At 33.7% G+C, this 57,671-nt stretch carries 32 protein-coding genes (2 of these 32 cut by a window edge); all 32 read left to right on the top strand.

The window, feature by feature from the left end:
* On the top strand, positions 1–1,083 hold the 3' portion of the coding sequence (locus ABJM36_RS09335; protein ID WP_348451196.1) for a chondroitinase-B domain-containing protein. Its footprint begins 1,254 nt before the window's first position; only the last 1,083 of its 2,337 coding nucleotides appear in the window; its start codon lies beyond the left edge, outside the window; the stop codon is at positions 1,081–1,083.
* 80 nt (positions 1,084–1,163) lie between these two features.
* Complete coding sequence (locus ABJM36_RS09330; RefSeq protein WP_348451737.1) at positions 1,164–1,874, top strand: FadR/GntR family transcriptional regulator; 711 nt, start codon at positions 1,164–1,166, stop codon at positions 1,872–1,874.
* 82 nt (positions 1,875–1,956) lie between these two features.
* Positions 1,957–2,727 carry an SDR family oxidoreductase gene (locus tag ABJM36_RS09325; protein WP_348451195.1) on the top strand — a complete coding sequence of 257 codons (771 nt, stop codon included), beginning with the start codon at positions 1,957–1,959 and terminating at the stop codon, positions 2,725–2,727.
* Positions 2,728–3,068: 341 nt separating this feature from the next.
* On the top strand, positions 3,069–6,290 hold the full coding sequence (locus ABJM36_RS09320) for a SusC/RagA family TonB-linked outer membrane protein (protein ID WP_348451194.1): 3,222 nt from the start codon (positions 3,069–3,071) through the stop codon (positions 6,288–6,290).
* 10 nt (positions 6,291–6,300) lie between these two features.
* A complete protein-coding gene (locus tag ABJM36_RS09315; RefSeq protein WP_348451193.1) occupies positions 6,301–7,629 on the top strand; it encodes a RagB/SusD family nutrient uptake outer membrane protein in 1,329 nt (442 codons plus the stop codon).
* Positions 7,630–8,181: 552 nt separating this feature from the next.
* Positions 8,182–9,153 (top strand): type I phosphomannose isomerase catalytic subunit, encoded by a 972-nt coding sequence (locus ABJM36_RS09310; RefSeq protein ID WP_348451192.1) that lies wholly within the window; start codon positions 8,182–8,184, stop codon positions 9,151–9,153.
* Positions 9,154–9,270: 117 nt separating this feature from the next.
* Positions 9,271–13,491 carry a two-component regulator propeller domain-containing protein gene (locus ABJM36_RS09305; protein ID WP_348451191.1) on the top strand — a complete coding sequence of 1,407 codons (4,221 nt, stop codon included), beginning with the start codon at positions 9,271–9,273 and terminating at the stop codon, positions 13,489–13,491.
* Between the two features lie 489 nt (positions 13,492–13,980).
* Positions 13,981–16,296 carry a fasciclin domain-containing protein gene (locus ABJM36_RS09300; RefSeq protein WP_348451190.1) on the top strand — a complete coding sequence of 772 codons (2,316 nt, stop codon included), beginning with the start codon at positions 13,981–13,983 and terminating at the stop codon, positions 16,294–16,296.
* Positions 16,297–16,315: 19 nt separating this feature from the next.
* Complete coding sequence (locus tag ABJM36_RS09295; RefSeq protein WP_348451189.1) at positions 16,316–19,567, top strand: SusC/RagA family TonB-linked outer membrane protein; 3,252 nt, start codon at positions 16,316–16,318, stop codon at positions 19,565–19,567.
* Between the two features lie 22 nt (positions 19,568–19,589).
* A complete protein-coding gene (locus tag ABJM36_RS09290; RefSeq protein ID WP_348451188.1) occupies positions 19,590–21,053 on the top strand; it encodes a RagB/SusD family nutrient uptake outer membrane protein in 1,464 nt (487 codons plus the stop codon).
* Positions 21,054–21,066: 13 nt separating this feature from the next.
* Entirely contained in the window at positions 21,067–22,743 is a 1,677-nt protein-coding gene (locus ABJM36_RS09285) for a fasciclin domain-containing protein (RefSeq protein ID WP_348451187.1), read from the top strand.
* 26 nt (positions 22,744–22,769) lie between these two features.
* The gene (locus ABJM36_RS09280) at positions 22,770–24,290 is read left to right on the top strand and encodes a fasciclin domain-containing protein (protein ID WP_348451186.1); all 1,521 of its coding nucleotides are present in this window, start codon (positions 22,770–22,772) and stop codon (positions 24,288–24,290) included.
* Between the two features lie 37 nt (positions 24,291–24,327).
* Positions 24,328–27,438 carry a SusC/RagA family TonB-linked outer membrane protein gene (locus tag ABJM36_RS09275; protein ID WP_348451185.1) on the top strand — a complete coding sequence of 1,037 codons (3,111 nt, stop codon included), beginning with the start codon at positions 24,328–24,330 and terminating at the stop codon, positions 27,436–27,438.
* Between the two features lie 27 nt (positions 27,439–27,465).
* Positions 27,466–29,082 (top strand): RagB/SusD family nutrient uptake outer membrane protein, encoded by a 1,617-nt coding sequence (locus tag ABJM36_RS09270; RefSeq protein WP_348451184.1) that lies wholly within the window; start codon positions 27,466–27,468, stop codon positions 29,080–29,082.
* An 896-nt stretch (positions 29,083–29,978) separates the two neighbouring features.
* Positions 29,979–31,205 carry a glycoside hydrolase family 88 protein gene (locus tag ABJM36_RS09265; protein ID WP_348451183.1) on the top strand — a complete coding sequence of 409 codons (1,227 nt, stop codon included), beginning with the start codon at positions 29,979–29,981 and terminating at the stop codon, positions 31,203–31,205.
* A 439-nt stretch (positions 31,206–31,644) separates the two neighbouring features.
* The gene (locus ABJM36_RS09260) at positions 31,645–33,417 is read left to right on the top strand and encodes an alpha-L-fucosidase (RefSeq protein WP_348451182.1); all 1,773 of its coding nucleotides are present in this window, start codon (positions 31,645–31,647) and stop codon (positions 33,415–33,417) included.
* A gap of 14 nt (positions 33,418–33,431) precedes the next feature.
* Positions 33,432–34,517: a glycoside hydrolase family protein gene (locus ABJM36_RS09255; RefSeq protein ID WP_348451181.1), complete on the top strand. Its 1,086-nt coding sequence runs from the start codon at positions 33,432–33,434 to the stop codon at positions 34,515–34,517.
* 44 nt (positions 34,518–34,561) lie between these two features.
* Positions 34,562–35,881, top strand: a complete 1,320-nt coding sequence (locus ABJM36_RS09250) for a sugar porter family MFS transporter (protein WP_348451180.1) — start codon at positions 34,562–34,564, stop codon at positions 35,879–35,881.
* 109 nt (positions 35,882–35,990) lie between these two features.
* The gene (locus ABJM36_RS09245) at positions 35,991–36,710 is read left to right on the top strand and encodes an alpha/beta hydrolase family protein (protein ID WP_348451179.1); all 720 of its coding nucleotides are present in this window, start codon (positions 35,991–35,993) and stop codon (positions 36,708–36,710) included.
* 14 nt (positions 36,711–36,724) lie between these two features.
* Entirely contained in the window at positions 36,725–38,215 is a 1,491-nt protein-coding gene (locus tag ABJM36_RS09240) for a sulfatase-like hydrolase/transferase (RefSeq protein ID WP_348451178.1), read from the top strand.
* Positions 38,216–38,230: 15 nt separating this feature from the next.
* Positions 38,231–40,216: a glycoside hydrolase family 97 N-terminal domain-containing protein gene (locus ABJM36_RS09235; RefSeq protein WP_348451177.1), complete on the top strand. Its 1,986-nt coding sequence runs from the start codon at positions 38,231–38,233 to the stop codon at positions 40,214–40,216.
* 14 nt (positions 40,217–40,230) lie between these two features.
* Complete coding sequence (locus ABJM36_RS09230; protein WP_348451176.1) at positions 40,231–41,904, top strand: sulfatase; 1,674 nt, start codon at positions 40,231–40,233, stop codon at positions 41,902–41,904.
* A gap of 17 nt (positions 41,905–41,921) precedes the next feature.
* On the top strand, positions 41,922–44,594 hold the full coding sequence (locus ABJM36_RS09225) for a hypothetical protein (protein WP_348451175.1): 2,673 nt from the start codon (positions 41,922–41,924) through the stop codon (positions 44,592–44,594).
* Between the two features lie 3 nt (positions 44,595–44,597).
* The gene (locus ABJM36_RS09220) at positions 44,598–47,390 is read left to right on the top strand and encodes a heparinase II/III family protein (protein ID WP_348451174.1); all 2,793 of its coding nucleotides are present in this window, start codon (positions 44,598–44,600) and stop codon (positions 47,388–47,390) included.
* Between the two features lie 16 nt (positions 47,391–47,406).
* The gene (locus ABJM36_RS09215) at positions 47,407–48,273 is read left to right on the top strand and encodes an alpha/beta hydrolase (protein WP_348451173.1); all 867 of its coding nucleotides are present in this window, start codon (positions 47,407–47,409) and stop codon (positions 48,271–48,273) included.
* 3 nt (positions 48,274–48,276) lie between these two features.
* Positions 48,277–50,643, top strand: a complete 2,367-nt coding sequence (locus ABJM36_RS09210; protein ID WP_348451172.1) for a PDZ domain-containing protein — start codon at positions 48,277–48,279, stop codon at positions 50,641–50,643.
* Positions 50,644–50,649: 6 nt separating this feature from the next.
* Positions 50,650–52,017, top strand: a complete 1,368-nt coding sequence (locus tag ABJM36_RS09205; RefSeq protein WP_348451171.1) for an alpha-L-fucosidase — start codon at positions 50,650–50,652, stop codon at positions 52,015–52,017.
* A gap of 160 nt (positions 52,018–52,177) precedes the next feature.
* Entirely contained in the window at positions 52,178–53,125 is a 948-nt protein-coding gene (locus ABJM36_RS09200; protein WP_348451170.1) for an SGNH/GDSL hydrolase family protein, read from the top strand.
* A gap of 16 nt (positions 53,126–53,141) precedes the next feature.
* Positions 53,142–54,005 (top strand): prolyl oligopeptidase family serine peptidase, encoded by an 864-nt coding sequence (locus tag ABJM36_RS09195; RefSeq protein WP_348451169.1) that lies wholly within the window; start codon positions 53,142–53,144, stop codon positions 54,003–54,005.
* Positions 54,006–54,527: 522 nt separating this feature from the next.
* On the top strand, positions 54,528–54,773 hold the full coding sequence (locus ABJM36_RS09190; RefSeq protein WP_348451168.1) for a T9SS type A sorting domain-containing protein: 246 nt from the start codon (positions 54,528–54,530) through the stop codon (positions 54,771–54,773).
* Positions 54,774–54,958: 185 nt separating this feature from the next.
* Positions 54,959–56,401: a sulfatase gene (locus tag ABJM36_RS09185; RefSeq protein ID WP_348451167.1), complete on the top strand. Its 1,443-nt coding sequence runs from the start codon at positions 54,959–54,961 to the stop codon at positions 56,399–56,401.
* Between the two features lie 113 nt (positions 56,402–56,514).
* Positions 56,515–57,671 carry the 5' portion of a GDSL-type esterase/lipase family protein gene (locus tag ABJM36_RS09180; protein ID WP_348451166.1) on the top strand. 850 nt of this gene lie beyond the right edge of the window, so the window shows 1,157 of its 2,007 coding nt (coding positions 1–1,157); it begins with the start codon at positions 56,515–56,517; its stop codon lies beyond the right edge, outside the window.

The raw sequence follows: 57,671 nt of genomic DNA, 5'->3' as shown, positions 1-57,671 counted from the left end.
AATGAACAGGGGTTTTTAATTCCTACTTCAGATAAAATTAAAAACAAAATTACAATTAGCCCAAAGGTGGCTACTAAAGAAAATACAGGAACTACATGGTATTCTAAAGAAGACAGGGAAGTAGCTTTAAATTCAGGAAAAACAATTAAAGTGGCGTCGGGGATCAATACCTTATATGATATTGTAAAAACTTCTGAACCTGGAGATGTTATAATGTTAGAAGAAGGTGGTACCTATTTAATTACTAAAGCGGTGAGAATAAACCATCCGTTAACCTTTAAAACTTCTGGAGTTAAAAAGGCTACCGTTTTATTTGAACGTATGATGGCTTTCGAAATTCAAAACGGAGGAAGTCTTTCTCTTGAGAACGTGGCTTTCGATGGAACAAAATCCCCTGATTATGCGGGTAATTCTGTAATAAGCACAAGTAAAAATTCTATGATTGAAAACTATAAATTATTTATAGATAATTGCGAGTTTAAAGATATGGTAGTTAACCATTCGTTCGATGTATTGCGAGTATCTAAAGGTGCTTTTGCTGATACCATTAGTATTAAAAATTCAACATTTAAAAACATTTCGGGGCACATTACGGCATTAGACAAAGAAACCGACGATATTGGTGCCTATAATGTGGAGTATTTCATAATGAACAACAATATAGTAACAGATGTACAGGGTGCTGCATTACGTTTATACCGTGGTGGAAAAGACGAGAGTACCTTTGGGCCTTTTCTAGAAGTAGATCATAATGTTTTTAATAATGTAGGGCACGGGAAGAAAAATAAATATGAAGCTGCTATGTCTTTATATGGTGTGCAGGTTAATACAATAGAGAACAACATATTTAATGAATCAAAAGGTTTAAAAATGCATTTAGTAGTTGGAGAGCCAATTGTAGATATTTTAAATAATAATTTTTATAAATCGGATAAATTATTTGTTACCGGAGATCAAAAATATAACGTAGAAAATCTTTGGAGCCTTAATCCAAATTTCGATGGCGATTCATTTAAATTAAGTGAAAAATCTCCATTAATAGGCAAGGGAACAGATAAATTAAACCTTGGGATTAAACACTAATACAAAATAAATTTTTGTGTAATAGTTAGTTTTAATAGTTCTATGTCTCCTTTTTGGTGTACTAATTTAATTTTTTAATGATGAATTTAGATGTCCTTTCAAAAAATGAAAATCAAGAAATTACTAATCGAGTAAAAAAGATAATTTCTCAAATAAGTGATTTAATTAGTGATAAACATTTGGAGCCCGGGGATAAATTACCAGCAGAACGGGTACTGGCCGAAAAGTTTGGGGTTAGTAGAAGAAGTGTTCGAGTGGCCATACTTAAATTAGAGTCTTATGGGATTTTATTATCTATGCCTCAAAGCGGAACTTTTATAGCAAATATTGGAACTATTGCCATGAAAGGGATGATTAAGGATATTTTAAATCTTGGTTTGCCAGACTTTAAATCTTTAGTAGAGACAAGAATTTTACTAGAACTTAAGGCGGTAAGTTTGGCGGCAGAAAGACGTACAGAAGAAGATTTAGAAGGTATTAAAGCAGCGCTTGATGCTCATGAAGTTAAATTGTCAAGAGGTGAGGATGCTGTTCAAGAAGACTTACTATTTCATTTAGCAATTGCTAAGGCTAGTGGTAATGTAACCATGAATCAAATTATGTTTAGTATAACGCCTCAAATAATTGTGGATTTTAAAAAATACCATAAGGATTATAATGATTTGGATGAGCTAAGAATTCAAGAGCATTTAGATATCTATCAAGCCATTAAAGATAAAAATCCAGTTTTGGCAGAAAAAATGATGAAAAAGCATTTTAAATTATTGTACGAATACTGTGGCGTAAGCTAAATTTAAAGATTATAAAGTAAAAATTTCAACTGTAAGATAATTCTGTGTTTTTAAGGTTATCTACTTAATTAATATAAAAATCATGAACAACATTAATAAACTAACAGGTAAAAATGTATTAATTACTGCTGGGGCGCAAGGCATTGGAGAATCCATTACGAAACACTTCATAGATAGCGGATCAAATGTTGCGATCCACTATTTTTCTAGTGCAGAAACCGCAAACCAATTAACAGAATATGCTATTAGTAAAGGATTAAAAGCAGTGGCTTTAAGTGGAGACTTAACAAAGGAAGCTGATGCAAATGCCTTGGTAGAACAAACAATAGAAGCGTTTGGCGGGTTGGATATCCTAATAAATAATGCAGGATCTTTAGTAGCGCGAAAAATGCTTAACGAAATGGAGGCTGAGTTTTGGCACAAGGTTATGGATATCAACCTTACTTCCATGATGTTTGTAACACGGGCAGCAGCGCCTTATCTTGGGAAAAACGAGACGAGTAGTATTGTAAATTTGGCATCACTTGCTGGACGTAAAGGTGGTCATCCAGGTTCTTTAGTATATTCTACAAGTAAGGGAGCTATTTTAACCTTTACTAGGGCGCTTTCTACAGAATTAGGTGGTCAAGGAACAAAGGTTAATGCTGTGGCTCCAGGACTTATTCTTGGAACTTCTTTTCATAATACGCATACTACGAAAGAATCAGCGGCCCAAACCATATCCGGAATTCCAATTAACCGTGCAGGTAATGCGGCAGATGTAGCTCGAGCCGTTTTGTTTTTAGCTTCAGAATACGATGGTTTTATAACCGGAGCAACGCTCGACATTAACGGTGGTGTTTATAATATGTAACAAGTCAAAAGGCTAATAGTCTTTAAAGAGTATTAGTGAAATAAAAGGAAAACCTTAAACACGAATCTTTAACCATCAATGAATAGTTAAAGGAATAACCGTGTTTAAGGTTTTTTTGTTTTATGAACTAAAAGATTTTTTTGAAGGGTAGGACTATTGATTTTAATGCTGTTTTCTCTCTTATTCGAGTATTTTTTGTTAAATATTTAATTTCTTCCTAAAAATATTTGTGTTTTAACATAAAAATAACATATATTTGGTGAACCAATTTGGAAAACCAATTTGGTTTGCCAGATTCAGCAAATTAAATTAAACTAAATTTTTAAACTAAATTTAAACAAATGAGAAAAACTAAACAATTAAAAACAACCTTCCTTTTTCTTTTAGGATTTTGTTTTGTGCTTGGTGTCAATGCACAACAAAAAACAGTTTCAGGAACTGTAACTGCAGAGGCAGATGGTATGGCATTACCGGGTGTAAATGTTATTGTTAAAGGAACAACAACAGGAGCATCAACGGATTTTGATGGGAATTATTCTATTAATGTTGAAGGTAGCGATGCCGTATTATCATTTAGTTATATTGGATATGTAACTAAAGAAATTGCGGTAGGAGCTAACAATACAATTAATGTTAAGTTGGTGGAGGATTTAGCTTCACTTGATGAGGTCGTTGTTGTAGGGTACGGTACGCGTAAAAAATCGCATTCAACGGGAGCTATCGCTAAAATTGGTGGTGATGATGTAGCGGCTGTGCAAACAGCACGTGTGGATGATGCTTTAGCTGGTAAGTTACCTGGTGTATTAATTCAGAATCAAGATGGTTCTCCTGGTGCAGCTCCAAAAATTCAAATTAGAGCAGCGTCTTCTATTTCAGGAGCGTCAAACCCTTTAATAGTTGTTGATGGTTACCCAATCTCTGGAGGTATTGAAACTGTTAATCCTAACGATATTCAAAGTTTAGAGGTGTTAAAAGATGCGGCTTCTGCTGCTATTTATGGTTCTAGAGGTGCAAATGGTGTTGTTTTGGTTACCACTAAAAAAGGTAAGGCAGGTAAGGCAAAGTTTAGCTATAATGCTTACACAAGTACATCAAGTAAATATAGAAAAAATATACTTTCATCTGCTTCAGAATGGGCTGCACATGCAAGATCTGAGATTGCTGCAGGTAATTGGACAAGTACTGTTAATACCCAAGATCCTCGTTTTTTAGAGTATAGGTTAAGTGCATATGAAAATTCACCAGGGGCTATAAGTACTGAAGATTGGCTTTTTCAAAATGGTAGTGCTATGAGTCATGACTTTAGCATGAGTGGAGGTTCTGATGACGTGAATTTCTTTGCTTCAATGGGATATCAAAATGCAGAGGGTGTTGTTATCACCCAAGGATTTGAAAGGTTAAATGCACGTTTAAATGTTGATGCTAAATTAGGAGATAAGTTCCAAACAGGTGTAAGTTTTAATGGGTTTACATCTGATAGAGATATCTTAGGTCATGATATGAGAGACTTAAATAGAGCTTATGGCGTTCACCCTATTTATCACACAGCAGAGTCTATAGCATTTGTTCAAGCGTTGGATGCTGAAAGACAAGCGTTGTCAGATGCTGGAGTGCCTGGTTTGTCAAGTTCTTTTGACGATGGGTATAGAGGTTCGGGATACGAAGCTAGTAGTATTTATGATTTAGAGCCTGGTATGTCGGCACAAGATTGGCATTATGGTAGAGCAGGAAATGGTATTGGAGGATCTGGTGATGCTGGACCTGCAACAAAGCTTGATAACACTGAACGTTGGGAAAAAACCTTTTTTGGAAACGTGAGTGGATATTTACAATATAACATTATTGAAGGTTTGAATTTGAAAACTGTTTTGGGTGGAGATATGAAAGATACTCAATTCTACGAACACAGATTGCTTGGGTTTGATTCGAGAGCAAGAGATTCTCAAACTTACATGGATCAAACAGATTTAAAAGTAACTTCAGTGGTAAGTGAAACGACTTTAAGTTATGCAACCGTACTTAATGAAAAGCACGATATATCTGCAGTAGCAGGTATTGAATTTCAAACAACAAGATTTGTAGGCACTGCTTTAGATGGTAATAATATTCCAGATACAGCTATTCTTAATTACAACCTGTTAAATCCTGAAGATATTACGGTAACGGAAAGAGATGAAACTAGAGCAAGAGAAAGTGTTTTTGGTAGAATTAACTATGCCTATGATGATAAGTATTTAGCATCGGTATCGGTAAGAAGAGATGGTGATTCTCGCTTTGGAGCTAACAAAAGATTTGAAACATTCCCAGCACTTTCTTTAGGTTGGAATGTACATAATGAAGCTTTTTTACAAGATAGCGAGACGTTAAGCAAATTAAAATTAAGATTTAGCACAGGGTCGTTAGGAACAACTTCTTTTTTAGGGTCTTATGATTCATTAAGTCTTTTAGATCCTTCAGCTACTGTATACGGAACAGGATTTTTAATTCCGTCAAATTCAGCAAACCCAGATTTAACCTGGCAAACTAATACAGAAACAAACTATGGTATTGATTTTGGCTTTTTAAATAATCGTTTTACACTTGGTATAGACTACTATACTTCTGATATTAAAGATATCTTAATTAATCAAGCACAATCTGAAGTATTAGGTAACCCGTCTTCAATTCTTAATGTAGGTGATGTTAGAAGTTCTGGATTGGAGTTTGAATTTGCTGCAAGGTTAATTAATAACGATGATTTCTCATGGTCTATGACAGGTAATTTATCTACAGTTGATACGGAAATTAAATATTTAGGTGGTTTAGATGAATTACCACAAGCAATCTATGGTACAAGTGGTAGAGGTCCAGTATTTAGAAACTATGTAGGTGGTGGAATTGGTGAAATGTGGGGCTTAGAGACTATTGGAGATGTTGAAATGGAATATATAGCAGATGGAACAAGACACCCAGATGTTCAAACAGGAGAGTCTTATGTGGTAGATCAAAACGGTGATGGTGTAATTGATAGAACTAGAACTGTTGAAGATGGAGGAGATTTAGTTAAAATAGGACAAAATACACCAGATTTTTATTGGGGTATGTCACATAGCTTAAGTTATAAGGCTTTTGATATGTCATTACAATTCCAAGGTTCTCAAGGCGGGGAGGTTTATAATATAGATCCTCATTACTATTCATCGGAATTTGGTGGTAGACTAGATTATGCTAGGTTGGATGCTAATGATGATGGTATTGCTGATCATAATGGAGAATATTATGAAAGAAACAGAAATCAAACAGATGCTTATATTCAAGACGCCTCTTTTATTGCATTAAGAAATTTAACTATTGGTTATACACTTCCTGATGAATTGATCGGAAAAATAGGATTAAGTTCTGTTAGAGCATATGTTGCTGCATCAAATTTATTATACATCATGGCAGATAATTATACGTCGTATAATCCAGAGGGTGTAGTGCAAACTGGTAGCGATTATTTAGGGCCAACAACTTATGGGTCGCAATTAGGTGCTAGTCCGGTTGTAAGAAGTTTTACTGTAGGTTTAAATGTTAACTTTTAAATAAAAAAAAATGAAAAAAATATATATATTATTGGGGTCACTGTTCTTAATAACAGCTTGTTCAACCGATTTGGAACAAGCCCCGCCAAATTTTGCTAGTGCAGATTCTTTAACAGATTTTAATGGTGTTTTGAATGCCGCCTATTTTTATCAGCTTGGTGCTGTTACGCCAATGGCGGTAATGGGTGAATTTAGATCTGATAATGCACTTATGGATGAAGATCCGTATACAGATTTTGATGTGTTTAATAGTAATTTGCCGTCTCAGTCAGATCAATTCTTTGGACCTTTTTATACAGCTTTATATAAGTCAATTTTAAGTGCAAATAATGTTATAGAAAATTCTGAAAATGCCATTCAAGTAGGTGAAGCTAAATTTTTAAGAGCGTTGTCTTATTTTAAATTAGTTATGGTATTTGGGGATGTCACTGTTAATTTATCTCCAACACCAAGTCTTACTGATACATCTATCTTGGTAAGACAACCGGCTTCTGATGTTTATAATAATGTTATTATTCCAGATTTAATGGATGCCATGGCTACTTTAAATGCAACTATAGTAGATGGCAGAGCTTCTAAGTACGCAGCTCAAGGTTTATTAGGTAAAGTATACATGCATATGGGAGATTATGTAAGTGCAGAACCACATCTTGCAGCCGTTGTAAACGGGGCTGCATCAGCAGGAATTATGTTAGAAGAAAACTTTTCTGAGGTTGTTGGAGCTGCAAATGAAGTTGGAAATACAGAAATCATATTTTCAACCCAAATATTAAGTTCTATAACGGATGAATATTCTCCTGCTTCCCGTTTTTGGAATTGGTATGTTGGTGATGATTCAAAAGCTGATGATCCCGTTGACCCGGATTTAATTGCTGCTTTTGATGCTAATCCTGGGGATTTAAGAAAAGATGTTACACTTGATGCTTCTAATTCTTATGTAAAGGCTGTTAAATTTCCTAAAGAAGGAGGTTTAGGTAGTGAGCACGATTGGATAGAATTGAGGTTGGCAGATGTTATTCTTTTATATGCTGAAGCCTTAAATGAAAACGGTACGCCTGCTGCTACAGTTTTACCATTATTGGACGATATTAGAGAAAGAGCTGGTTTAACAAGTTTAACAGGAACTGCAATTACCCAAGCAGAAGTTAGACAAGTTATAGCTGACGAAAGAAGATTGGAATTAGCTTTTGAGGGGCATAGATGGTTTGATTTAGTAAGAACAGGAACTGTTAACGCAGAAATGGGACAAACAATAAATAGTGATTATTATGTATTTCCAATTCCAGTTTCTGAAGTTTTAGCAACTGGAGGTGTAATTACTCAAAACTCTGGTTACTAGTAAAAAGAAAGTTTATTATGTTTTAAGTTAATTTTAATTAAAGTCTATTGGCTTGGTTTCAGGCCAATAAGGCTTATTTAAAAAAATAAAACTATAATAGTAATATATGTCTTGAGGTCTATTGCATTTTTCATAAGTAAAATGTAATGCCTTCAAGATTTAATAATCTCATGATGATAAGCCTGTGGTTTAGGCTTACGTTAGTTTGAGTTGGTTTGTTTGAAAATACTGATCTATTTATTTAGATCAGTATTTTTTTTTGAATGAATTTTAAGTTGAAAAGATTAAGGCGTTTCAATTAGTTAACTAAACCAAGGTAGAATCTTATTTATATTAAATATGATTCAAATGGGTTATATTTTATATTAATGAATAATAAGTTATGTTGCATAGCAATGTAGATGTTTTAATTTTACAGCTTCAAACTAACATAAAAATAAAAGCAATGTATTCGCATTTTTATTTAAATGTGAAAAATGGCTAGAGCAAAAAAAATATTCTAAATTGCAATTCTCAATTCAATTCATAAAAAATAATTAAAAAATAACAACCATGGAATTATACCCAATAAAATTTGAACCACTTTATAAATACCGCCTTTGGGGAGGTAGCAAATTAAAAACACACCTTAACAAAGAGTATTCTGAGGAAAGTATTGGTGAGTCTTGGGAAATATCAGATGTAAAAGGGGATGAAACTAAGGTTTTAAAAGGAGCTTTAAAAGGTCAAACTCTTAAACAGCTAATTAAGACATATAAAGGCGCTTTTGTTGGCGAATCTGTTTATAAAACCTTTGGTGAAGACTTTCCATTATTAATTAAGTTTATAGACGCTAAAACTCCGCTATCCATTCAAGTACACCCAAGTAACGAATTAGCAAAGGAACGTCATGATTCTTTTGGGAAAAATGAAATGTGGTATGTTATGCAGGCTGATAAAGATGCCGAATTAATTGTAGGTTTTGAATCTGAGATTGATAAAGATGAATATCTTAAACAGTTAGAAGACGATACCATCTTAAACGTTATGCACCATGAAAAAGTTGAACAGGGCGATACCTTTTATATTCCTACGGGGCGTATTCATGCTATTGGAGCTGGTGTATTATTAGCCGAAATTCAACAAACGTCAGATGTTACCTATAGAATTTACGATTATAACAGAGTTGATGCTACTACAGGTAAAGAACGTGAGTTACATAATGAATTGGCACTTGATGCTATAGATTTTAAGTATTATGATAGCTTTAAAACAGATTATAAAAAAGAGGTAAATACATCTAACACCTTAGTGCATTCGCCGTACTTTAAAACAAACTTTATTAAAGTAGAAGGAAAGCTTACAAAGGATTACTCTAAATTAGATTCGTTTGTAATTTATATGTGCGTTAGTGGCGATTTAGAAATTGAATCGAACAATGAGAAATATACTTTAAAAATAGGGGAAACTATATTATTACCTGCGGCAATTGATGAGGTTAAAATTTCATCTGATAACGCTGAGTTTTTAGAAATATACTATTAGTTATTTTAATTTTTTTAAATTTAAACTTCCAAAAAAGAGGGAGATTAAATTTAAATAAGTACTATAAGCTTTGTAATTTAGCTGCATAGTAGATTATTAATAGCTTTTAAGTCCAAAATGAGTATAAAAAAAGGTTGTATTGTTGTTTTATGTTGTTTAATAGCAAGTTTTAGCTATGGGCAGTTTAATAACTTAAAGTTCGAAAATTTAGATACTTATAATGGACTTTCTAGTAGTACTTGTGAAGAAATTTTTCAGGATAAGGAAGGCTTTTTGTGGTTTGGAACTATCGATGGTCTTAATAAATACAACGGTTATGAGTTTGAGGTATTCCGATCTGTTTTACACGATTCTACTACTATAAGTAACAATAGAATAAATGCTATTGTAGAGGATAATGAAGGGAATCTATGGGTCGGTACTACTAATGGTCTGAATTTATTCAATAAAAAAACCAATAAGTTTACTAGAATAAATTTATATGGTCAAATAGCCATGTCAAATAGTTCTGAAAAGATTATTAATGATTTGCTGTTTGACTCCGTTAATAATACGCTTTGGGTAGCTACTAATATTGGAGCTATTAAAATAATTTTAAGCGATTATTCTGGAAATCAAAATAATTTTACCTACTCGTATTATATTAATGATCAGTCCAACGTAACCTCTATAGATAATAATGGTGTTAATGTTATTTTAAAGGATGAAAATAACGTAATATGGATTGGTACAAAAGGCGAACATTTAAACAGGTATAATGCTAAAAAAGACAATTTTGATAGGGTTTTTATTGAAAATAAAGAGTCTTATGAATTAGACCATATCCCTAAAAAGGTTTTTATTGATAAAGATGGCGATTTTTGGATAGGAAACGACCTTTCTAACCTTATTTTTTGGGATAGAGAACAAAATCATTTTAAGCATGTTTCTTTGTCTGATAAAAGCGTGCCTATATTTGATATTTATCAAGATAAAAATGATTTATTTTGGGTTTCTACAGATGTTTTTGGTTTGTATTTGTTTAAAAAAGAGAATAAGAATGCAGAGTTACTAAAACATATTTTAAATGATTATGCAGATCCATTTTCACTTCCTAATAATAAGCCTACTAAAATTATTGAAGATAGAAATGGTATTTATTGGATTGGTAGTTATGATAAAGGCGTAAGTAAATTAGATTTGTCTAACAATTCATTTGGGCATTACTATTATAAGGCTAATAATAGTAGGGGTTTAAGTGAAAAAACGGTACAATCTGTTTTACAGGATTCCAAGGGCAGAATTTGGATTAGTACCTATAATGGAGGTCTTAATTTATTTGATGAAAAAACAGAATCGTTTAAACATTATGGAAACGATCCGGACCCTAAAAAATCATTAAATTCAACTCAAATCTTATATACTTTTGAAAGTCATGATGGCTATATTTGGGTATGTACGGTAGATGGAGGGGTCAATAAATTCAATCCAGAAACAAAAACCTTTGAAGCCTATCTTCACAATGATTTAGATAGCTTATCAATAGGGCAAAGTTCTGTTTGGACAGGAGTTGAAGATTCTAAAAACCGAATTTGGTTTGGGCTAAGAACAGAAGGGGTAAGTTTATATAACCCAAAAACAAAACAGTTTTCAAATTATAAAAGTCATTTTGGAAAAGAAAGACGACTTCTTAGCAATTCTGTGCTATGTATGTTTACAGATTCCAATGAAAGATTATTTATAGGAACTTCATTAGGTTTAAATTATGTTAATTTAAATAAACTAGATGGCTTTATCCCTAAAACAATTAATTTTAATCAGGTTAAAGCTAAGGATTTAGAAGGGGTTGGGATAAATTATGTTACCGAAGATCATCTTGGAAATATTTGGGTAGGGTCTGATAAAGGCGCTTATAAATTAGATTCAAATCTAAATGTTTTAAAATCGTACTCGTCATTAGATGGATTGCCTAATAATTTAGTTGTAGGTATTATAGAAGATGATAACTATAATATTTGGATAACAACTAAAGGTGGTTTGTCTTTATTAAATACAAGAACACATCAATTTAAAAACTTTAACACCCATGATGGTTTACAAGGGCCGGAGTTTCAAAGTAAATCAATATTTAAAACTCAAGACGGACGTATCCTAATTGGGGGGATTAATGGGTTTAATATATTTCATCCAAATGATGTTATTATCCCTGCTTCGGTGAATCTTAAACCTAGAATAACTAATTTTAAATTAAATAATAAAACGGTTGTTGCCGAAGATGTTGTAAATGGAAGGGTGCTCTTGCATAAAGATATTGATGAGGTTAAAGATTTAGTTTTAAATCATAATGAAAACTATATTTCGTTTGAGTTTTTAGCGCTTTATTTTGTAAACCCAGAACAGGTGCAGTACGCTTATCGAATGAAAGGCTTAGATGACGATTTTATTAATTTAGGCCCTAATAGAGTTGTCAACCTGTCTAATTTAGAACCTGGAGATTATACTTTTGAGGTTAAAGCATCAGCAAATACCGATTGGGAAAAAAATCAAACAGCATATGTTAATATTAAAATATTGCCACCATTGTGGCGAACTTGGTGGGCGTATTTGTTTTATTTCTTAATTGGAGTTTTTCTGTTTTGGATAGTAGCAAAATATTATACATCTAAAGTTCAGGAGGAACAGAAGCACGAGTTAGATCAAATGAAGCTTCAGTTTTTTGTAAATGTATCTCACGAATTTAGAACGCCATTAACACTTATTTTGAATCCCGTTGATAAAATACTTTCAAATTACAATAGTGATCCCGAAGCCGTAAAAGCCTCTGCCTTATCAATTCAACGTAGTGCAAGGCGTTTATTGCATTTAGTAAATCAGTTGTTAGATTATAGAAAGATGGATGTAGGCATGTCTCCACTTCAGTTAGAAAAGGGAGATATTGTTAAATTTAGTGAGGATATATTTTCTCTTTTTAAAGATCTGGCTTTTAAAAAAGAGATTAATTATACTTTTGAAAGTAATTCTTCAAAAATTATATCGCTGTTCGATTATGATAAAGTAGAAAAAATTATAACCAACCTAGTTTCTAATGCCATTAAATTTACTAATAGCGGTGGTCAAATAACCATAAGTGTTAATAAGGTAGAAGGTGCAGAAAATAAATCGAAACTACCATTTTTGAAAAAAGATGGTTTAAACGATTATATAGAAATAATTGTAAAGGATACTGGAGTTGGTCTTGATAAAGAGCAGATAAGACGTATTTTTTCTAGGTTTTATAATTTAGACGAAAATAAGGCAGGAACAGGAATTGGTCTTAATTTTACTAAAGGTTTAGTGGAGTTACATGGTGGTGAAATTCTAGTAGAGAGTAAACATAAAAAAGGTGCTAAATTTATAGTGAAATTACCATTTAATTTAGATGGGAAACCAGAAACAGTGGAGAATGTTAAAAATGAATTTTTAATAAACTCTATGAAAGCTGTTGAATACGATATGTTAATATCTAATGATGATTTACCAAGAGTAAACCAAAAGAGTTCTACAACTACTGGTGAGGATGGCGGCAAATTACCTATTGTTCTTATCGTGGAGGATAATAAGGAGCTTAGAGTGCATTTAAGTAATGACTTAAACGATGATTATATAGTTAAAGAAGCTGTTAATGGAGCCGAGGGCCTAATATGTGTTAAAAAACACATGCCAGATATTATAATAAGTGATGTTATGATGCCTAAAATGGATGGGTTTGAAATGTGTAAATTAATAAAGTCGGATATCGAAACTTGTCATATTCCAGTTATTTTACTAACAGCTAAAACTTTGGTTGAAGATAGGATAGATGGTTACGAACATGGTGCTGACGGATATTTAGCGAAACCTTTTGTAACTAAAGTGTTAAGAGCCAGAATTGCTAATTTATTGGAGTCTAAGAAAAGGCTTAGAAAACGATTTTCTGAAATAGGAGGTGTTTTTCCTTCTAGCGAAGTAACCACTAATAATTTAGACGAAGCATTTTTAGATAAGGCTACAAGAATTATAATTGAAAATATAAGCGACATTGACTTTAAACAAGAACACTTGTTAAAAGAAATGAATATTGGTCGTTCTCAATTTTACAGAAAAATTAATAATTTAACAGGAAGTAATCCAAGTAATTTTATACGTACTATACGTTTGCGTTACGCTTCAGAGCTATTATTAAAAAATGATTATTCTATTAAGGAGGTAACACACATGTCTGGGTTTAATTCTACCGCATATTTCAGTAAAACCTTTAAGGAGCTGTTTAATGTAACGCCTAGTCAATTTATGGAACAGAATAACAATGAACGTGATCAACAATCAACAATAATTAGTTGATAAATGATTTGCTAGTAAACTTCATTTTTAAGAGGGTGTTAGAACATAAAAAGCTTAGCGGTATGCTAAGCTTTTTTTTTATTTTAAGTAAAATCTTTAATAGTTTTAAGTCCAAAATTCTGTTCGGTTATCACACTATTTTAACCTTCATTTTAACATATTTATTGTGGTTTTATTCCAAAATTAACGTGTTGCAAGAGTTATTCTTTACCTACAAGTTTTGTAGGAAATGTATAATCAAATTTCGCGCAAAAAATCATTTAAGCCCTTTAAACATCTAAAAAGAGTAATAATTTATCTCTTTAGAGCAATAATTTATAAACTATAATTACATGCTTTGTTAAGTTTGTATTAACAAATAATTAACTAAAATTAACATAAAATTCATTTGTTAAAATATTTAATAACAAGTGCGTTCAAAACCAAAATTTTAACTAATAACTAAACAATAACACTTAAACTAATTTACTATTAATTATGACAAAAAAAATGATGCATAGAAAAAGTTTAATTATACTCTGTATGATTATGGCTGCATTTGGTTGCAAGCCCGATCCGTTGGAGTTCGCCCGTCCAGATAATTTGGCCGGAACAATTTATATCCAACTAGAGTCGATGGGTACTTTTGATTACTATTTAAGGTCGTTGGATCAAACCTTATATCCAGAGCCTTTAAAAAAGGGTGGGTCATGGACTGTTTTTGCTCCTACAGATGAAGCTTTTGAGAAATTTATGAGTGATGAAGGTTTCGCTACTTTTGATGCTATCCCTCAGGAAAGAATCCAGAGTTTAGTTGAGAATTCAATTATTACTGATGGGTGGAACACAACAACTTTAACATATTTTAAAAGTAGGTTTTATTTAGGACAGAGTTTTAGACGTAGAACACAGTATCAAGCTGAGAATAGAATCTTTGATAAGGATACATTACAACATATTTTTGAATGGGATAAATTAGACCAACAAAAGTATTTAGTTAATTACAGTAATGGTAGGCTAAAAACAGTCGATTATTTTCTTGACTCTTATATGAGTACTTGGGGTGTCGAATATTCAGATTACGACTTTATGTTCCCTGGTGAGACATTTAGTGAGGGAGATATGAAGGTTTTTGATGCTAATGTTTCTCAGAAAAATGTCATTGCAGAAAACGGAATTATTTATGCTTTAGATAAAGTAATTGAACCACAACCAAACTTGTATGAAAACCTTTCTGCAGAAGAATATGGCGATAAATACTCGATGTTTAAAAAAATGATCGAACGTTTTTCTTATATCCATTCACTTGGAGATCAAATTAATGAAGAAACAGGTGAGACAGAAGAAATTTTTCAACATAGATTTACTACAGGAATTGAAAACGACGCACTGCCTTTTAATCCGTCTGATGAAAATTACGCTACTAATATTGACGGAACCTTGGCTCAGGCATGGGGCTTTTTAGCACCAACCAATGAAGCCTTAATTAATTACCTAGACGGGAATAGTATTTTAGGTCAGTTTTATGATTCGTATGACGATATGCCTTTAGATGTTGTAGGTAAATTTTTGTCACCTTATTTCTTTAACGATTATTGGGATATTTGTCCTAGTCGATTAGGTCAAAGTTACGATACTAGTTTAGGTTTAGTGGATTATAAATTAGAAGATGTAGTAGATAAAAGGTTTTGTAGTAATGGTTTCTTTGTAGGTATAAATGCTGTTTATACAAACAATAGTTTTGGAACCATAATGGGGCCTCTTTTATTAGATCCAGAATATTCGATTATGCTTAAATCTGTTCAAGATTTAGGAATTGATACCGGTTTACAAAGTAAAGCATCGCGTTATACTATTTTAGGTGTTAAAAATAATCAATTTGTTGATGTTGCAGATCCAAATAGTGCCACTCGAAAAATCACGGTACTAGTTGACGATCCAAGACTTCCAACAGGTTATGATATTAATGAGTCTGGTGTAGTGTATATGGAAGTAACTGGAGACCCAACAGGTAGTAATAATCGTATATACCCAGATCCAGACACCACAAGTCCTAGTTCTGCAGATGTTGCTTATGTTACAAAAACACTTAATGATATTGTTCTTAATCAAATTATAGATGAAGATATCGATTTTGGTTCTAATAGTTATTACCAAACTAGAAGTGGTGAGTACGTGTATGCTTTTGATGGGGATTCTGCTGCAGGAGGTGGAGATATTCAATTAGGAAGATCTGCCCAAATAGAGGAAATCAAGGAAACAGAAAATGGTATATTTTATGAAATGAGTAGTGCAATTGAAAGACCATTAGGCTTTACCTATGGTGTTCTTGTAGATAACGCTACTACGTTCTCTTCTTTCCTAGAAGTTTTAGAAAGTGCCGATGCATTTATTACTATTGTAGGTTCAGATGATAAATTATTAAATTTCCTTAACCTAAGTAGAACCTTTACACTATTTGCTCCTAATAACGATGCAGTAGCACAAGCTATTAGTGATGGTGTAATTGTAGATCCAAGCACAGTAGATGGGTTGGACGATTTAGAAAAAGCAATTGCGAAAAGAGACTTGCTTGACTTCGCTAAAAAACACTTTTTACAGCAAAGTTTAACTACAGATGGAAAATCCACAGGAACTTTTGCATCCATGTATTTTAGTAAAATAGTTGACTTTGCTCCAATTTATGATGAGTTTTCAGTTGTTAATACAACCTCTTCAATTTCTATTACAAATGTAGAAACCGGAGCGACTGTAACTACAAGTGGAACAACAAACTTATTGTCAAAAAGAGTAGTCATTCACGAAATCTCTAATTATATAAAATAGTAAACTTAAAGTTAATAATATGAAGGATAAATATAGGTCATATTCTTATGTCTTAGTGGTATTGTGTATGCTGTTTTCGGTATTCAACGTATCGGCACAGTCAAAAATAAATATTACAGGAACCATTGTCGGAGAGATTGATGGAATACCACTAACAGGTGCTACCATAGCCGAAAAAGATAAAAATAATAGAATTATTAATGGGGTTGTAGCAGATTTTAATGGAAACTTTTCCATTAATATTGCAGACCCTGCAAATACCTTAACGTTTTCGTATGTAGGTTTTGTAACAAAAGAAGTTATTCCTGGTGATAAAACAACAATTAATGTTGCATTAGTAGAGGATATATCTGAGTTAGATGCTATTGTACTTCGTGGTACTAAAAAAGTATTTACTGGAGAATTTGAAATGGATAAACGTAGAATTGCTACAGCTATCGAAAGTATTTCACTTAAGGAAATTAGTGAAACTGTATCATCGGGTATTGTAGATCAATTACAAGGTCGATTAAGTGGTGTGGATATTGTAGCTAACTCAGGTGAGCCTGGTGCAGGAATGTCTATCCGTATTCGTGGTACATCGTCTTTAAACGCATCATCAGAACCTTTAATTGTTATTAACGGTGTTCCTTTTGAAACGGAAATAGATGATCTATTTGATTTTGGATCTGCTGATGAGGAGCAATACGCCGCCATGATTGGTGTGTCGCCAGATGATATTGAAGAAATATCAGTACTTAAAGATGCTGCAGCAACTGCACAATATGGTTCGCGTGCTGCAAATGGAGTTTTACTTATTAAAACTAAGCGTGGTTCTAAAGGTCCAGCACGTTTTTCTTACAGTTATAAAGGTAGTGTTGGTTGGCAGCCAGATGGCATCCCAATGTTAAATGGAGATCAATATTCTACATTAATGAAAGATGAGAATATTGCAACAAATAATTTAACGGTTTATCCACAAATAGAATACAATCCAGAATATGAATTGTATGACTTATATAATAAAAATATTAATTGGATAGATGAGATTACTCAAACAGGAACCACACAAGAACATTTCTTAGGTGTTTCTGGAGGTGGAGAAAAATCATCATACCGTATTTCTACCAGTTATAAAGACCAATTAGGTACAACAGTAGGTAGTGCTTTTAAATTATTTACTACTAGAGCAATATTAGATTATAACATATCTGATAAAATTACAATATCATCAGAGCTATCTTATACGCATGGTTCTTTAGATCGTTCTTATGCTAAAGATAATAGTTTAGGGCAACAATCGCTTAGAGCATTGGCCCTTATAAAAATGCCAAACCAATCTATTTATCAATTAGATGAAGAAGGTAACTTAACCGATCAATATTTTACACCAATTGATGCATTTCAAGGTAACGGGGTAGAATATTACAATCCAGTTGCTATGGCAAAATTATCACGAAATAATAATGAAAATAACAGAATTACTCCTGTTTTTAGGTTTAACTATAAGCCAATGAAAGCTTTGGATTTCCGTTCTATTATTTCATTTGATATTAATGTTGACAAAAGAGTGCTTTTTGTTCCAGAAGAAGCTTTAGGGACTTCATGGACCAATTCAGCAGCTAATAGATCAACTTTTTCAGATGCCGAGTTTTTTGTAATGCGAACAGATAATAGACTTATTTGGAGCCCAGGTTTAGGTGATAACCATTCGTTATTTACTAGTGCGTCTATTCAAACTTTCGAGAAAACGAGTCAAGGTTACGCAGCTGTAGCAAGTAATTCACCAAGTAGTTACATTCAAACGCCAATTGCAAATACTAGAATAGAAGGAAGTGGAAATACATTAGAATCTAGTTTCACACAAAATAGATCGTTGTCGTATAACTTCATGTTTAACTATCAGTTTTTAGATCGTTATATATTAAGTGGTGGTATTCGTTCAGAGGGTAACTCTAAATTTGGTAGCAGTTACAGGTATGGTACTTTCCCTAGTATAGCCGGAAAATGGATTATTTCAGACGAACCTTTTATGGAGTCCGCAGAATTTGTTGATGAGATTGGTATTAGAGCAAGTTATGGTGTAAACGGTAACTCACCAAGTTTTAACTATGGTCAATATAATACGTATTCAACTTATAGTTATAATTATCTTGATGAGCGTCCAGTAATTCCTAACAATATGGAATTAACCGATTTAAGATGGGAAACTGTAATCCAAAAGAATATTGGTCTTACTTATTCATTCTTTAATCGTAGAGTAAGTGGTGATTTAGAGTTTTATCAAAAAGATACGGAAGATTTGTTATCTAAAAACACCTCTATTCCTTCTACTTCTGGTTTTTCTTCGGTGCCATTTCTTAACTTAGGAAATATTAGTAACAAAGGATTTGAGTTAAGTGTTAGAACAAAAGTTATTGAAGAAAAAGACTTTAGTTTAGAAGTAAACTTTAATATAGCACGTAACAATAACTTAATAACTAAAATTACTGATGCCCAAGATTCTGAAGATGGTAACCCTCTAACAACGGGAGAAGGTGGATACTTAAAGAGAATACAAGAAGGAAACCCTATTGGATCTTTTTATGGATACCGATCTTTAGGTGTATTTAGTACAAGTGATGATTTAATAGCTCGTGATGCAAATAATGAGATTATCTATGACTTAGATGGTACTCCTAAGCCTTTAGTGTTTAACGGAGGTTACGAGTTTAAAGCTGGTGATGCTAGGTATGAAGACATTAATAAAGATGGTAATATAGACCGTTTAGATGTAGTGTATTTAGGTAATGCTAACCCACTTTTATACGGTGGTTTCGGACCAAATATTCGTTATAAAAACTTAAGTTTAAATGCATTTTTTAATTTCAGATACAATCAGAAAATAATAAATATAGCACGAATGAATTCTGAAAGTATGGATAGCTACGATAACCAAAGTACAGCCGTTTTAAGACGCTGGAGAGCAGAAGGTGATGTAACCGATATACCAAGAGCTGTATTAAATAGTCCTGTAAACACCTTAGGGTCAGATCGTTTCCTTGAAGATGGGTCTTTTTTAAGATTAAAATATGTAACTTTAAAGTACAATTTACCAAAGCCATTTATTCAAAAACTGAATTTTACGAATGCTTCGGTTTATGTTACCGGAACCAATTTATTAACATTTACAGAGTATTCAGGAGCCGATCCAGAAACGGGTAATAGTAGTAACTGGCAGCAGTTGGGTTACGATAATAACCAAACGCCAAGGTCGCAAGAAATAACTGTAGGATTAAACCTTACATTCTAAAACTGAAATAATTTTAAGACATATGAAACTAAATATAATTAAAATATTCGCAATTGTTCCTTTACTAGTCGCTTCACTTTCGTCGTGTAGTAGCTATTTGGATCTTGAGCCCCAAGATAACCTTATTCAAAAGGAGTTTTGGCAAAATAAAGAACAGGTAGCATCTGCTGTGGCAGGATGTTATGCCTCTATGAACCAATCAGGATTTACTGATAGGGTTTTAAAATGGGGAGAGCTTAGAGCCGAAATGTTGGTATCTGTAAGAGCCGGTAGTAGTGAACAAAACATGATGAAGAATTTTGTAACACCTACAAATTCTCTTGTAAACTGGAGCGCTTTCTATGCGACTATAAACTACTGTAACTTAGTGTTAGAGTTTACAGATCAGGCTCAAGCAAAAGATTTATCGTTTACTGAGGAAGAAGCTGCAACGTTTAAGGCTGAGGCTTTAGCTATACGTTCATTAGTGTATTTTATTCTAGTAAAAAACTTTAAGGAAGTGCCATTAGTGTTAACGGCTACAGCTAGTAATCAAGTAGATTTTTATCCTGCTAAAAACACTGAAGAAGAAATTATTGACCAAATAGTTTCCGATTTAAATGTGGCTGTTGAAGATCTTAATATTGGGTATTCAGAATCTGCAGCTTACGATAAAGGCAGAATAACTAAAGGAGGGGCACTATCTATTTTGGCAGATGTATATTTATGGAGCGAACAATATAACGAGTGTATTAACACGACTCAAGAAATTATTGACTCAGGGAGATACAGTTTAGTTGATGGCTCAGAATGGTTTAATAGTATCTTTTTTGAAGGAAACTCTTCTGAAGGGGTTTTCGAACTTCAATTCGACGATTTAAATAAAACTTTACAAAGTTCATTTTATATTGGTAGCCCTACATATGCACCTTTTGGTGGATTAAAAGAAATTTATATAGAGTTTTTGGATGATGTAAGAGCTGATAAGGCAACTTATGATGAAGAATTAAATTCTGTATTTAAATTTGCAGGTATTGATGAAACTGGGCTTTATCGTGGAAATGATGAGTTTTATAACACTTTCATATTTTATAGATATGCCGAAGTTTTATTAATGCAAGCCGAGGCTTATATATTTTCAACTGAAAATCAAAACTTAAATAAAGCGGCAGAGTTAATAGGTCTAGTTCATGAGCGTGCTACGGGTATACCGTTGGATGTTTCACTTGATAAGGCATCATTATCAAATGCGTTATTATTGGAGCGTCAAAAAGAATTTGCCTTTGAAAGTAAACGATGGTATGATTTATTGCGTTTTGCACGACGCAATAATTTTGAAGAGCAATATCTTATTTTAAATTTAGTAGATATAAAAGCTGGTCCGGATGATTATGAACAAATATTAAGTTTTTACTCGGATCAAGAATCATATTTCTTACCAATTTATCAAAATGAAATTGACTTAAATAAAAATTTGGTGCAAAACCCTTATTACGAAAACAATTAAAAAATTGAATAAGATGAAAACTAATAAATTAATTACTTGGATTGGAGGTTTGTGTGCGTTCATGTTTATATTAAACAGTTGTAACGACAACCTTGACGGAAGTACGTTCTTTACATCGGACGAAATGACTATTATTGGTACTTTGGAGTCTAATCCAGAGAAATTTTCTATGTATGTTGAGATTCTGGAAAAAACAGAATTTTACACTGCATTTCAAAGTTATGGTACTTATACTTGTTTTGCACCTACCAATTTGGCGGTTAAAGAATTTATACAAGAAAAATGGAATGTTAGTTCGGTAAGTGAATTAACAACTGAAGATCAAATAGAATTCTTAAAAATAGTAGTAAAATTCCATACGCTACCAGCAAAACGTGCAGCAAGCGCATTTGTTGAAGGCCGTATCAATGAATTAAACTACACGGGCGATTATTTAACAACTTCTTTTGTTGGAGGTGGTGGTATTGCCAATGTGGAAATAAATAGAGAGGCAAAATTAGACCAGTATGATATTGATACTAATAATGGGTTAATTCACGGTATAGATCGTGTATTATCACCTTTTATAGATGCTGTACCAAAAGTTATGGAAGATGCGGGAGAGCATACTATATTTGTAGAGGCTCTAAAACAAACAGGGTATTATGATACTTTTTCCGTAATTTATAATGAAGATGGGATTAGAACTAATTTTACAATATTAGCCGAGTCTGATGAGATATATGCTGAGAACGGAATTAACTCGTTTGCTGATTTAGCAAACGTAATTTCACCTGATAATTCAGATTATTTAGATGAGAATAACGAATTAAATCGTTTTATTGCTTACCATGCAGCTAGGGATTTTTATTATTCAGCAGATTTTCCTGTAGATGGTTTTGTTAGTACGGTTTTACCTAAAAATGCTATTAAATCATTAAAAACAGATAAGGAACTTAAAATTAATGAAACCGAGGAAGGTATTGATGATACTTGGACATCATTACTTGCCGAACACAGTAATTTACCTGCCAAAAACGGGGTTTATCATACCGTTAATAAGTTACTTACGGTATTTACTCCTAAACCAAAATATCAAATTTTCGATTTCCCACTTACACCAGCTGTTGGTCAGTTGCAATATGGTAAATGGTATGGTCCTAATGAGTCTAATGAGCCTTACAGTTTTGGATATACTAACCCTCGTGTTTTTCCTGCAGGAGAAAGAATAAGAATTCTAAGACAGAGTAGCAATCCATCATACGGAACACCGCAAGATAATGGTAACACGGTATTTAATATGGGTGCTGTAACTTGGGTTGAATGGGATACACCTGTACTTCCAAAAGGGAAATATGAAGTTAGAGTATGTGGAAATCAAGGAAATAATGGTAGACCAATATTTCAAGTGTATTGGGATGGTCAACCTATAGGATCGCAGTGGGATATGAGAGATAATCTTAGCGATGTATTCGGTTCTAACTGGAAAGATGTTGATTCGCTTACCATGAGACAAGCTGGTTATGTTCGAGGTCTTAAAGATCGTGCAACTGGCGCAGGTGTAACGGCTTATGATTCATCAAACTGGGGTAGATTTATTGTAACTTCAGATTTGCTTTGTCCTGAACAACAATCGCATGTCTTTAGATTAGAAATTATAAAATCTGGAGGTATTCCAATTGATTATGTGGAGTTTGTACCAGTTAACTAATAAAATTAATAACTAAAGAACTAAGAATGAAAAATAAAAATAAAGCCATGCTTAACTTTGGCCGTATTGTAGCAATACTGTGTTTATTGGCAACCATTGGTTGTAAAGACGAGGCATGGGATGAGCATTACGCACAAGCCGATTCTAGGTTGGAGTCTAATATTTTATCTGTCCTTTCGGAAGATACCGACTATTCAACATTTGTAAAATACCTTAAACAAACCGGGTATAGCAGTCAATTAGCAACAGCTCAAGCCTACACGGTTTGGGCTCCAAATAACGCTGCCTTTGCACAAGTTTCTGCCGATGTAATAAACAATCCAGACTTGTTAAAAGAACTTATAGGAAACCACATTAGTTTGTTTTCTTATAATACAGCAAGTAATGCGGAAACACTTGTTAAAATGTTCAACAATAAGTATGTTGAATTTGTTAACAATAGTGAAGGTTCTACTTTTGGTGATGTAAATGTTGTTGAAACAGATATTTTAACTTCAAATGGAATTTTACACACTTTAGATGAGGTACTTGAGGTAAACCCAAATATTTGGGGATACCTAAATGATAATGCAGATCAGTTTCCAACAGTAATGGACTTTTTAACCACATTTAACGAAACTGGTTTTGATGAAGCCAGTAGCGTTAAAATAGGAACTAATACCTTAGGACAAACTGTTTACGATTCTGTTTTTAGTACTACTAATTCATATTTTAAAATAATAGGAGATTTAAGTTCAGAAGAACAACGTTTTACTTTTATTGGTTTAACAGATGATTTATATACTAGTGCTTTTGATCAATTGGATGATTATTTCTTTCACCCTGTTGCAGACTCTACTAAAGCTGTTACAGATCGTACAATAATTGATAACTTAACATTTCCGCTTGTTGAAATGGACGAACTAACCAACGAGCCTTTAACAACAACAACAGGTAATCAAATTGTAATAGATCCTAATGCTATTGTAGAGAATGTCGATTTAAGTAACGGTAATATTTTTGTGTTAAATGAGCTTAATTACGATCCAATGGGTATTGTTTACAAGCCTATACGATACGAAATAGAAAATACAGATAAAAGAACAATTGGTTCCATTACAGATTTCTCAGTACAAAAAAAATACGATGTTTTTGCTTCAGGGCAATTTACAAATGTTGTAAGATTATCAAGAAATCCTACTAGTAATAATTCTAATAATTATTTCGAAATCTCTTTCAATAATGTATTATCTGCTAGTTATAAAATTAACTTAAAGTTTACTCCTATAGGAGCTGCTCAAGACACAAAATTAAAATTTGAGTTTAGTTATATAGACAGCAATAAAAATCCAGTTGTTGTGGAGATACCACCAATTGTAGTTAGTAATCTTGAAGAAGGTGTAATTACTATTGGAGATGTTTACGATATACCTGTTTATATAGATAATTCAGAAGAAAACATTTATTACGCTAAACTTAAAGTAATTGTTGATGTTTCCGAACCAGAACTACTATTATACGACCGTTCGTTTGGTATTGATTATGCCGAATTAGTTCCAACAGAATAATTATTACAACTAAAAATTAAATATGAATTATCTGACTATGATGAAAATAAAAAATACATATTCCCTGCTTTTCATTTTATTTTTCGGAATCACTTTTGCTTTGCAAGGACAGGAAAAATCAAAACTTACCGTAACAGGAACGGTTTTAAATGCTACAAATAGCGAACCGCTAGCGGGTATTAACGTGCGTGTAGGTCAATTTTCTTCTGTTTTAACAGACAAATCAGGAGGGTTTACCTTAAAAGTACCTAATAACGGAGCAACATTAACGGTTTCTAGTTCTAATTTCCATGTTAAGGAAGTTGCTTTAAAGGGCCGTACTAATGTTGACATTAAATTACATGAAAAAGGATTTAACTCTTATTATAAAGAAGTTGATATGCCTTTTGAAAAACAAACAAATACCTCAGTAACCAATGCTGTTTCTGTAAAAGAAGGCGATATTTCAACACCTAGAGAGTCTGTTGCTAATATTTTAAATGGCGAAGTAAGTGGTGTTAGAACCATAATGCGCTCTGGTGTTCCAGGAATTGGTGCTAATATATTTATTAGAGGTTACAACACTTTAAACGGTTCTACACAACCTTTGGTAGTTGTTGATGGTATGATGATTGAAACGAATACTTTTTCTAACAACAACTTAATTAATGGGTATAACTACGATCCTTTATCGGACATCAACCCAAAGGATATAGCAAGTATTACTGTAATTAAAGATGCGGTTTCTACTTACGGCTCAAGAGGAGCTAATGGTGTTATTCTGATAGAAACCAATAAAGCGGATGATGTTACGACCAAAATTGATTTTTACATTCAAGGTGGTTTAAATTTTGCACCTAAAAATATTCCAATGATGGATAACAATCAGTTTAAAAGTTATTTGGGTAATCAATTAAATGACTCTGGGCTTTATTCTAATAGTGAAATTGCAGGACTTCCTTTTTTTAACGAAAACACTGCTTTTGAAGATTATTCAAAATATCATAATGCAACTAATTGGCAAGATGAAATTTTCACTAATAACTACGTTAATGATTACTACTTAAGAGTTACAGGTGGAGATGAAATTTCGAAGTATGGGTTGTCTATTGGGTATACAACTAATGAAGGTGTAGTTGAAAACGCTGGATTCAATAGGTTTACAACACGTTTTAATGCTGAAACAAGCGTTACAGAAAGGCTATCCTTAAATACTAATTTAAGTGTTGCTTACACAGAACGTGATGTTTTTGATGATGGATTACTAAGTACATCGCCTATTTATACGGCACTACAAAAAGCGCCTTTTTTAGCACCCTTTATTCCAGATGCAGATGGTGTAGTTACTGGTATTTATGAAGATATAGATGAGTTAGGTGCAAGTAACCCTATAGCCATTACCGATAATGCTATTTTTAAAGCTAAGGATTATAACTTATATGGTCAATTAAAATTTATTTACCAAATATCAAATAGGTTAAGTGTGAGTTCTTTAGTGGGGGCAAACTATATTAAAAACAGACAAAATGTATTCTTACCAGATTTAGGTTTGGCAACAGAGTTTAACCAATATGGCGATGAACTAGTACGTACATCGAAAGTAAGTGCCGAAAGCTTATTTGCTGTTTATAACGATACTAAATTAAACTATAAATTAAATGTCGATCATTTACATGATTTCTCATTTAACTTAGGGTTCCGTTATAACCAAAATAACTATGATAATTCGTATTCTATTAGTGGAAACTCTGGAGACGATCAGTTTACCTCTTTAGATAGTGGAGATAGGTTAACTTTTGTTACCGCAGGTAGTATTGGAAATTGGAAATATGCATCACTTTATGCAGGGGGTGATTATTCGTTCTTAGATAAGTATTTTGTAAGCTATAATTTATCCATTGATGCTTCATCTCGTTTTGGAGATGATAAATCAGCAGGTTTCTTTCCTGCTATCGGAGCCGCTTGGTTAGTTTCATCAGAAAACTTTATGGCTAATATGCAAGCTATCGATCAGTTAAAACTTCGTGCTAGTTATGGTTTAACAGGTAATGATGGTATTGGTAATTATAATGCCGAATCTTACTTTGTTTCAACTAGATTTTTAGAAGGTGCTGGTTTAGTAAATGGTAACATTGCTAACAGCTCTATAAGATGGGAAGAAACTACAAAGACTAACCTGGGGTTAGATGTTGGGTTGTTTAATGAGCGATTAGCATTAAATTTTGATTACTTTAATAATGTTTCAGACGGTTTATTAAATTTAAATGAATCTAGTCCAATTTATGGTAGTGAAGGGTATTTAAATAATGATGGTAAGATTAGAAACCGTGGTTTCGAATTAGGTCTTAATGCACGTCTTTTTAATACAAGTAAATTTACTTGGGATATTGGTGGTAATATTTCAAAATATAAAAACCAAATTATTTCACTTCCAGGACAAAGCCAAATTACAACTGTTGATGGTGTAAATGCTACTATTTTAAACCAAGAGGGTAGTGCACTAGGTTTATTTTACGGATATAAAACGAATGGCATTTATAACAATAGTGCCGAGGCAACTGCTGATGGTTTAAATTGGACCGATTTTAAAGGTTTCGAGCAACCTTTTGTTGCTGGTGATGTAAGGTTTGTAAATACGGATGCTTCTGATAATGTAATTAATGAAGATGATAGAGTGGTAATTGGAGATCCAAATCCAGATTTTACAGGAACTCTATTTAATACATTTACTTACAATAAGATTTCGCTTTCTACAGTATTTTCGTTTAGTCAAGGTAACGACGTCTATAATGCATTACGATGGAAAAACGAATCTATGAGCGATTTTTCAAATCAAAGTCAAGCTACAGTAAATCGTTGGACTGTCGATAATCAAAACACTTCTGTACCGCGTGCCGTTTATGGAGATGCAGTTGGGAATTCAAGATTTTCAGACAGATGGATAGAAGATGGATCGTATATTCGTCTTAAAACCATAACGCTTTCTTATAGTCCAGAGATTTTTAATGCTACGTTTTACGTAACAGCAAATAATATATTTACAATTACAGATTATTTAGGTTATGATCCAGAAGTAAGTTCTTCTCAGTCAAGTTATTTACAAGGCATTGATGCAGGATATACACCTCAATATAGTTCTGTATTAATTGGAGTTAGATTAGGACTATAAATTATTCTAAATATAAAAACACATATAATGAAACAATATATAAATATAACCTTTGGAGTACTTTTAAGTTTAACTCTGTTTACGTCTTGTGAATCTATTTTAGAAGTTTCACCAGAAGAAGTATTACTTGAGGAAAATTACTTAGGCGATGATGCGATAGATGCACGATCAGCTTTGTTTGGTGTGCTATCCCAAATGCAAGATGTCGCAGGGCAATATGTTATGCTTGGCGAAATGCGTGCCGATTTAGTAAACGTAAACGCTAATACAGCCGATGACCTTCGTCAAATTAACGACCACAATGTTAGTGAGGATAACAGTATTGCAGACCCAACAAAATTATTCTCTATTATAAACAACTGTAACTTTGCTTTAGAAGGTATTGATACTGATGCTTACGATAATTTGTTGTTAGATGACTACGCTTCAATTCTAAGAATTAGAACTTGGGCACAAATGCAAATCCTTATTAATTATGGCGAATTACCATATATTACGAAGCCAATTAGAACGAATAAAGATTTAGAAACGGAGTATCCTTTACTAGATTTTAATCAGGCTATTAATACATTAATTTCAAATCTTCAAGAAATTGCAGATGTAGAGAACGTTACTAAATATGCAAATTCATTAGGATATAATATTTCTAGAATGATTCCTAATAATGATATTCTTTTAGGAGATTTACATTTATGGAATGGTAATTATATCGAAGCAGCCATACATTACAAGCAGTTTTTAGACGATAATGTAGACGGCAATGTATACAATTTAAATTCTTATGGAGTAACTGTTGAGCCAAGTGGAAGTGATTATGTATTTACTACGTCATGGATTAGTATTTTTCAAGATTACATAGCAGGTAACGAGCATATAGATTATACGGCATTCGATGACCAATACCGCCAACCTAACGAAAGTTTTGAGGCACTTACTACACAAATGAAACCATCAGAATGGGCTGTCTTAAAATTTGGAAATGGTAAAGCTGGTTATGAAGGAGAACCTGTTGAAATACTTAACTATATAGGTGATACTCGAATTATAGGATCGTATGAAGGTGAAGGTGATTTATCAGTAATATATAAATACCAATATGAGCGTTTTATATGGAATAGAGCAGCTAAAATTTACTTAAGATATGCCGAGGCTATAAACTATGCAGGCTATCCATATCATGCTTTAACTATTATTAATGGTATTTTTAATAATCCAGATGTAGAGCCTGTTGATGCTTTAGTATTTAATAATGCAGAAGGCTTTTTAAACTTCGACATCGATCAGTATTATACTGTTAATAATAGCGACCAACCAATTTCTGGTAATCGTGGTATAAGAGGACGTGTTGGTATGGCTCCAGTTAGTATTGATGAAGACTTAGCATTAAATGAGGCTATCCAAGAAGTTGGAGCGCTTATCCTTGAAGAGGCGGCTTTAGAGTTAGCTTTTGAAGGTAATAGATGGGAAGATTTACTTCGCTTTGCTAAACGCGATAATAACCCAGCAATTATAGCTGACGCTGTTTTTAATAAGTTTGATACTTCAGGTAACACAGGTCAAGCGAGTGAAGTAAGAGCAAAATTAATGGATCCAACTAATTGGTTTTTACCATTAGCTATCCCAGATAATTTTATAGAAGAATAGTTTTTTTTTAGTGGATAAATTGCTACTTAAGGTGGCATAAAAAAAACTCCAAGTTTATCTTGGAGTTTTTTTGTTTATAATATAATGATTAAAGCTTTAGGGAAAGCTAATAGAGCTAAAACTTTTAATTAGTAATTAAAAGTTTTAAATCGTTTTAATATTGGTAGATGTTAAAGTCTGGGCAGAGGGCTAAATAAAGCCGTAATTGAGGTTTTGTTTAAAAGAAGGGGTAAAGGTTAGTGCAAAAAAAATAAGCAGTTATAGAAACTATAACTGCTTATAATAGAAAAACTAAAACTAACTAACTCAAATTTTTATTTTAGTAATTAACTACTTTAAATAACGTTGTGGTCTTAAGCGTTAAATTAGTAATTAATTACAATACAAAAATATTTAAACTTCACTTACCTTAATATAATTCAAAGAGCAATAAGTATAAATTATTAACCTTTTTTGGATTTTTAGCTGTCATAATTGGGTTAATTCTATATTTAGTCCTTGTTTTATTGAATATTTATGGCATTTAACCAAAAAGTATTCACTCAGTTTTTTTTCACATTTAACATATTGGTTAGTTTGTTTATTTTAAAGGGGTTGAGTTTAGTTGGTTTATGGTTATTTTTAAAAATAATTAAACTAAAAACAGATGTGGTAATTAACTTTAATTTTTATTAAATTTAATTAAGTTTTTGGGCTTATTGTAGGTATAATGCGTTATTAGGGCGTAAATGAGCGATAGTTTATAGCTTTTGAATGATAATTTAATAATTGTATTACCTATAATTCATAAAATTGTGCCTTAAGTATTACAAGGGTTGTAATGCTTAAAATTTGATGTTTAATTAATATTGATTAATATTTATCCCTTTGTTTATTAAGTTTAAAAAGAAAATGTAATGAGTGTAACCAAAACAGCTTTAGTTTTAGTATTATTTTTAATGCTTGCTTGTAATTCTACAAAAAAGGAAGTGTCAACAACGGATAGCGCAGTATTTAATACCGATGAAGTATTAAAATTGAATGCTAATAAAATGAAGGAGGTTGCTGCGAGTTTAACTAATTTCGATAGTTTCCCTAGAAATATAAAAAAGAATAAAACAACATGGGATTTTGTTGGCGTTAAAGATTGGTGCAGCGGGTTTTGGCCTGGGGCGTTATGGTACGCTTATGAGGCTTCTGGAGATGCACAAATTAAAAAGCAAGCAGAGAATTTTACTGCGCCACTAAAAACAATAGCATATACTCCAGCTGATAATCATGATATTGGGTTTATGGTTTACTGTAGTTATGGTAATGGGTATCGATTAACAGGGAATGAGGAATATAAAGAAATTTTATTGGCAGCGGCAGATACTTTGGCTACGTTGTATAACCCAACTGTTGGTACTATTTTATCATGGCCTAGTCAAAAGCATAAATTTAAGTATAACACCATCATTGATAATATGATGAATTTAGAGTTACTGTTTTGGGCTGCTAAAAATGGAGGTGATCAAAAACTATATGATCTTGCTAAAAGTCATGCTGAAAAAACAATGCAACATATCGTTCGTAAAGATGATGCTGTGTATCACGTAGGTTCTTTTGATGAGGAAACGGGTGAGTTTTTAAGAGGTTATACGCATCAAGGGTATGCTACCGAGTCTATGTGGGCTAGAGGTCAAGGATGGGGTGTTTACGGATTTGCAGTGGCGTATAGAGAAACTGGAGATAAAGCATTTTTAGATACTGCAATACGTTTAGCAAACCATTATATGGATCGTTTACCAGAAGATAAAATTCCGTTTTGGGATTTTGATGATCCTAAAATTCCTAATGCACCAAGAGATGCATCTGCAGCAGCTGTTGTAGCTTGTGGTATGTTCGAATTGGCTGGTTTAGTTAAGGATGAAGCCTTACAGAAAAAATACATTGATGCAGCTACAAGTTATGTTGAAGCATTATCATCTAATGAATATTTAAGTGGTGATACAAATCAAGCCTTGTTATTGCATTCTACAGGACATTACCCTAAGAATTCAGAAATCGATGTGCCTATTGTTTATGCAGATTATTACTATATGGAAGCATTAGTGCGTTTAAATAAGCTTAATAAAACTAAAAGTGCTGTTGTAATGAAGTAATTCAATAGCACAATATTATTGCTCACCAATTCTCAGAGCAATCATTAAATTTAATATTAATACCGATTATAGATGAGTTCTATAATCGGTATTTTTTTTGATCTGTAGGAACTATAATTAAGGAGCAGTATTATGTAAATACATTCGAAAAGCGATGTTAAGAGGCCTCATTAATGTGGTAATGTATTTTGAGTAATGAATGATTTAATGTCCCTCAATAATAGCTTTAAGACCTTTAAATTGCTGAATTGTTTGGTAGATATAACAAATGAGCAATAGTTTATAATTTATGGTCCATGATTTATATTCAACAAAACCTATAATTTTTATTATTGTATCTATATAATTTTTTCGATGCAATTTGCTGAATTTAGAACATTTTAAATTTGAAATGGGGCTTCAGAAAAGTGAGTTTAAAAGATCAAAATAGGATAGGGACATGAAAAAAATAGGGGTTTGGAGTTTGCTAATGGTTTTAATGCTAAATTTTGCATGTGGGCAAAAGGATGGTAAAACAGAACTGGCAGAAATATCAACTGGTGAACAACAAATCTCAGATGCAGAACGTATGCAATGGTGGGAAGAAGCACGTTTTGGTATGTTTATTCATTGGGGAATTTACACAGTTCCTGCTGGTTTTTATAAAGGTAAAGCGGTATCGAATAGTGCGGAGTGGATTATGAACAAAGGCAAAATTCCTATTGCCGAATACGAAAAATATGCCGATCAATTTAATCCAGAAAAGTTTGATGCCAAAGAATTTGTGGCTCTTGCAAAACAAGCCGGAATGAAATACATGGTTATTACCGCGAAACATCATGATGGGTTTTCCATGTTCGATTCTAAAGCAACAGATTATAATATAGTTGATGCCACACCTTTTAAGCGCGATGTTTTAAAAGAATTGGCTAAAGAATGTCAAAAGCAAGGCCTTAAATTTGGTTTTTACTACTCTCAAGCGCAAGATTGGCATCACCCAGGCGGCATGGGGAATAGTTGGGATAAAACATTAAAACGCGTAAGTAGCGATGAGTATGTTTATGAAAAAGCACTTCCAGAAGTAAAACAACTGCTTACTGAATATGGACCCATTGCGATTTTTTGGTGGGATACGCCAAGAGCAATGACCAAATCTGTAGTAGATAGTTTACATCATATTACTACAGCATTACAACCTCGAATAATAACAAACGACAGGTTAGGTGATGATTATCCTGGAGACCATAAAACTTTTGAAAGAAACGGACCAAGACATCAGCCAGAAGCTAGATATTGGGAGTTATGTCAACCTGTAAGTGGGAGTTGGGGCTACCGTAGCGACGATAATAAATTTAAATCTATTCCTTCATTAATTCGGAATTTAATCGATCAGAGTAGTAAAGGCGGTAACTATTTACTTAATGTTAGTCCAACTAACGAAGGCATTTTAAAACCAGAAGCTGTCGAGCGTATGCGAGCTATAGGAAAATGGATGGATAAAAATAGCGAAGCCATCTACGGAACACAAGCAAGTCCTACAAATACCGAACCAGAATGGGGTAGAATCACCATGAAAACTGTGGATAATAAAGGACTATTATATTTACATGTTTACAATTGGGAAGATGGAGCTACATTACCTATCCGTCTTAAAAACAACGTGGAATCGTGTTACTTGCTAACCGATATAAATAGAACCTTCAACACTAAAACTTTAGATGATGGGATTCAAGTACACTTAACAGGAAAAGCGCCAGATAGTGTGGCTTCTGTAATTGTCCTAAAATTAAAAGAAATGCCTAATGCTTTACCAATAGAACCCTTAGAGCAGAACGAAGAAGGTATAGCTATTTTACCTGCTTTTAGAGCACAATATGAGAATCTACAAGGCCCTGGTGCTTTGTACAACGATCATTTAGATTGTGTTGGAAGTTGGGATAGCGAAACGGCTAGAGTATATTGGTCGTTCGTTATAGATAAACCCGGGACTTTTAATGTAGAACTTGGATATTCGGGGGCTAAAGACACTGAAATTGAAATTAATTTTAACGGATATAAAGAAGTAGTTAAAATTCCCGTTACGGGTAATAATCCAAAACGATTTAAAACCACAAATGCCGGTGCGTTTAAGGTCAATAAAGCGGGTAATTACGAGTTTTCTTTAATGCCGGTAGCAGGTAAATGGAATGCTATTAATTTGAAAAATGTAAAGTTAGTACCAAACAAAAATTAAGAGTGTCCTAGAAAATGAAATATCTTATAATATTATTTTTTACAGTATTTTCTTGTGCAACAGCGCAGAATGTAATTTTCGATAATTTGGAAGAAGCGCCATTAAATGGAGGTTTGCAAATGGAGGATTATTGGGTTTGGGGAAGTTCGGTAATTAAAGGCGACGATGGCCAGTACCATATGTATGCTTCGCGTTGGCCAAAGTTTTTACCTTTTCATCCAGGTTGGATGGTAGCCTCAGAAATTGTTCATGCCACATCAAACACACCTGAAGGGCCTTATAAATTTCAAGATGTCGCTTTAGGAAATCGTGGTGCACAATTTTGGGATGGACGGTCATGTCATAACCCTAAAATTGTTAAATATAAAGACACTTACATTTTATATTACATGGGGTCTACGCATCCGTTTGAGGAGATTGCCCAAAATAATATTGAAGATTTTAATTTAAGCAGTAAATGGTGTATTGCCGCACGTTGGCAAAAACGTGTAGGGGTTGCAACTTCTAAAAGTCCTTATGGGCCATGGAAACGATTAGATAACCCGGTTCTAGATGTAAAACCAGATAGTTATTACAGCTTTTTAACCTCAAACCCTTCGCCTTTAATTAAAGAAGATGGTTCGGTTGTATTGCTTTTTAAAGGAAGAAGCTATCAGGAAGATGGTATAAAACACAGCGATATGAGTATTGGTGTTGCTACAGCACCTTCTTTTAATGGTGAATATACGGTTGCGGGGACCAAACCTTTATTTTCTATGGAGCATTTAGGAGAAGTGGAAGACCCGCATTTATGGAGTGATGATAAGGGATTTCATTTGGTGGCAAAAGACCAACGAGGATTAATTACCGGAGGAAAAGGCGACGGACTTTTAGCGCATTCCAAAGATGGCATCCATTGGGTCGTTGATAAGAACCCGAGAGCTTATACAAAATTAGTAAAATGGAATAACGGTAAAACAATAAAACAAGGGCAATTAGAACGGCCGTTTGTTTTTGTTGAAGACGGAAAACCTACACATATTTTCTTTGCGACTATGGATGGTCCTGGTGGTTTTGGAAACGGAACAAAAACGTGGAATATGGTCATTCCATTAAAATAACTAGAAATTTAACCAATAAAATAATTTAACTAACACTTTTTAAAATGAATAAAAAAATATTATTATGGTCCATTACTGCAGCTTTAGCAGGGTTTTTATTTGGGTTTGATGTTGTAGTAATTTCAGGTGCCGATAAAAAATTACAAGCTTTATGGGGCTCATCAGAAGCTTTTCATGGTGCAGTAGTTATGGGTATGGCGCTTTGGGGTACCGTTGTTGGTGCTATTTTTGGTGGAGTTCCAACTAATAAATTTGGACGTAAAAACACCTTAATCGTTATTGGGATTTTATTTGCCGTTTCAGCTATTGGTTCAGCTTTTGCAAATGATCCTTACGTATTTGCTTTTGCGCGTTTTATTGGTGGTTTAGGTGTAGGAGCTTCTACCATTGCAGCACCTGCTTATATTTCGGAAATTGCACCAGCAAAAGACAGAGGTCGTTTGGTGGCTATGTATCAATTTAATATTGTTTTTGGTATTATGATTGCCTATTTATCAAATTATCTATTAAGTGATATTGGTGAGAATGCATGGCGATGGATGCTTGGTGTAGAGGCAATTCCAGCAGTTTTATATGTGTTATTTGCATTGAAATTACCTAAAAGTCCACGTTGGTTATTATCGCAATCTAGAGAAGCTGAAGCTAGAGAGGTCTTACAAATTATAGACCCAGAAGCCGATGTCGATGAACAAATAAGAGAATTTAATTCGCATTCTGATAAAAGCGATAAGTCTGAAACGATATTCATAAAAAAATACAGATTTCCATTAATATTAGCCTTTTTAATTGCTTTTTTCAACCAGTTTTCAGGAATTAATGCCGTATTATATTATGCACCACGTATTTTTGAAGCTGCAGGTTTAGGAGAAAGTACAGCTTTATTAAATAGTATAGGTTTAGGGGTTACCAATCTTATTTTTACATTATTAGGTGTCTTTTTAATTGATAAATTAGGGCGTAAGACTTTAATGTATATTGGTTCTGTAGCTTACATTACCTCATTAGGGCTTTTATCTGCTGCATTCTTATTAGAATGGACAGGTATGGCAGTTCCTTTTTTCTTGTTTTTATTTATAGCGGCACATGCCGTTGGCCAAGGGGCTGTAATTTGGGTGTTTATATCAGAGATTTTCCCAAATCACTTAAGAGCTTCAGGACAAGCTTTTGGTAGTTCTACCCACTGGGTTTTAGCAGCTATTATTCCATCAGTATTTCCTTTATTATTAAAGCTAGTTGGTGGTGGATTTGTATTTTTGGTATTCGCAGGAATGATGGTGTTACAATTGTTGTTTGTGGCTTTTATGATGCCAGAAACCAAAGGAAAAACTTTGGAAGAGCTGGAAGATATTATGATAAAAAAATAATAGATTTTTTGGAATTATGAAAAAAGTAATAAGTCTAATTCTCGTTTTTTGTTGGTCTATTCAACTGTATGCTTCAAAGGTTGATACCCTTTCGGTATACAGTAAATCCATGAATAAGACTGTTAAGAATGTGGTAATTACGCCAGATTCTTATTCTAAAAAAGGAGAACCTTATGCAGTGGTGTACTTGCTACATGGTGCAGGAGGTAGTCATAAAGCGTGGTTAGGTAAAGCACCTCAAATTAAAAAATACGCAGATACTTATAATGTTATCATTATTTGTCCGGATGGCGATAAAACCAGTTGGTATTTTGATAGCCCTGTAGATGAAAGTATGCGATACGAAACATACATTTCTAAGGAATTGATTACCGAAATAGATAGTAAGTACAACACTGCTGCCGACAAAGATAATAGAGCCATTTCTGGTTATAGTATGGGCGGGCATGGTGCTTTATATTTAGCATTTAAACACCCCGATGTTTTTGGAGTTGCAGCTAGCATGAGTGGAGGGGTTGATATTAGACCATTTCCATTGCGTTGGGATATTGCAGATCGCTTAGGTGTGTATGCCCAAAACCCAGAGATTTGGGAGGAAAACACGGTAATCAATTTGGTACATTTACTTAATGGGAAGAATTTAAAATTTCTTTTCGATTGTGGTGTAGACGACTTTTTCTATGATGCCAATGTAAGACTGCATAATAAACTTGTGGAACGTAATATTCCGCATGATTATATTGAACGCCCTGGAGGGCATACCAATAAATATTGGGCAAATTCTATAAAATACCACATGGTGTTTTTTAACGATTTTTTTAAGAAATAAAATTATTCAAACTAATGAATTTTAAATCAGTTTATCTTTTTTCTATAGTAGCCTTGTTTTGTTTGTCTTGTAAAAACAATACGAGTGAAAATAAGGAAACACAAGAGGTTAAAATAAGTACTTCAACCTTAGTAAATAGCAAACCCAATATTGTTGTATTACTTTGCGACGATTTAGGTTACGGAGATTTATCGTCTTTTGGGCACCCAATTATTAAAACACCAAATTTAGATAAGCTAGCAGCAACAGGAATTAAATTAACCGATTTTTATTCTACAGCACCTGTTTGTTCACCATCGCGTGCTGGATTATTAACAGGAAGAAGTCCAAATAAGGCGGGAGTTTATGATTTTATTCCAGGACTTAAAAAAAGTCCTGATAATAGAGATTTAGTGCACCTTCAAGCACATGAACAAACTATTCCTGCTATGTTGAAATCTGTTGGTTATGCAACTTGTTTAGTAGGGAAATGGCACTGTAGCTCGCGATTTAATTCTGATGAACAACCACAACCAGACGATTTTGGTTTCGACCATTGGTTTGCAACACATAACAATGCAGTACCAAGTCATAAAAACCCTAAGAATTTTATAAGAAACAGAGAGAAAGTTGGCGAAATAGAAGGGTTTAGTAGCCAGATTATCGTTACTGAGGCTATCAATTGGTTAGAAAATAAAAAAGATGAAAATCCGTTTTTCTTAGAAGTAACCTTCCATGAACCGCATGAGCCTATTGCATCTCCTGAAGATTTAGTAGAAAAATATTTACCACTTTCTGAAAATAGGGAGCAAGCCGAATATTTTGCTAATGTTGAAAATGTAGATATCGCTGTTGGTCGCCTAGTGGAATATTTCGAAACTAATAATTTGGATAATACCTTAATCGTATTTAGTTCAGATAATGGTCCTGAAACTTTTATGCGTTATAGTAAAGCAAAACATTCTTATGGTTCGCCAGGTGAATTAAAAGGCATGAAGCTTTGGACTAACGAAGCTGGATTTAGAGTGCCTGGAATTATTAATTGGATTGGAAAAGAAACATTTACAGGAACCACTAATAAAGTCGTTTCTGCCTTAGATTACTTACCAACTTTTGCAGAACTTTCTGGAGCTAAATTACCAAATAGAATTCTTGATGGAGAATCCTTTACATCACTTTTAGAAAATGGTGAATTTAACAGAGAAAAGCCATTAATTTGGGCGTTTTATGATGCTTTAAACGAAAGAAAAGTGGCTATGCGAAAAGGGGATTGGAAAATTATGGCAAGTATTGAAGCCGATGGAAAACCTTTACCAAATATGCATAACCTTTATGATGGTAATGAAGCTTTAGTTAAAAATGCCAAATTAGTTAATCATGTGTTGTTCAATTTAAAGAAGGATATTAGTGAGTCTGAAGAATTATCTGCAAGTAATCCAGAAGTTTTTCAAGACATGAAAAAGGCTTTAGAAGTAGAGTATAAAAACTTATTGGACGAAAGTCACATTTGGGTTAGGGAAGAATAAATTAAACGTACAAAAATGAAATACGAATTAATTAAAAAAATTACTTTTCTCTGTCTAACGGTGGTTTGTTTTAGCTGTAAAAATAATGAAGTTATAACCGTTATATCTCCGGATGCTTCTAAGAAAATGGTGTTCTTACAAGGTGAAAATCAAAATGATTTAACCTTTTCTGTGTTTTATAATAATACGGAAGTGATTCAAAGATCGGTTTTAGAATTGCTTTCTGATGATTTAAGTTTTTCAGGAAAAGTTTCAGTTGAAAAAATTGAAAATTCTTCAGAAAACGCAACCTGGACGTCTAGGTTTAATGAGTTAAGTACGGTTCCAGATCATTATAATCAAACAAAAATCTATTTAAAACAAGGCGAGACCAAACTTAATATTATTGCAAGAGCTTATAATGAAGGTGTTGCTTTTGCTTATGAAGTTCCTGAGCAAAACAATATTAAAGACATTGGTTTAAGCGAAAATATTCATTATAATTTTTCTGAAGATTACCCGGTTTGGTCAACTCCAAAACGAGAAAAAGGTGTGCTTACCGCTCAAGGTGAATACCGAAAAATTCCTATTACAGCATTAGAAGAAGGAGCGGAACGCCCGTTATTAATAGAAATTAGTGATAGTATAAAAATAGCTTTAGCCGAGGCGCAATTGGTAGATTATGCACGTTTAAGCTTTAACAAAGGCAATGCGTCAAAATATAGTATCCTGTCATCCCTAGATGGGAAAATGGGCGAGCAAAAACAAGATACCATAACTGGTGCTGTTATTTCAGAACGAAAAATTGAAGGAGCCAAAGTACACAAAACATTACCGTTTCAATCGCCGTGGCGTGTTGTTATGATGGGGAGCAGTTATGGAGAATTACTTGAGAATAATTACATTATTCAAAATTTAAATCCGCCGTCTGCCATTGATGGTTCTTGGATAGAGCCAGGTAAAGTATTACGTGAAACAACTCTAACAACTCAAGGTGGTTTTGCGGCCATAGATTTTGTTGCTAGCCATAATATGCAATATGTGCATTTTGATGCAGGTTGGTATGGTAATGAAATGGATAACGCATCGGATGCTACAACGGTAACACTAGATCCAAAACGTTCAAAAGGACCATTCGATATTGAAGCCATCTGTAAATATGCCAAAGAAAAAGGAGTAAAAGTAATGCTTTACATAAACCGTAGAGCATTAGAAGGAAAAGTTGATGAGGTGTTTCCGGTACTTAAAAAATGGGGTGTTTCGGGTGTGAAATATGGTTTTGTACGCGTAGGAGATGAGAATGCCACATCTTGGATGCACGAAGCGGTTAAAAAAGCAGCAAAGTACCAATTGGTTATAGATATTCATGATGAATATAGGCCAACTGGTTTTTCTAGAACCTATCCAAATTTGTTAACGCAAGAAGGTATACGTGGCGATGAGGAAACGGTGCCTAACGACCACACATTAATTACTATGTTTACAAGAATGTTAGCTGGTGCTGCCGATAATACTGTGTGTTATTATAACAAAAGGGTAGATAATATGGGCTCGCATGCATCCCAATTAGCAAAAACAGTTTGTATTTTTAGTCCGTTGCAATTTTTATACTGGTACGATAAAGCACCAGCGGCACCTATAAAAGAGGATGGGCTTTGGGGCGATACCAAAACAATTGGTAACGAACCTGAGTTAGAGTTTTTTAATAACGTACCTACAACTTGGGACGAAACAAAAGTATTGCAAGCCGAAATTGGAGAAATAGGGGTTATTGCCCGCAGAAATGGTGCCGATTGGTTTATTGGTGGTATTAACGGAATTGAAGCGCGAGAAGTAACACTTGATTTTTCATTTTTAGAAGCTAATCAAGAGTATTTCGCAAAATTATATACCGATGATGAAACTATCAATACGAGAACAAAAGTTAAAATTGAGGACATTAAAATTTCAAATAAATCAAAATTAAATCTAAATGTGAAAAGCAATAACGGTTTTGTTATGCAGATCACTAAAGTTAACTAATTAATACAATAAAGATGAATACAAAGTCTATTTTAAGATTGCTATCTGTATGTTTTCTACTAGGAATGGTTTCTTGTAAATCGAACGAAAGCAAAGAAACTAAGGTGGTTAAAAAAGAATTACCAGCAAAGCGACCAAACATTATATTTATGATGTCCGATGATCATGCGTACCAAGCCATTAGTGCGTATAGCAATCATTTAATTGAAACACCAAATATAGACCGTATAGCAAATGAAGGTATAAAATTTACAAATGCTTGTGTGTCTAATTCTATTTGTGCGCCTTCAAGAGCTACAATTTTAACGGGTAAGCATTGTCATATCCATGGCAAAGTAGATAATGTGTTTCCTTTTGATGAATCGCAAACTACCTTTCCGCAGTTAATGCAAAAAGCGGGGTATAAAACGGCTATGTTTGGGAAATTACATTTTGGTAACAATCCAAAAGGTGTAGATGAATTTAAAATTTTACCAGGACAAGGCAGATATTACAACCCTATTTTTGATACGAATGATGGACAAATCACTGTTGAAGGATATGTAACCGATATCATTATGGATATGACCTTAGAATGGTTGGAGAAAAATAAAAATAGCGAAGAGCCATTCATGTTATTCTCTATGCAAAAAGCGCCACATAGAGAGTGGTTGCCAGCACCTCGTCATTTTAAAGAATACACTAAAAAAACGTTCGTAGAACCAGAAACATTATTCGACGATTACGAAGGTAGAGGTACAGCTGCTAAAACAGCAGAAATGAATTTATTAACCCACATGAATTGGGCTGGAGATTCTAAAATGTATCCAGAAATCATGAAAGAGTTGGGTATAAAAGATAAATCTGGATGGGATTTAGAAGCTTTTGAACGTGAAGTTGGAGCTATGAATGCAGAACAGAGAGCAGTTTGGGATTCGGTTTACAAACCAATGATGGAAGATTTTAAAACGAAATATCCAACAATGAACGACACTGAATTAATGAAATGGCGTTACCAACGTTACATGCAAGATTATTTAGGTTGTATTGCTTCGGTTGATGAAAATGTTGGTCGTTTGTTAGATTATTTAGATGAAACAGGATTGGATGATAATACCATTATTATTTACACTTCTGATCAAGGATTTTATTTAGGGGAACACGGTTGGTTCGATAAGCGTTTTGTTTACGACGAATCGTTTAAAACACCATTATTAATTAAATGGCCAAATGTAATTACTCCAGGAACTACAAATACCGAAATGGTTCAGAATTTAGATTTTGCTCAAACTATTTTAGAAGCAGCTCATATTGTTCCTCCTTCTGATATGCAAGGAGAAAGCTTAATTCCATTATTATTAGGTAATGATGACGAATGGACTAGAGACGCCGTGTACTACCATTATTACGAATATCCAGGAATTCACATGGTAAAAAGACATTACGCTATAATCACCCAAGATTACAAATTGGCGCATTTTTATTATGATGTTGATGAGTGGGAGTTATACGATCGTAAAAAAGATCCTCAAGAAATGAAGAATGTCATTAACGATCCAGCTTATGCCGATGTGGTTGTAAAATTGAAACAAGAACTTAAGGACATGCGTAAACTATATGGCGATAGCTCACAGTTAGATCAAGAGATATTAAAAAAATATCTTGAAGCTAAAAACAACCCAGATATAGAAACCGTACCGCTTCATTAAAATTAGTACAAGCTAAAATGAGTTTTAAAAAACACATACTTTTTACGTTAACGTTGCTTTTAGCAACCCTATTTTCGCGTGCCCAAAATGCAGAAAATCATCCAAGATTATACGCGGAACAAACGGAGCGTGTTCAATTATTACAAAAAATTGAAAATGAACCTTGGGCAAAAGCATCTTGGGAAAACCTTTTAGGTGAAATTGATGTTCATGTAAATCGTCATGTCACCAATCCAGAATGGATGGTGTCTCGTTTAGCAATGTATTGGAAAGATGGCGAACGCTATACGCAATGCTATATTAAAGGTCAAGATTGGGATTTTGGCGAAGGTAATGCACCATTACCAACGGTAAGATTACCCGGTATGCGTAAATGGAACGACTATGTAAATGTGCCTTTGGAAGATAGAATTCCATATAATGCCTCTGGCGATATGTTGGGTATAAGTCGTTCTAGTGGTGATAAAAACCCTGTTTTAATTCCGTATAAAGAATCAGGACACATGATTCGTCAAAATAATATGGAGATTTTAAAACTGGCGGAAAAATCGGCTTTTGCCTATTTTATCACTCAGGATGAAAAATACGCGAAGTTTTCATCAGATATTTTATGGACATGGTTACTAGGAACCTATTATATGGAGCCGCCATTAGATCCTAAAAAGTCTACTAAAGGTCCTGGTGGTTATGAGCCAGGAGGCATTATGGGGTATTATGATTATGAAGTAATTCATGATGATAGACAAATGCCAATGGCAATTACCTACGATTTTCTTTACGATTATTTAAATGAGCATCCCCATGAGCATTTAAAAACTATTAATAAGAGGCCCGTTGATGTTGCAGGAACTGTTTTTAAACGTTTTATAGAAATTGGTCTTGTACGAGGTGGAAAAAAAGGAAACTGGAATGTAAATCGTTATAAAAACATATTAGGAAGCATGCTTATTTTGGAGCCTAATAGCTTTTATGAAGATGGTAAGGGACGCGAATATTACATCCCTTTTTACACCGAAAAGTCTGGAGACCATTATGCGGGTTTGCCTGAAATTATGGCAAATTACAATACAACCACTGGCTTATGGCCAGAATCGCCTGGTTATGCATCAGGTATGATTCCTTATGTTTTAGATATGGGGATTAAACTCTACAAAGCTGGTGTTAATACCTTAGGCGATAACCCAATTATTAGTAAAGCATCCTTAGCAAATTTAGGTTGGTTAGATGCTCGTGGTAATTTGGTTGTTTTTGGCGATATGCGTGGCGGTCCAGCAAATATGTCGGCTTTCGAGTCATTGTTAACCTATTCTACTTGGGAAGGCGATACAGAAACGGCTAATGAAATGGCAACAGTAATTCGTAAAAACATAGCTTCAGGACAATATGATAGAAGCACTTCCGATTGGAAAGGAATTGTTTTTAATCAGCCTTTACAAGGTTCGGGAAGTGAATTACCATTTCATAAAGCGGCGTTCTCTCCATTTCATAGACATATTATTATGAGAAATGGGAACGATGAAAACAACGGACTAATGTTTACTTTATATGGTGGTCGTTATCAATCTCATTTGGCTAAAAATGGATTAGCAATGCAGTTTTATGGGAAAGGTTGGGCTTTAGCACCAGATGCTTCGGCCTATGAATCGTATTGGTCTGCCGATGCTGGATATCACAGAGGTATTACGGGGTCTAATACCATTGTGCCGGGTTATAATGAAGGTGAAATTACAATAAATGCTATGGATCCTCCTGTAGATGTTACTAAAGGATTTTATAATACGTTTGAAACTTCTGAGCATGTTTCTTTTGCCGATGTTTCAGCTGAAGAAAAAAGACGTTTAGTTGCCATGATTCGTACTTCGGAAACATCAGGTTATTATGTAGATGTTTTTCGTTCAGATCAAAAAAACAACGATTATATTCATCATAATTTAGGAAATACGGTAACTCTTAAGAATGCTTCAAATTCACCATTGCAATTAGAGGCAGTTAACGATTTGGGCACAAAATATGATAAGAATTATAGCTTCTTCAAAAATCAAAAAAAGGTAAGTTTTTCTAAAGATTTTAATGCCACTTGGGAGATTAAGAACGTGTCGCCTGCATTACATGTAAATATGTGGATGATGGGGCAAGAAAACAGAGCGCTGTACACCGTTGATGCACCACCAACAACCTTAAGAAGCGATATTACACCAGGGCAAGTAAATAAAAGTCCTGGAACAACACCAACTTTAATTGTGCGTCAAAACGGTATTAACGGAGAAAAACATCCGTTTGTGTCGGTTTTCGAATCTTATGAAACGGGGGAAAAGCAAATTAAATCCATTTCAAAAATTGGAGAGTCTTCAGATTTAGTAAGTTTAAAAGTGGAATCAAAAAATAGCATCCAGTTTATTTTAAGTGCTACTGATAATAAAGTTTTTAATCCTTCAAAAGATTTAAAATTTCAAGGTACTTTTGGAGTAGCCTCAGAGAAAAATGGAACGTTTGAATATCTGTACTTAGGAAAAGGAAATCTACTTCAAAACGGCGATTTTATAATTGAAGCTGTAAACGAAGCTGTTTCAGCAGCTTTAAAGTTTGAAAACGGAAGCTATTTTTATTCTTCTGATAAACCTGTATTTATTCAGACCAATACAATTAACAAGAAAAAATTTCCGGCAGGATATCACATTGAAATAAAATAAAACATGAAGAAAGAAGTCATTAAAATATATTTATCGATTTGTTTTGTAATGGTGGTACTTAACGTAATTGGTCAAGGTGGAAACCATCCAAGAATTTATGTTAGTAATGAAACAAAAGCCGATTTTTTAAATACTCTTAAAACCGTAAGTTGGAAAGAAGACTTAGTTGAAAAGAAGAAACAAAATTTAGAAAAGTATCTGCGATTTGTGGAGAACGACCCAACGTGGTTGGTATCTCGATTACAAATGAACTGGAATACTAAGCATGATAAAGTCTATTTAAAAGGTGGCGATTTTTCACATTCCGAAGGTTCAGCTCCTGTTGCAACGGTTCGCTACTCGGGAACACGCGATTGGGCAACCGATTATGTACGACCTAAATTAGAAGATGTCGAGCCTTATTTTGATGATCCAAGAGGATTATATTTAGAACATAAAGATACAGGCAAGAAAGAATGGATTCACCCATCAAAAGCTGGTTTTGCTATCGAAAAACTTAACGAGCAAATTATGGGCTTAGCGCAAGACGCTGCTTTTTTATATTGGCTTACCAACGATAAAAAATATGCAGATTTTGCTGCGCCAGTGTTTTTAACATACACAGAAGGTATGTTTTATCGTGATGCACCAATCGATTTAAAAAAGTCGAATCAGCAACATGTTTCGGGTTTAGCAACTTTCGAGGTCATTCATGAAGGTATAGTAGTGTCCTTAGTAACGGCTTACGATTTTTTATATAATTACTTTCAAGAAAATAATACCAATTTAGATCATACTGTAGCGGTTTTTCAAAAATGGGGCGATCAAATTATAGAAAAAGGTATTCCTGACAATAACTGGAATTTATTTCAAGCGCGCTTTCTAACCTACATTGCTTTAGTTTTAGAAAGTAATTCAAATTATAGTAATGGCAAAGGGCAAGAGTATTTTCTAGACCATACCTTTAATACGTCTACCGATAGACAATTGGCTATCAAAGAATCGCTTTTAGTTTACGATCATAAAAATGGAATGTGGCCAGAATCATCATCATATTCTGTGCATGTTATAACAACACTTTTACGCATTTTTACGCTTTTAGATCATGCAACAAATAACAACGAGTTTTTAAATTATCCTATAGTTGAAAAAGCGGCTTTAGCTTCCTTTCAGTATTTATTTCCTTCGGGATATACAGTAGGTTTTGGCGATGCTAATCATAAAATATTACCACCTGAAAACTTCGAACTTTTAATAGCTAACTACAGAAAGTACGATTTAAAAGAAAAAGAAACTTTAATATCTGGTTTATTGAAACAAATAATTTCAGATAAGTTATATACCCGTCATGCAAAAGATTATTTTGAATTGTTTTTTTATGTGGATGATCTTATTCAAGAAGATGTTCAAAATGTGAGTATAAAAGACTTAACGTCACCAACATTTTATGCTTCTAATGTGAGCATGTTTAACCAAAGAATGGGTGAAGGTAGTGATGCCGTAATGGTGTCTACAGCGGCATCTTATGGAAACCACACACATGCTAATGGTATTTCTATGGAGTTGTTTGCTAACAACTATGTACTAGGACCAGATTCGGGTAAAGGACCAAGTTATTGGCATCCTACATTTAGAAATTACTATGCAAGAATGCCCGCCCATAACACGGTAGTTGTAGATGGTAAGTCTGACTATGCCAACATGCGTTCTTACAATCCGTTTGTATTAGATAATGCCTATCCAGAATCAGGGAAAAAAGCTAGTTTCGATAAAATAACGTTTTCTAAAGTATCTTTTGTAGAGCCTAAAACCAGATCGGATCAACAGCGTTTTACGGCGATTATAAAATCTAATACGGCCCAAAAATATATAGTGGATGTATTCCGATCAAAAAAGCAAAAACCTGGAAAACAAAAACACGAATACATTTATCGTAATCTTGGTCAATCTTTAGAGCTATTCAATAAAAAAGGGCGTGATTTAAAGTTAAGTGCTACTAAAGATTTAAGTTCTGATAAAGGTGATTTAAAAGCCTATGATTTTTTTAATAACAAGCTTAAAACCCAAACATCAGATGATATTACGGCCTTATTTACTTTAAAAACTGAAAATCAACCTAATAATTATATGAAACTTTGGATAAAAGGAAGCGACAATCAAAGCATTTATAATGTGGAGTCGCCAAAATCCAATGCCTTATCAAAAGGGACTGCACCAACCGAAGTTTTAGATAAACCATTACCAACTTTAATTTTAAAGCGAGAAGAAGCGGCTTGGGTTAATCCGTTCGCTGTAGTGTTTAATCCGTTTATGGAGGGGCAAAATAATGGTATTGAAAATGTATCGTATTCGGCATTGGAGGATTTTCCTAATACGCAAATTATTACCGTTGACCAATCAGATAAAATAACAGATAAGATTGTTTTAAATGCTTCTGATGGCGATGTGGTTGAAAAAGGAGATTTCTTCCAACGGGGATTGTTGTCTATAGAAAGGTATTCAAAAGAGAACCTTCAATTTATGTTTCTTTCAGGTATGATTAGATACCAAAATAATGGTTGGGATATTGTGTCTTCAGGTAATCCGTTTACAGTTTCTATTGAAAAAACAAAACAAGGATTTTTGTTACAAAACGATGAACCTCTAACCATAAATATGCCTTTCGAAAAAGGAAGGGGACCAGCCGAATTAAGAATGTATGATAACGAGGTTCTTATTGCAAGTAGAAAAGGCACTGTAAATAGAAATAATAGTGATTTATTGGTGTTTAAACTTGAAAAGGCTTATAATAAAGTAGAAATTATTTATAATAAATAATAAAACAGCTTAGAAAATGATATTTAAAAAGACTGTATTTCATCTTTTAGCAGTATTGGTTTTAGCATCGTGTCATGCTCAAGAAAAAGGCGCGGCAATATCAAAAGATGTCATTTATAAGGTTGTTAATAACGACTCGTTAATGCTGCGTGTTTATTTTCCTGAAAAATTTAAAAAGAAAAAACAATATCCAACTATTGTATTCTTTTTTGGAGGCGGTTGGAATGGAGGGAGCATTTCGCAGTTCGAAGATCAATCTAAATATTTTGCCTCGCGAGGAATGGTAGCTGCTGTAGTAGATTACCGTGTAAAAAAACGACAAGGTACTACACCTTTTGATGCTGTTAAAGATGCTAAATCGGCTATGCGATATTTAAAAATTCATGCTAAGGAATTTGGAATAGATACCGATAAAATAGTTGCTTCTGGTGGCTCTGCAGGTGGTCATTTGGCTGCTGCAACCACATTGCTTCCTGGTTTAAACGAAGCTACCGATGATTTGTCTGTAAGTCCAAAAGCTAATGCCCTAGTGTTGTATAACCCTGTAATTGATAATGGTGAAAATGGTTATGGCTACGAGCGTGTTGGCGATAGGTATTTAGAAATTTCACCAATGCATAACATAACAAAAGGAGCGCCTCCAACCTTGTTTTTATTAGGAAGTAAGGATAAACATATTCCTGTTGCCACGGCTGAGAATTACAAGGCTAAAATGGAAGCTGTAGGTAGTCGCTGCGAGCTTATAATCTATAAAGGTCAAGAACATGGGTTTTTCAATCAATGGAAAAAAGAAGGTCCAAAATATTTTAAAGAAACTAATATAGTAGTCGATGAATTTTTACAATCTTTAAGGTATTTAAAAGGAAAAGCAACACTAAATTAAATTATGAAAAACAACATTTTACTTCTGTTTCTGTTAACTTTTGTATTGGCATGTGCTAAAAACACAAAACCCATTGAAATTTATGTTTCGGTTAATGGGGAATCAGCAAATGATGGTTCTAAAGCGAAACCTTTTTCTGGTATTAATCAGGCTATCAAAAAGGCAAAAGAACTAAAATCCAATAACTCAGATGCTGAAGTAATAATTAATGTGTTGCCTGGAGATTATTATTTAACCAAAGCTATTGAAATTCCTGCTTCTTTAAGTGGTATTTCTATTGTAGGTACCGAGGCTTCGGAAGTTCATGTAAAAGGGTCGGTGATTTTAGATTCGAAATGGACAAAATTTAACGAGAATGTTTTTGTTACCCAGGTTGATGATACATTAGATTTTGATCAATTAATTATTAACGGAAACGCTCAAATTTTAGCACGTTACCCGAATTATGATGAAAACGGACATTATTGGCAAGGGTATGCTGCCGATGCTATTTCTAACGAACGTGTTGCTTCTTGGGAAAATCCTAAAGGCGCATTTTTTCATGCCTTACACAGCGGAAAATGGGGAGGATTTCATTATGAAATTACAGGTGTTAATGCTGACGGTACTCCAATTTTAGAAGGTGGTCATCAAAATAATAGAGGATCTAAACCACACAAAGAATACCGTATGGTTGAAAATGTGTTTGAAGAATTGGATAGTCCTGGTGAATGGTTTTTAAATAAAGACACTAATAAGTTATACTACTGGCCTGCAGAAGGTGTAAATGTAGATAAAGACAATATTGAAGTTGCTGTTTTAAAAGATTTAATTCAAGTAGTTGGTAGTTTAGATAATCCAGTTAAAAATGTTAGGATTAGCAATATTACTTTCGAAAATACGCAACGAACTTTTATGGAAGACTTCGAACCTTTATTGCGAAGCGATTGGACTATTTATAGAGGTGCGGTACTGTTTTTTGAAGGGACTGAAAACTGTAAAGTTCAAAATAGCGTATTCACCAATTTAGGAGGAAACGTTATTATGGCTAGTAAATACAATAAAGATTTGGTAGTAGAAGGAAACCATATTTACAATTGTGGTGGAAGTGCTGTGTCTTTTGTTGGAGATGCTTCTGCAGTTAGATCCCCGTCGTTTAACTATAAAGAATTTGTGGAATTTAATGACATGGATACGGTTCATGGTCCTAAAAATGAATTGTATCCTCGTGAATGTTTAGTAAATAACAATCTTATTTATAGAATTGGTCGTATTGAAAAGCAAACCGCAGGTGTGCAAATTTCTATGGCTATGGATATCACTTTGCGTCACAACAGTATTTACGATGTGCCAAGAGCCGGAATAAATATAGGAGATGGTACTTGGGGCGGTCATATTTTAGAATTTAACGATGTATTTAATACCGTTTTAGAAACAAGCGATCATGGCTCATTTAACTCATGGGGGCGTGACCGTTTTTGGTTGCCAAAACGTGGTAAAATGGACAGCCTTACAACAGTTATTCCAGATATGTACAAGTGGGATGCCATAAAAACTACCGTTATTAGAAACAACCGTTTTCGTTGCGACCATGGTTGGGATGTCGATTTAGACGATGGGTCTTCAAATTATCATATTTATAATAACTTAATGTTAAATAGCGGCTTAAAATTACGTGAAGGTTTTAATCGTGTGGCAGAAAATAATATTATGGTAAATAACTCGCTGCATCCACATGTTTGGTTCGAGAATAGTGAAGATGTATTTAAGCATAATATCATTCAAAAAAGCTATCAAGATGTACGATTATTAGGTTGGGGAAAAGAGTTAGATTACAACCTATTTCCTAATGAAGAAACCATGTTGAAAGCACAAATTTATAATAGAGATTTACATAGTGCTTTTGGAGATCCATTATTTAAAGATCCGTCAACATTAGATTTTACAGTTTCTGAACATTCACCGGCACTAAAAATAGGATTCAAAAACTTTCCAATGGATCAATTTGGGGTTCAGAAAGCGGTATTAAAGAAAATAGCTAAAACACCAGAAATTCCTGTGATGAGAGATCCTTCTGAAGACAATAAAAAAGGCGCCCTTGTTGTGGCTTGGTTGCGAAACAATTTGAAAAGCGTAGAATCGGAACAAGAGCAATCGGCTTATGGTTTAAATACTCCTGAAGGCGTTATTTTGTTAAAAGTTTGGAAAGATAGTCCTGCTGTAAAAAATAACGGACTTAAAAAAGGTGATGTTATTCTTGAAGCGTCAGGACAAAAAGTTGCTACCGTGAAAGATTTTTTCAGAATTAACGTTGAAAATAAATCAGATAAATTAGATTTGGTAATCATGAGAAACCAATCAGAAAAGAAAATTACTATTAACACTAAATAAATGAAAATGAAAAATTTAAACAAAATGGTATTACTGGCATTGGTGGTTGCATTAAACACTAATATCGGGTTTGCACAAAGTTCTAGTAAGAAGAAGCTCTCTGATGATGAGCGTATGGAATGGTGGCGTGATTCTAAATTCGGAATGTTTATCCACTGGGGTGCTTACTCTATAATTGGAGGAGAACGTGGTACAAAAATTGCTGGAGGTGGTGCTGAATGGGCCATGGATAAATTAGATTATACCGTAGAAGATTACGAGAAATTTCCAGAAATGTTTAACCCTGTATTGTTTGATGCTGATGCTTGGGTAAGTATGGCTAAAGATGCAGGGATGAAGTATATTGTACTTACTTCGAAGCACCATGAAGGTTTTGGGTTATGGGACTCTAAAGTATCTGATTATGATGTTATGGATACATCACCTTTTAAACGAGATATCGTAAAAGAATTAGCTGAGGCTTGTAAAAAACAAGATATTAAATTTTGTTTATACTATTCTATTGTAGATTGGCATCATCCACAAGCTCAAGGAAACTTATATCCAAATTACAACATTGCTCAACATGATGATCCATCGGTTGTAAATCCAGAATTTCCTCAATATTTTAAAAACTATATGAAACCTCAGGTTAAAGAACTATTGAGTAATTATGGTGATATTGGTGTAGTTTGGTTTGATGGGGATTGGATTTCAGATTATACTACCGAAATGGGAAAAGAACTTTACAGCTTTATACGTGACATTCAACCTAATACTATTGTAAATAATAGAGTTGATAAAGGTAGAACAGGAATGGACGGTATGAACAATAAACCTGGTCAGTTCGCTGGAGATTTTGGAACACCAGAACAAGAAATTCCGGATACAGGTATTGATTCTGATTGGGAAGCTTGTATGACCATGAATGGTACTTGGGGTTATAAACCAGCTGATAACAACTGGAAAAGTAGTGAGGATTTAATTCAGAAATTAGTAGATATCGTTTCTAAAGGAGGAAACTTTTTATTAAACATTGGACCTGATGGTTTTGGAAGATTTCCAGCTGAGAGTATTCGTCGTTTAGAGGCCATGGGACAGTGGACTAAGAAAAACGGTGAATCGGTTTACGGTGCTTCTGCTAGTCCATATGAAAAACCAAAATGGGGACGTTACACAGAAAAGGATGGTGTGTTATATGCTCATGTTTTCGATTGGCCAAAGGATGGATTACTAAAGCTTAATAAAGAGGTTAAGTTTAAAAAAGTAACCATGTTAACGGATCCTGATACAGAGTTAAAAGCATTGGGAACCTCTAGAGAAGTAATAGTTGAAGTACCTATGATGGCACCAGACTACCCGGTTTCTGTTGTGAAAATAGAGTTGGCTAAATAATCAACTAGTTTGATTGAATTTAATAATAAACAGGCAAACAACTCATACTTGTTTGCCTGTTTTATTTACTAATAATGTTTCATCTATGTTAACAAAATTCAAATGCACTGAATTAAAGGTTATTTGTTGTTATATAGAATTAAAAGAATAAATTAATAATATGAATTTATACAATAAAATAATAGTAGCTGTGGCTGTAGTTTTAAATGTTGCTATTGGCTATTCTCAAGCCAATACTTACGCTAAACCAGATTGGGGAGGATACACATCTGAGGATGGGTTTTTGTTTGCACACGTGGTAAATTGGCCAGAAGATGGTAAATTAGTGATAGATAGAACTATTAAGCCAAGAGAGGCAAGGTTAATGCCGGAGCTTTCAAAAAAATTAAAAATAAAATTGATTGAGGATAAATTAACTATTTTATTACCAGAGAAAGCAGCTAGTTCTGAGGTTTCAATAGTTAGAATTCAATTAACACCAAATGATGATTGGGCAAATTTAAACAAATACAAAAAAGCTAATATGGAATTGAAAAGCTCAGGTAACAAGGGCAAAATAGTTGTGTTTATGGGGAATTCCATCACAGAAAGGTGGGTAGATTTTCATGAGGAGTTTTTCACTGAAAATAATTATGTGGGCAGAGGAATTAGTGGGCAAACCACCTCGCAAATGTTATTAAGGTTTAAGCAAGATGTTGTTAAATTAAATCCAGAAGCAGTGGTTATTCACGCAGGAACTAACGACATAGCAGGCAATACCGGGCCAATTTCAGTGCCTGAAATTGCAGAAAATATTTTTTCAATGGCAGAACTTGCCAAAGCAAACAACATAAAAGTAGTATTGGCTGCGGTGCTTCCTGCAAGCAGTTACTCTTGGAGCCCATCCATAGTGCCTATAGATAAAATTAGTGAACTTAATGCGCTACTTAAGGCTTATGCTAAAAGGAATAAAATGGTGTATTTGGATTATTATACGCCCATGGTTAACGCCGAAAAAGGTTTGAAAAAGGAATACGGTAGAGATACGGTACACCCAAGCATAGATGGTTACCTAGTGATGGAACCTTTAGTTAAGCAGGCAATTAAAAAAGCATTAAAAAGAAAATAAGTTGTAATAACCAGAAATGAAAAACCTTTTTAAAATATTAATACTGATATGTGCAATAAATAACATAGCCGCCCAAGATTATACACCAGATAAAAAGGTGCTATACAAAGTAATAAATGGCGATAGTTTGTTTCTGCATATTTTTGAGCCCAAACCTTCAAAAAAGCCAACTGCTGCCATCGTTTTTTTCTTTGGAGGAGGATGGAGTGGAGGCACTCCAAAACAGTTTTATCAACAAAGTGCCTATTTAGCATCGAGAGGTATGTTGGCTATTTCGGCTGAATACAGAGTGAATAAAGTACATGGTACTTCACCTTTTGATTGTGTTGAAGATGGAAAATCGGCCATAAGGTGGGTGCGTGCTAATGCTAAAGAATTAAACGTTAATCCAGATAAAATAGTCGCCTCTGGTGGTTCGGCAGGTGGTCATGTTGCTTTATGTACTGCTCTAATTGATGGCTTAGAAAATTCTGAGGAGGATTTAAGTATTAGCGCTATGCCTAATGCTGTTGTGGGCTATAATCCGGTATTCGATACTACAGAAAATGGTTATGGTGCTAAAAAAGTAGCAGGACGAGAAACCGAAATATCTCCTTGTCATCACGTTAAAAGCGATATGCCTCCTATGCTGCTATTTCATGGTACAGGTGATAAAACGGTGCCTTTTGAAAATGCAAAACGTTTTAATAGGTTAATGCAGGAAGCTGGTAATAAATCAAAGTTAATTGTGTTTGATGATGAAGGGCATGGTTTTTTTAACGGAAGTTTTTTTAGGCCAAATAGTGAGGATAAACTTTTTAACGAAACGATATATCATACCGATAAATTCCTAAAGAAATTAGGCTATTTAAAAGGAAGACCTACTATTGAAAAAGAGTAAGAAAATTTTAGTAATCGGCATTTTTAACAGTCTTACATAATGAATTACATATTTATTCAGTTTATTCTTAGGTGGTTATAAGGTAAATCTTTCTAAATAAATTAAAAGCACTTCTTGACAATTTTCAGGAGGTGCTTTTTTGTTATAGGGTAACTTTCGAAGCTTTAAGAAAAAAACGTTGACATAACGTTGGCTCATGGAATTTATTTGTATGAATTTAAACACATAATTAAGAGTAGCGAATTTTTGCGTTTTTATTAGTTTTTTTATGAAATAATGTGCTTATTACCCCACATTGGAACATAATTTTGAGTACTTGCATCATAAGTTATATTAAATTCTAAAGTTGAGATTTACTTTTGAAAGAACTAAAACTAAACTTATGGAAAAAAATATTCTCTAACCAAGACATGGCTTTTCATGTTTTGTTTTACGGTAGTCCATGTCGTTTATTCACAAACTTCAATAAATTCAATTGCTGAATTAGTTACTTAACTAGATTAAGATAATGTTAATGTAAAAATGACTCCAGAAACATATTCCATTGGGCCGGATGATGTAGCATTAAATCAAAACGTGGGTATTTACCCAAACCCAGTTCAAACTGAATTGTCCATTTTCCTTGGTGATACAGCTTTAAATGTAGGTAAAACAAGTATTAAGATCTATGATGGTGCTGGTAAAATAGTTTTTGAAAATAAGTCAGTAACAGATAAAAATGTTAAGTTTGATTTGTCTGATTTGAAACAGGGTTTATACTTTATCTAAGTTAGTAACCAGAACAGTAATTTTAATAATAAAATCATTAAGATTTAGAAAAAAATCTTTTTAATAAATTAAAATTGGAAAGCTTCAAGGCACAGTCGTGAAGCTTTTGTATTAGCTATTATTTTAGCATGTCATTATTGATTTTTAAATGGATTATAATTTATTAAAGAGTAGCAATGGTATATATGAAATATCAAATTTTATTAGTGTTAGTTTTATTTCTTTTTTCTTGTAAAAAACAAGAAGAAGCAACACCTAAAAATGTTTTAATTATTTGTGTTGATGATCTACGACCAGAATTAAAATCCTTTGGCTCTAATTATATAAAATCGCCAAACATAGATGCCTTAGCAAACAAAGGTGTAAAGTTTACCAATCACTTTGTAAATGCTCCAAGTTGCGGACCATCACGATATACGTTTTTAACAGGGCAATATGGTTTACAATATAGAGAACAGAGTAATGGGGCATTGTTTTCTAGAGCTAAAGATGAATTAAATCAAGCCAAAATGGTTTCACCAAGTATGCCAGAGTGGTTTAAGCAAAATGGTTATACAACGGTTTCTGTAGGTAAGGTGTCACACCATCCTGGAGGTCGAGGAGGTGATAATTGGGATAATGATTCTATTATTGAAATGCCTAGAGCCTGGGATAAACACGTAATGCCTGTTGGAAGTTGGAAAACCCCTAGAGGTGCTATGCATGGTTTGGCAAATGGCCAAGCGCGAACTCCCGAACATCGCGATGTTTTACAAGCTATAGACGGTTTGGATACGAGTTACCCAGATGGATTAATTGCAGAAGAAGGATTAAATCAAATTGAAAAATTAGCAGCGGCCAAAAAACCTTTCTTTTTGGCTATAGGTTTAATAAAACCACATTTACCTTTCGGCGTTCCTAAAAAATATTTAGAGATGTATGAAGGTGTAGAAATTCCTGAAATTCAACATCCAGAAAAACCATTAGGAGAAACAACTTGGCATCCGTCAGGCGAGTTTATGAAGTACAATCGTAATAATAGGGATCCGAGAACAGATAATGAATTCGCTATCGAGTTAAAACGATATTATGCGGCTTGTGTGAGTTATGCCGATAAACATGTAGGCGATATTCTAAAAAAGCTAAAGGAAACAGGAGCAGATAAAAATACCATAGTGGTACTTTGGGGCGATCATGGTTGGCATTTGGGAGAACACGCTATTTGGGGTAAACATAGCTTGTTTGAAGAATCATTGCATTCACCATTAATTATATATAACCCTGAAAATAAAGAGAATGGGGAAAGAATTGATGCTATTGTTGAAACCTTAGATATTTTTCCAACGCTATCAGAATTATGCAAATTACCTATTCCAGAATTCGTAGACGGAAAATCTTTAGTGGCGGTAATGGAGCATAAAGAAGAAACGTCAAGAGCGGCAATAGCCTATACTTCTAGTGCAATTACTATTCGAACTTCAAAATATAGATTTACAGAGCAAAGGGATGGTAGCGCAGAACTTTACGATCATGTTAGGAACCCCGATGAAACAAATAACCGTGCCAAGGAAAAACCTGAAGTTGTAAAACAATTAAAACAAATATTGAATGATAAACTAAATGGTGAGGCATTTAATTTGAATCTTTAAAATAAATAGATCTTAAAAAAAAGATATAAAAATTAAGATAGAAGACTATGTAAACGGAAAGCTAGTTAATACCGAGAAAACCATTCAGAATTAAAAAAAAATCAATATTAAAAATGAAAAAAATAATAAGCTCAATTTTTCTATTAACACTTGTGTTTTCTGTGCAGGCCACAAATACTACTCTAGATACTATTTTTATAAATTCCGTAGAGAAGTTAGCTAAATATGCTAAAAAGAGTAATGTTTTGGTTAAAATGAAACCAGGGGAATACTATATAAATTCTATTAAAACAGGAGCATTAAGTATTTTTAAATATGGTGAAAATAATAAGAAGAAAGGCGATTTTCGTATTGGTTCTCTAATTCATTTCTCTGGTAATAATAGTCAGTATTTTTTAACAGGGGTTACTTTAAATATTGATGGAAAATTACATAAAAACTACCCTAAAAGTGAGTTTAGTGAGTTTTTGGTAAGTGGGAACAATAATTATATAGAAGGTTTAAAAGGAAGAGATATAGGTAGTCACGTTCCTGCGCATCGTGTACAAATGATGCGTGTAATGGGAGATAATAATACTATTAAAAATGCCGATTTATTTGTACATGGTTCTACGCCCCATGGATACGGACATTTATTAGGAAAAGGAAGAGGTGCTTTGGTGCCCTTGCATAAGCATTCGGTTTTGTTAGTGGAAGGAAAAAACACAAAATTCTTAGGTTGTAAAGTTGTATCTCATGCATTTGGACATGGCATTTTTATGCAAGGCGCCATCAATACCTTGTTTAAAGATTGTTATGTTGAAGGACAAATGAGACCGACTAACGATATGCTTGCTGAAACATCTGGGTTGGCATACGATGTGGGTTTTAAAAGTGATTATCCGCCAGGTAAAATTCTACCTAACGAAATAAAATCCTTGTCTGAAGACGGTATCAGAGCCTACCCTTCAGGTGGTTTAAGCGGAAGACGAACACAGGGTGTTACGGTAATTAACTGTACGGTTAAAAATATGCGTTCTGGTTTCGATTTAAGTGCTAATTTACCACCAACTAAAATTATTGGTTCGACGGCTATTGGTTGTCAGGAAAAAGGGTTTTCTGTGGGGTCAGATGCTGTTATAGAAAATTCTAAAGGAGATGCCTTATATGGTCCGCTAATTACATTTGTGGGTAATAACATAAAAAATTGCAAAGTTGAATTAGAGTTAACAGACCTTGTTAGTGAGTACAAAGTATCTCGCTTAGCAGAAATTAATGGTTCGGGGCATCA

Source organism: Algibacter sp. (genome assembly GCF_039977455.1).
Classification (GTDB): Bacteria; Bacteroidota; Bacteroidia; order Flavobacteriales; family Flavobacteriaceae; genus Algibacter_B.
Note: the sequence above shows the minus strand (reverse complement) of the source record. Positions and strands in the feature narration are given on the sequence as shown.

Excerpts from the sequence above, each read along its gene's own strand:
- ABJM36_RS09220 (WP_348451174.1), top strand. The coding sequence starts at position 44,598 with ATGAAGAAAGAAGTCATTAAAATATATTTATCGATTTGTTTTGTAATG.
- ABJM36_RS09235 (WP_348451177.1), top strand. The coding sequence starts at position 38,231 with ATGAAATACGAATTAATTAAAAAAATTACTTTTCTCTGTCTAACGGTG.
- ABJM36_RS09290 (WP_348451188.1), top strand. The coding sequence starts at position 19,590 with ATGAAACTAAATATAATTAAAATATTCGCAATTGTTCCTTTACTAGTC.
- ABJM36_RS09325 (WP_348451195.1), top strand. The coding sequence starts at position 1,957 with ATGAACAACATTAATAAACTAACAGGTAAAAATGTATTAATTACTGCT.
- ABJM36_RS09210 (WP_348451172.1), top strand. The coding sequence starts at position 48,277 with ATGAAAAACAACATTTTACTTCTGTTTCTGTTAACTTTTGTATTGGCA.
- ABJM36_RS09320 (WP_348451194.1), top strand. The coding sequence starts at position 3,069 with ATGAGAAAAACTAAACAATTAAAAACAACCTTCCTTTTTCTTTTAGGA.
- ABJM36_RS09195 (WP_348451169.1), top strand. The coding sequence starts at position 53,142 with ATGAAAAACCTTTTTAAAATATTAATACTGATATGTGCAATAAATAAC.
- ABJM36_RS09225 (WP_348451175.1), top strand. The coding sequence starts at position 41,922 with ATGAGTTTTAAAAAACACATACTTTTTACGTTAACGTTGCTTTTAGCA.
- ABJM36_RS09245 (WP_348451179.1), top strand. The coding sequence starts at position 35,991 with ATGAATAAGACTGTTAAGAATGTGGTAATTACGCCAGATTCTTATTCT.
- ABJM36_RS09295 (WP_348451189.1), top strand. The coding sequence starts at position 16,316 with ATGAAGGATAAATATAGGTCATATTCTTATGTCTTAGTGGTATTGTGT.
- ABJM36_RS09215 (WP_348451173.1), top strand. The coding sequence starts at position 47,407 with ATGATATTTAAAAAGACTGTATTTCATCTTTTAGCAGTATTGGTTTTA.
- ABJM36_RS09270 (WP_348451184.1), top strand. The coding sequence starts at position 27,466 with ATGAAACAATATATAAATATAACCTTTGGAGTACTTTTAAGTTTAACT.
- ABJM36_RS09315 (WP_348451193.1), top strand. The coding sequence starts at position 6,301 with ATGAAAAAAATATATATATTATTGGGGTCACTGTTCTTAATAACAGCT.
- ABJM36_RS09300 (WP_348451190.1), top strand. The coding sequence starts at position 13,981 with ATGATGCATAGAAAAAGTTTAATTATACTCTGTATGATTATGGCTGCA.
- ABJM36_RS09190 (WP_348451168.1), top strand. The coding sequence starts at position 54,528 with ATGACTCCAGAAACATATTCCATTGGGCCGGATGATGTAGCATTAAAT.
- ABJM36_RS09305 (WP_348451191.1), top strand. The coding sequence starts at position 9,271 with ATGAGTATAAAAAAAGGTTGTATTGTTGTTTTATGTTGTTTAATAGCA.
- ABJM36_RS09250 (WP_348451180.1), top strand. The coding sequence starts at position 34,562 with ATGAATAAAAAAATATTATTATGGTCCATTACTGCAGCTTTAGCAGGG.
- ABJM36_RS09275 (WP_348451185.1), top strand. The coding sequence starts at position 24,328 with ATGATGAAAATAAAAAATACATATTCCCTGCTTTTCATTTTATTTTTC.
- ABJM36_RS09185 (WP_348451167.1), top strand. The coding sequence starts at position 54,959 with ATGAAATATCAAATTTTATTAGTGTTAGTTTTATTTCTTTTTTCTTGT.
- ABJM36_RS09265 (WP_348451183.1), top strand. The coding sequence starts at position 29,979 with ATGAGTGTAACCAAAACAGCTTTAGTTTTAGTATTATTTTTAATGCTT.
- ABJM36_RS09230 (WP_348451176.1), top strand. The coding sequence starts at position 40,231 with ATGAATACAAAGTCTATTTTAAGATTGCTATCTGTATGTTTTCTACTA.
- ABJM36_RS09205 (WP_348451171.1), top strand. The coding sequence starts at position 50,650 with ATGAAAAATTTAAACAAAATGGTATTACTGGCATTGGTGGTTGCATTA.
- ABJM36_RS09285 (WP_348451187.1), top strand. The coding sequence starts at position 21,067 with ATGAAAACTAATAAATTAATTACTTGGATTGGAGGTTTGTGTGCGTTC.
- ABJM36_RS09200 (WP_348451170.1), top strand. The coding sequence starts at position 52,178 with ATGAATTTATACAATAAAATAATAGTAGCTGTGGCTGTAGTTTTAAAT.
- ABJM36_RS09255 (WP_348451181.1), top strand. The coding sequence starts at position 33,432 with ATGAAATATCTTATAATATTATTTTTTACAGTATTTTCTTGTGCAACA.
- ABJM36_RS09310 (WP_348451192.1), top strand. The coding sequence starts at position 8,182 with ATGGAATTATACCCAATAAAATTTGAACCACTTTATAAATACCGCCTT.
- ABJM36_RS09330 (WP_348451737.1), top strand. The coding sequence starts at position 1,164 with ATGAATTTAGATGTCCTTTCAAAAAATGAAAATCAAGAAATTACTAAT.
- ABJM36_RS09240 (WP_348451178.1), top strand. The coding sequence starts at position 36,725 with ATGAATTTTAAATCAGTTTATCTTTTTTCTATAGTAGCCTTGTTTTGT.
- ABJM36_RS09260 (WP_348451182.1), top strand. The coding sequence starts at position 31,645 with ATGAAAAAAATAGGGGTTTGGAGTTTGCTAATGGTTTTAATGCTAAAT.
- ABJM36_RS09280 (WP_348451186.1), top strand. The coding sequence starts at position 22,770 with ATGAAAAATAAAAATAAAGCCATGCTTAACTTTGGCCGTATTGTAGCA.